Raw genomic sequence first — 57428 nt, forward strand, 5'->3', positions numbered from 1 at the left:
CGGCGTCGCACAGACGATGCCGTCGCAGCCGAACCGGCTCAGCGGCCGACCGTCGACCTCGACGACGACCTCGAGCATCCGCGACCGGACGGCCTTCTCGACGCTGGCCTCGTTGAGCGCCCAGGTGCTGGCGACCTTCTCCTTGCCCTGGAAGACCTGCACGTCGAGGGTGAGGCGCTCGTCGACCGACCAGCGGCGGGCCACGACCCGCTCGATCATGGTGTCGACCTCCTCGCTCTCGGCCTCGGCCAGGAAGCCGACGTGACCGAGGTTGACCCCGAGGAGCGGGGTGGTCGTGCCGTGGGTGAGCTCGCAGGCCCGCAGGATCGTGCCGTCACCGCCGATCACGAGCACCAGCTCGCACTCGTCGGCGCCGGCGGCCTCGCACGGCACCGACTCGACCTCGACGCCGGCAGGCAGCTCGGACTCCTTGGCCTCGTCCTCGAGCATCCGCACCACCAGGCCGTGGCCGAGCAGCGCGCCGACGATCGCCCGGGTCACCGCACGGGCCTCCTCGCGGCCGGTGTGGGCCACCACCAGGATGCGACGAGCGGAGCCGGCGGCGGGGTCGCTCTCGAGGTCGCGCTGGGGGACGGTCACGGATCCACCCTCTCACCCGGTCCCGACAGTCCTGCCGAGCTCGCCACCTCGGCCTCGATCGCGTCGGGCGCCAGCCGCTCCGGCCCGCGGCGCAGCCACAGGAAGTACTCCACGTTGCCCGACGGCCCCGGGAGCGGGCTGGTGGTCACCGCGCGGGCGCCCCAGCCCCGGGCCGCCGCGGCGTCCGCCACGTCGCGGACCACCTCGGCCCGCAGCGCCGGCTCGCGGACGACTCCGCCCTTGCCCAGCCGCGAGCGGCCGACCTCGAACTGCGGCTTGACCATGACCGCGAGGTCGCCGTCGTCGGCCGTGACTCCCAGCAGCGCGTCGAGGACGAGCCGCAGCGAGATGAAGGACAGGTCGCCGACCACGAGGTCGACCGAACCGCCGATCAGCTCCGGGGTGAGGTCACGGACGTTGGTCCGGTCGTGCACCAGCACCCGGGAGTCGCTCTGCAGGGCCCAGACCAGCTGGCCGTAGCCCACGTCGACGGCGACCACCTGCGCGGCGCCGGCGCGCAGCAGCACGTCGGTGAACCCGCCGGTCGAGGCGCCGGCGTCGAGGCAGCGTCGTCCCTCGACCGCCAGCCCCAGCGGGACGAAGGCGGCCAGTGCCCCGGCCAGCTTGTGCCCGCCCCGGCTGGCGTAGTCCGGGCTGTCCGGGTCCTCGCGGACCACGAGGTCGGCGTCGGTGGTCACGCCGGTCGCGGGCTTGGTCGCCGGGGCCCGGTTGACCGTCACCCGACCGGCGGCGATCAGCTCCGAGGCGTGCTCGCGCGAGCGCGCCAGGCCGCGTCGCACCAGCTCGGCGTCGAGGCGCAGCCGCCGTGGGGGCACGCCTCAGCCGCGCGCGCCGTCGCCGGCCAGCGCGCGGCGCAGCGAGTCGTGGGCCGCCTCGAAGACGGCCACGTGCTCCTCGAGCGGACGGTCGTCGAGGCCCTCCACCGACCGCAGCACGGCCTGGACCCGGTCGCCACCGGCCTCGGCGGGGTGCACGTCGGGTGCGACGGGCGCGGGGATGCTCTGCTCGTCCATGCGGGGAGGCTACTCGGGCGGACGGACGCCGTCGGTCGCGACAGGCTGGCCCTCGGCGTCGAGATGGGTCCACGCCGCCTCGGCGACCGCGCGCCACCAGTCGGCCGTCGCCCCGTCGCCCTGGACCTGCAGCGCCCCGTCGACGACACGAGCGGTCCAGCCGCCCACCGCCGCGGCGTCGCCCTCGTGGGTCACCTCGGGCTGCGGCTCGGCCAGCGTGGCCAGGTCCGGTGCGACGTACGTCGGACGACAGCTCGGGTCGGCCGCCACCAGCTCCTCGAGCCCGGTGACGCCGGTGAGCACCAGCAGGGTGTCCCACCCGATGGCGACCCCGCCCTCGATGTCGGTGTCGAGCCGGTCACCGACCACCAGGGGCCGCTCCCCGCCCACCCGGTCGAGGGTCTCCTCGAACAGGGCCCGCTGCGGCTTGCCCGCGACCTCGGGCTCCCGGTCGGCGAAGTCCGCGATCAGCCGGACCAGCGCCCCGTTGCCCGGCGCGACGCCCGACGCCGTGGGGATCGTCATGTCGGTGTTGCTGACGACCCAGGGCAGCCCGTCGTGGACCAGCGTGGCGCCGGCCATGACCTGCTTCCAGGGCAGGTCGGGCCCGTAGCCCTGCACGACGGCCACCGGCTCCTCGCCGACCGTCGAGACCGGCACCAGGTCACGCTCCCGCAGCGCGAGCTCGAGGCCCTCGCCGCCGATCAGGAACACCTTGCTGCCGGGCTCGAGCTGGGCCGCGAGCAGCCGTGCGGCGGCCTGGGCGCTGTTGACGACGTCCTCGTCGCGGGCCTCCACCCCGAGCGAGCGCAGGTGCTCCCCCACCGTGGCCGGCGGGCGCGAGGCGTTGTTGGTGACGAAGGCGAGGTGCATGCCGGCGGACTGCGCCGCGTTGAGCGCCTCCGGCGCACCGGCGACGGCGTCACGACCGCGGTAGACGACCCCGTCGAGGTCGAGCACCGCCACGTCGTAGGCCTCCCGCAACGGGGTCTCGCAGGCACCGAGCAGGCTCACCCCTCCAGCGACCTCTCCACCTCGGTGGCCCGTGCCGCGGCGTCGGTGGCCCGCTCGGCGTCGACGGCGTCGGCGCGGTGGAACCAGGTCAGTGCGTCCTGCGGCCGCTCGGCCGCCACGAGCGCATCGGCGTAGGCGTAGCGCAGTCGCGCCACCCACGTGTCGCGCGCCTTGGACATCAGCGGGGACAGCTCCAGCGTCCGCAGCGCGGCGTCCAGCTCGCCCCGGTCACGACGGGCACCGGCCTCCACGATCGTCAGCTCGGCCAGCAGTGCCGGCGCGAGCTTGTCCTTGGGTGCGTTCTTCACCACGGCCAGCGCCCGGTCGGGCCGACCGAGGGCGCGCTCGCAGTCGGCGATGATGGCGACGTAGTCCTGAGCACCGTTCATCCGCTTCGCGGCCTTCAGCTCGGCGAGCGCCTCGGCGTACTCGCCCGCGGCGTAGGCCGCCTCGCCGACGGCCTCGCGCACCACGGCCAACCGGCTGGCGCGCGCACGGGCGGCGAGCGTGTGCTCGTACGCCGTCCGCGGCTCGGTCTCGATCAGCTCGCCCGCGGCCACCAGGTGGCGGGACACGCGCAGCGCCAGCTTGTCCGGCAGCGACTTCAGCTGCGCGGCGATGCTGCGGTCGAGCTCGCGACCGGTGATCTCCTCGGGGATGGGCGGGCCGTCGTACTTCGCCTGGGTCTCCGACCGGTCCTCGTCGGACCTCCGACGGTCGTCCCGACGGTCGTCCCGGCGGGGCCGACTGAACTCGCGGCTGCTGTCGCCGCTGCGCCGCGGACCGCGGCCGGCGGGAGGACCGCCACGGCTGTCCGCACCCCCGCGGGGCTTGCCGTCGCTGCTGCGGGGCTTGCCGTCGCCACGGGGCTTGGAGTCGCCACGGGGCCCGCTGTCGGGGCGCCCGCGGGAGGGCCGACCCTCACCGCCACCTCGGGAGCTGCTGCTCCCACCTGCGCGGGGGCCTCGGGGGGAACGGTCTTGGGGCACGGGATCTCCTGGTGACGCGGGGCTGACGAGCGTAGTGCACCTACGCGGCTGTTCGGCGGGGACGACAAACAGCTGAGGGCCGCCCCCGGGTGTCGGGGGCGGCCCTCAGTGAAGTGTTGTCCGGCGACGTCCTACTCTCCCACGACCTCCCGGTCGCAGTACCATCGGCGCTGTCAGGCTTGACTTCCGGGTTCGGAATGGGACCGGGTATTTCCCTGACGCTATGGCCGCCGTAACTCTATGGAGTTATCTACACAGTGGACACAAAAACTTCTCGTGTTCCCGTCCGTAACTCGGGAACCACACAGTGGACGCGCAACATCTTTGAGGGACAAGCCCTCGGCCTATTAGTACCGGTCGGCTAGGCATTACTGCTGTACACCTCCGGCCTATCAACCCAGTCGTCTACTGGGGGCCTTACCCGGTTAACCCGGTGGGAAACCTCATCTTGAAACGTGCTTCCCGCTTAGATGCTTTCAGCGGTTATCACTTCCGAACGTAGCCAACCAGCCGTGCTCTTGGCAGAACAACTGGCACACCAGAGGTTCGTCCATCCCGGTCCTCTCGTACTAGGGACAGCCTTTCTCAAGTTTCCTGCGCGCGCGGCGGATAGGGACCGAACTGTCTCACGACGTTCTAAACCCAGCTCGCGTGCCGCTTTAATGGGCGAACAGCCCAACCCTTGGGACCTACTCCAGCCCCAGGATGCGACGAGCCGACATCGAGGTGCCAAACCATCCCGTCGATATGGACTCTTGGGGAAGATCAGCCTGTTATCCCCGGGGTACCTTTTATCCGTTGAGCGACGCCGCTTCCACATGCCAGCGCCGGATCACTAGTTCCGACTTTCGTCCCTGCTCGAGCTGTCACTCTCACAGTCAAGCTCCCTTGTGCACTTACACTCGAAACCTGATTGCCAACCAGGCTGAGGGAACCTTTGAGCGCCTCCGTTACATTTTAGGAGGCAACCGCCCCAGTTAAACTACCCATCAGGCACTGTCCCTGATCCGGATAACGGACCTAGGTTAGATATCTAATACGACCAGAGTGGTATTTCAACGATGACTCCACACCCACTGGCGTGAGCGCTTCACAGTCTCCCACCTATCCTACACAAGTCGAACCAAACACCAATACCAAACTATAGTAAAGGTCCCGGGGTCTTTCCGTCCTGCCGCGCGTAACGAGCATCTTTACTCGTAGTGCAATTTCGCCGAGTCCACGGTTGAGACAGCGCCCAAGTCGTTACTCCATTCGTGCAGGTCGGAACTTACCCGACAAGGAATTTCGCTACCTTAGGATGGTTATAGTTACCACCGCCGTTTACTGGGGCTTAAGTTCTCCGCTTCGACACACGAATGTGTCTAACAGGTCCCCTTAACCTTCCAGCACCGGGCAGGAGTCAGTCCGTATACATCGTCTTACAACTTCGCACGGACCTGTGTTTTTAGTAAACAGTCGCTTGGGCCTGGTCTCTGCGGCCATCACCGCGTCTCACAGCAAGTGTGATAACGGATCCGGCCCCCCTTCTCCCGAAGTTACGGGGGCATTTTGCCGAGTTCCTTAACCATGGTTCACTCGATCGCCTTGGTATTCTCTACCTGATCACCTGAGTCGGTTTGGGGTACGGGCGGCGCACAGCTCGCTAGAGGTTTTTCTCGACAGCATAGGATCATCCACTTCACCCATACGGGCTCCCCATCAGGTCTCAGACTATATGAGAGACGGATTTGCCTATCTCTCGTCCTACACCCTTAGCCAACGACAACCATCGCGTTGGTTGGACTACCTTCCTGCGTCACCCCATCGCTTGACTACTACTGGATCGGGTCATGCGCTCTGCCACCATCGCCCCGAAGGGTCCCGGTGGTTTCGGGCACTTAGCATCACCAGCCTCGTCAGGGGCGCTGTTTTGCCGGTACGGGAATATCAACCCGTTGTCCATCGACTACGCCTGTCGGCCTCGCCTTAGGTCCCGACTTACCCAGGGCAGATTAGCTTGACCCTGGAACCCTTGATCATTCGGCGGAAGAGTTTCTCACTCTTCATTCGCTACTCATGCCTGCATTCTCACTCGTGTGGCATCCACGACTGGTTCACACCGCCGCTTCACTCGCCACACGACGCTCCCCTACCCATCCACACACCTGGACCCACCAAAGTGGGCCTGGATAACGCATGAATGCCATAGCTTCGGCGGATGACTTGAGCCCCGCTACATTGTCGGCGCGGAATCACTTGACCAGTGAGCTATTACGCACTCTTTCAAGGGTGGCTGCTTCTAAGCCAACCTCCTGGTTGTCTGTGCGACTCCACATCCTTTTCCACTTAGTCACCGCTTAGGGGCCTTAGCTGATGGTCTGGGCTGTTTCCCTCTCGACAATGGAGCTTATCCCCCACTGTCTCACTGCCGCGCTCTCACTTCCCGGCATTCGGAGTTTGGTTGATTTCGGTAAGCTTGTGGGCCCCCTAGACCATCCAGTGCTCTACCTCCGGGAAGAAACACGCGACGCTGCACCTAAATGCATTTCGGGGAGAACCAGCTATCACGAAGTTTGATTGGCCTTTCACCCCTATCCACAGGTCATCCCCTCAGTTTTCAACCTAAGTGGGTTCGGTCCTCCACGCGGTCTTACCCGCGCTTCAACCTGCCCATGGATAGATCACTTCGCTTCGGGTCTTGATCGTGCCACTCAAACGCCCTATTAGGACTCGCTTTCGCTACGGCTACCCCACACGGGTTAACCTCGCGACACAACGCAAACTCGCAGGCTCATTCTTCAAAAGGCACGCCGTCACCTGGTCCATAAATGGACTTCAGCTCCGACGGATTGTAGGCACATGGTTTCAGGTACTATTTCACTCCCCGCCAGGGGTACTTTTCACCTTTCCCTCACGGTACTTGTCCGCTATCGGTCACCAAGGAGTATTTAGGCTTAACGGGTGGTCCCGCCAGATTCACACGGAATTTCAGGGGTTCCGTGTTACTTGGGGTAACGCCACAGAGCTGAACGCTTACGTATACGGGGGTATCACCCTCTACGCCGGGACTTTCCAGTCCACTTCCACTTCACGATCAGTTTCTTACTCTGCGCTGGTTCGGCAGAACCAGCCAGGCGGCCCCACAACCCTCAAACCGCAACGCCTGCCGGCTATCACACGACCTGAGTTTGGCCTCATCCGATTTCGCTCGCCACTACTCTCGGAATCACTGTTGTTTTCTCTTCCTACCGGTACTGAGATGTTTCACTTCCCGGTGTTCCCTCACCACACCCTATGTGTTCAGGTGGGCGTAACTGGACATGACTCCAGCTGGGTTTCCCCATTCGGACATCCCCGGATCAACGCTCGGTTGCCAACTTCCCGGGGCTTATCGCAGGCTCCTACGTCCTTCATCGGCTCTTGGTGCCAAGGCATCCACCATGTGCCCTTAGTAGCTTGTCTTGCTACAAAGATGCTCGCGTCCACTGTGTAGTTCTCAAACTGCGGGCGGAACACCTGACAAAACCCCCGCTGACCCCCGCACCAGACCCCCACCAACAGTGGAGACCCAACACACGGGCAGTTCGAGGCATCAGGCGCCGCAAAGGTAACCGAGTCATTCCACTCGATCCCTCAGGACCCAACAGTGTGTCAAGCACTAACCGACGCACACGACCCCAGTTTTTCCACGCCCACCACCAGCGAACCAGTGACGGACAGTACTGACCAGGACCGCGCCTGCGGCCTGCACCAACTAATCGACGTTCCACCAAGCAGCTGACAGACGCGAGACACGAACGGCCCCGAACGACTGCCATGGACACCACCCCTACGGGGCAGCGCCAAGATGCTCCTTAGAAAGGAGGTGATCCAGCCGCACCTTCCGGTACGGCTACCTTGTTACGACTTCGTCCCAATCGCTCGCCCCACCTTCGACAGCTCCCTCCGTAAACGGTTGGGCCACTGGCTTCGGGTGTTGCCAACTTTCGTGACGTGACGGGCGGTGTGTACAAGGCCCGGGAACGTATTCACCGCAGCGTTGCTGATCTGCGATTACTAGCGACTCCGACTTCATGGGGTCGAGTTGCAGACCCCAATCCGAACTGAGACCGGCTTTTTGGGATTCGCTCCACCTTACGGTATCGCAGCCCTTTGTACCGGCCATTGTAGCATGCGTGAAGCCCTAGGCATAAGGGGCATGATGACTTGACGTCATCCCCACCTTCCTCCGAGTTGACCCCGGCAGTCTCTTATGAGTCCCCACCATGACGTGCTGGCAACATAAGACGAGGGTTGCGCTCGTTGCGGGACTTAACCCAACATCTCACGACACGAGCTGACGACAGCCATGCACCACCTGTACACCAGTGTCCAAAGAGACCCCTGTCTCCAGGGGCTTCTGGTGTATGTCAAACCTAGGTAAGGTTCTTCGCGTTGCATCGAATTAATCCGCATGCTCCGCCGCTTGTGCGGGCCCCCGTCAATTCCTTTGAGTTTTAGCCTTGCGGCCGTACTCCCCAGGCGGGGCGCTTAATGCGTTAGCTGCGGCACGGAACTCGTGGAATGAGTCCCACACCTAGCGCCCAACGTTTACGGTGTGGACTACCAGGGTATCTAATCCTGTTCGCTCCCCACACTTTCGCTCCTCAGCGTCAGGTAATGCCCAGAGAACCGCCTTCGCCACCGGTGTTCCTCCTGATATCTGCGCATTTCACCGCTACACCAGGAATTCCGTTCTCCCCTGCATACCTCTAGTCTGCCCGTATCGGAAGCAGGCTCAGGGTTAAGCCCTGAGTTTTCACTCCCGACGCAACAAACCGCCTACGAGCCCTTTACGCCCAATAATTCCGGACAACGCTCGCACCCTACGTATTACCGCGGCTGCTGGCACGTAGTTGGCCGGTGCTTCTTCTGCGCATACCGTCACTTTCGCTTCGTCTGCGCTGAAAGAGGTTTACAACCCGAAGGCCGTCATCCCTCACGCGGCGTTGCTGGATCAGGCTTTCGCCCATTGTCCAATATTCCCCACTGCTGCCTCCCGTAGGAGTCTGGGCCGTGTCTCAGTCCCAGTGTGGCCGGTCACCCTCTCAGGCCGGCTACCCGTCGAAGCCTTGGTGAGCCATTACCTCACCAACAAGCTGATAGGCCGCGAGCTCATCCTGCACCGCCAGAACTTTCCACCCAACGCGATGCCGCGCCAGGTCATATCCGGTATTAGCCACCGTTTCCGGTGGTTATCCCAAAGTGCAGGGCAGATTGCTCACGTGTTACTCACCCGTTCGCCGCTCGTGTACCCCGAAGGGCCTTACCGCTCGACTTGCATGTGTTAAGCACGCCGCCAGCGTTCGTCCTGAGCCAGGATCAAACTCTCCATTGAAAAACAGAAAATCCAAACCCCGGCAAAAAAACGCAACACTGACAAATCAAATTGCCAGAATCATCGTCGTTCTACCAAAGGAACCATCAACCATCCCCCACAACCCCCACAAACGAGAGCCACAGAAAACAGCCGACAGGTAAATTAATTCGTCGACTTTTGACACACTGTTGAGTTCTCAAGAATCAAGCGCGCACCCGATTACTGGCCTTTCGGCCGCATCGCGGGGCGACAGTCAAACTTACCGGACTCACCTGAGCGAGTCAAACCCGCTCCGATCCGTCCTCCCCACTTGGGAGCTCCGCCATGAGTGACCTCGAGGCCGCCGTGGCGCACACTCGAAGACCTCGGCTGAGGTGCTTGGTGGGGGTGGTTGTCCCGGTCCGGCCGCGAGGTCCTGATCCGGACCCGCGTCCCGCTTCCTCCGGGCCAACGAGGTGAAACATTAGGACCCCCGGCGGGCCCGGTCAAATCGAGCCGTCGTGGCCCCGGTCACACGGGCTCGTAACGCTGGTCAGGCCCGCTTCGGGGCTCGTGCGGGGCCGTCGGCAGGGTCACCGAGGGCCTGTGGCTCCGCTGTCGACCACGCCCCGCAGCGCGGCGACGTCGGGGCACCCGGCCAGGCGCATCGCCTCCTCGAGCTCGTCGTGGAGCAGCCCCAGGGCGCGGCGTACACCGTCGGGCCCCTCGGCGGCCAGGGCCATGAACAGCGGGCGCCCGAGCAGCACGGCATCGGCGCCGAGCGCCAGGCCCACGGCCGCGTGGAGCCCGCTGCGCACTCCCCCGTCGACGAGCACCGTCGCCCGGTCTCCGACGGCCTCCCGGACGCGGCCGACGCAGCGGGCCGTGGCCTGGGCCTGGTCGAGCTGGCGTCCCCCGTGGTTGGAGACCCAGACCCCGTCTGCGCCCGCCTGGACGGCGTCGGCCGCGTCGTCCCCCCGCAGCACGCCCTTGACCACGAGCGGCACGCCCGACCGCTCGCGCAGCCAGCCCAGGTCGGCCGGCGCGAGGTCCATGGCCTTGGCACGACCAGCCGGGTCGGGCTCCCGGCCGGACTCGGGCAGGTTGGCGCCCACCCACGCCGGGTCGGCCACGTCCCAGACGCGCTCCTCGTCCGGGGCGGCGTGCCGCGTGCCGACGACCGGGGTGTCGACCGTGAGGACGACGGCGGCCGCGCCGTGGCGCACCGCCTCGTCGAGCAGCCGGGCGGCGACCTCCCGCTCCGGGGTCATGTAGAGCTGGAGCCACCACGTCGCCCCCGTGGCCCCGACGTCGGCGAAGGTGCTCCCGGCGTTGCTGGAGAGCACCATCGGGACGCCGGCCACCGCAGCCGCCTCCGCCATCGCGACCTCGCCGCGGGCGTGGGCCGCACGCTGCAGCGTCATCGGGGCGACGCCCAGGGGCGACCGGGTGGGGCTGCCGAGCAGCGCACCGCCCAGGCGCACCTCGCGGACGTCGCGCAGCACCCGGGGCAGCAGCCTGACCTCGCGCCAGGCCGCGGTCGCCTCGGCCAGGGTCACCTCGTCGCGGGCGCCCTCGCTGACGTAGCGCAGCACCGGGGCGGGCAGGACGGCACGGGCTCGGCTCTCCAGGTCGGCGAGCCACCCCGTCGCGTCCCCGTGCACGGGCTCAGCCCACCTCGACGCCGGCGAGGTTCTTCTTGCCCCGCCGCAGCACCAGCCAGGAACCCCCCAGGAGGTCCTGGGGGCCGGGCACGTGGTCGACGTCGGTGACACGCTCGTTGTTGAGGTAGGCCCCGCCCTCGCTGATGGTGCGGCGCGCCTCGCCCTTGCTCCTGACCAGCCCGGAGGCGACGAGCAGGTCCACCGTCGGCGTCCCCGCGGGCGCCCTGGAGGTCCCGGCCTCGCGCAGCGCGGCCGCCAACGTGCCGGGGTGGAGCTCTCGCAGCTCGCCCCCGCCGAACAGTGCTGCGGCTGCCGCCTTGGCCTGCTCGGTCTCGGCAGCACCGTGCACCAGCGTGGTCACCTCGTCGGCCAGCCGCTTCTGCGCGGCCCTCCGGAAGGGCTGCTCGGCGGTGGCCGCGTCGAGCTCCTCGATCTCCTCCCGGGTCAGGAAGGTGAAGATCCGCAGCAGCTCGCCGACCTTCTCGTCCTCCACGTTGAGCCAGAACTGGTGGAAGGCGTACGGCGAGAGCATCTGCGGGTCCAGCCACAGCGCCCCGCCCTCGGTCTTGCCGTACTTGGTGCCGTCGGCCTTGGTCACCAGCGGCGTGGCGAAGGCGTGCGCGTGGCCGCCCTCGGCCCGGCGGATCAGCTCGACGCCTCCGGTGAGGTTGCCCCACTGGTCGCTGCCGCCGAACTGCAGCGTCACCCCGTGGTCGCGGTGGAGGTTGAGGAAGTCCATCGACTGGAGCAGCACGTAGCTGAACTCGGTGTAGCTGATGCCGGCCTCCAGCCGGCTCCGCACGACGTCGCGGGCCAGCATGCGGTTGACCGGGAAGTGCTTGCCGATGTCGCGCAGGAAGTCGATCGTGGAGAGGCTCGCGGTCCAGTCGTAGTTGTCGACCATCGTGGCGCCGGTCGGTCCGTCGAAGTCCAGGAACGGCTCGATCTGGGAGCGGACGCGACCCACCCACTCCTTGACCGTGTCGCGGCTGTTGAGGGTGCGTTCGCCGGAGTCCCGGGGGTCGCCGATCATGCCGGTCGCACCCCCGACGAGGGCGTACGGCGTGTGGCCGGCCTGCTGGAGCCTGCGGGCCGTCAGCAGCTGCACCAGGTTGCCCATGTGGAGGCTCGGCGCGGTCGGGTCGAAGCCGACGTAGAACCGGACGCTGTCCGCCGTGAGCGCCTCGCGGAGGGCGTCACGGTCGGTCGCGTGCGCGATCAGCCCCCGCCACTCCAGGTCGTCGAGCAGGTGCGGGTCGGTGGTCAACGTGCGTGTCTCCTCGTGCGCGGACGGTGGGCCACCAGCCTCCCACGTGGGGTCAGCGGCCCCAGGCCGGGTCGCGGCCCGACGCGGCGAGCGCCCGGTCGAGCGCCGACGGGTCCTCCCCGGCGTCGGCCTCGGCGCCGAACGCGCCCAGCGAGCGGCCGGACTCGCCGTGCTCGTCGAGGAGCTGCTGCGCCTGCTCGGCGACGGCGTCGTCGAGCTCGAGCTCCTGGCCCGTGGCGCGGGCGAGGTCCCAGCCGTGGAGCAGCACCTCGAGGAAGGCCATGTCGCCCACGTCCTTGCGCGCCATCGCCCCGTCGAGCGCCTCGCCCTCCCACGCCTCCGGCTGCGCCCACGCGTCGGCCACGGCGACCAGCCGGTCGGACAGCTGGTCGCGCCAGGCCTCCCCCAGCTCCTGGCCGCTCGTCCCCCAGGGATCGTCGCGGTCCAGCGGCTCCCCGGCCCCCACGCGCCGCATGGCCTCGGTGGTGCCGAGCAGGTGCGAGGTCAGCCCGCGCACGTCCCAGTCGTGGCAGGGGGTCTTCGCGTCCAGCGACGCCGTCGGTACCCCCTGGACGACCGGCTGGAGGCTGGCGACGAGGCCGTGCAGGTGCTCGCGGGTGGTCATGGGGCTCCTCGGGGTGAGGTCGGCGGACGTGTCCGGTGAGCAGACCGGACCGCGGCCCCCGGGTCAAGACCCCCTCGACCAGGTGGACGCGGCCTGGCGGCGACGTAGCGGCTCACGGTCGGGTCGTGGGCCGCCCAGAACCGCCAGGGTCGGTCGGCGGCGGCCCGCAGGCCCACCCGGGGCCCGGTCGCGACGTCGGCGACCGGGACGCCGGCGAGCCGGAGCTCGCCGCGCACGTCGAGCCCGTCGTGGGACCGGTCGAGCTCGAGGGTGCGGCAGAGCCGGGCCGGTCCGCGGGCCAGGTCGCGGTCACGCACCCCGGGCCGGCGGGCGCGGGCGACCTCGAGCCCGTGGACCACCTCGCCGGCCCGCAGCAGCACCGCGGCGGCCTCGCCCTCCGGGCCGCAGACCACGTTGGCGCAGTGGTGCATCCCGTAGGTGAAGTAGACGTAGAGGTGCCCCGCCGGGCCGAACATGGTGGCCGTGCGCGGCGTGCGGCCGCGGAAGGCGTGGGAGCCGGGGTCGTCGGCGCCGGCGTACGCCTCGACCTCGGTGAGGCGCAGCGTGACGCCTCCCAGGGTCAGGTGCGCACCCAGCAGCCGCGGCGCGGCCTCGAGCACCGGCAGCGCCAGCACCTCGGGGAGGCTCAGCCCAGCCACGCCCGGTGCTCCGCCACGACCGTCCGCAGCTCGGCCAGCTGCTCGGCCACGCGGGCCGGGGCGGTGCCGCCACGGGAGTCGCGGGAGGCCACCGAGCCCTCGACGGTCAGCACCTCGCGCACCCCCGGGGTCAGTCGGGGGTCGAGCTCGGCGAACTGGTCGTCGGTGAGGTCGGGCAGGTCGACGCCGAGCTCCTCGCAGCGGCGTACGCACGCTCCGGAGACCTCGTGGGCCTCGCGGAACGGCACCCCCTCGCGCACCAGCCACTCGGCCACGTCGGTCGCCAGGCTGAAGCCCTGCGGCGCGAGGTCGGCCATCCGCTCGGTGTGGAAGCGCAGCGTCGCGACCTGGCCGGTGAAGGCCGGCAGCAGCACCTCGAGGGTGTCCACGGAGTCGAAGACCGGCTCCTTGTCCTCCTGCAGGTCGCGGTTGTAGGCCAGCGGCAGGGCCTTGAGCGTGGCCAGCAGCCCGGCGAGGTTGCCGACGAGCCGGCCCGCCTTGCCGCGCGCCAGCTCGGCGACGTCGGGGTTCTTCTTCTGCGGCATGATGCTCGACCCGGTGGAGTAGCCGTCGTCGAGCGTCACGAAGCCGAACTCGCGGGTCGCCCAGAGGATCACCTCCTCCGCCTGGCGGCTCACGTCGACCCCGACCATGGCCAGCACGAAGGCCAGCTCGGCGACGAAGTCACGGGCCGCGGTCCCGTCGATGGAGTTGGCGACCGACCCGGTGAACCCCAGGTCACGCGCCACGGCCTCGGGGTCGAGGCCCAGGCTGGAGCCGGCCAGTGCGCCCGAGCCGTACGGCGACTCCGCGGCCACCCGGGCGTCCCAGTCGCGCAGCCGGGCGACGTCGCGGAGCAGCGGCCAGGCGTGGGCCAGCAGGTGGTGGCTCAGCAGCACCGGCTGGGCGTGCTGGAGGTGGGTGCGCCCCGGCATGATCGCGCCGAGGTGGCGCTCGGCCTGGTCGGCGTCGGCCTCCACGAGGTCGAGCAGCAGCCCGGCGATCACCCGGGCGTGGTCGCGCAGGAACACCTTGAACAGCGTGGCGATCTGGTCGTTGCGGCTGCGGCCGGCTCGCAGCCGGCCGCCCAGCTCGGGCCCGACCACCTCGAGCAGCGCGCCCTCGAGCGCGCCGTGGACGTCCTCGTCCTGGGGCCGCGGGCGCAGCTCCCCGGAGGCGAACAGCTCGTGGAGCTCGTCGAGCCCGGCCAGGAGGCCGTCGAGCTCGCTGTCGGTCAGCAGGCCGGCGCCGCGCAGCACCCGGGCGTGCGCCCGCGACCCGTCGAGGTCGTAGGGCGCCAGCCGCCAGTCGAAGTGCGTGCTCCGCGATAGCGCCTCGAGCGCCGGGCTCGGACCGCCGGCGAACCGGCCGCCCCACAGGCTGCCCTCGTTGGTCGCGCCGCTCCCGGCCTGCTGCTCCTGGTCGTCCTGGTGGTCCACGGGCGCCAGTTTGGCAGCCCGGTCAGTCCAGCGCGCGACCGACCGCTCGGGCCCGGATGTCGGGTGCGGCCAGCCGGTCGGCGTTGGCGGCCAGGTCGTCGCCCTCGGCCTGTGACTCGCGCTCGGCGGCGACGCGGGCGCGGTAGGCCGCGACCTCGTCCTCGACCCGGCGCTCGTCCCAGCCCAGCACCGGCGCGACGAGCGCGGCGGCGTCGTCGGCGCAGTCCACGCCGCGGTCGTGGGCCTCGATGGAGATCCTCGTGCGGCGCGAGAGGAGGTCGTCGAGGTGCAGCGCGCCCTCGTGCGACGCGGCGTACACGATCTCGACCTTGAGGTACTCCTCGGCACCCGGCAGCGGCTCGAGCAGGGACGGGTCGTCGTCGGCGAGGGTGAGCACCTCCTGCATCAGGGCGCCGTAGCGGTCGAGCAGGTGGGTGATCCGCCACGGCGGCAGGTCGCGGTTGCGGGCGATCAGCTCGACCTGGTTGGTCAGCGCCTGGTAGCCCTCGGCACCCACCAGCGGGATGTGGTCGGTGACGCTGTCGGGCACGTGGGCCGACAGGTCGGCCCGCGCGGCGTCTACGGCGTCGGCAGCCATGACGCGGTAGGTGGTGTACTTCCCGCCCGCGATCGAGATCAGCCCGGGCTGGGGCCGCGCGACGGCGTGCTCGCGGGACAGGTTGGACGTCGCCTCGCTCTCGCCGGCGAGCAACGGGCGGAGGCCGGCGTACACGCCCTCGATGTCGTCGTGGGTCAGCGGCGTGGTCAGCACGGTGTTGATGTGCTCGAGGATGTAGTCGATGTCGGCGCGGCTGGCGGCCGGGTGGGCCCGGTCGAGGTCCCACTCGGTGTCGGTGGTGCCGATGATCCAGTGGGTGCCCCACGGGATCACGAACAGCACGGACTTCTCGGTGCGCAGGATCATGCCGGTCTCGGAGTTCAGCCGGTCGCGCGGCACCACGATGTGCACGCCCTTGGAGGCACGCACGTTGAACTGGCCGCGGCCGCCGGCGAGCTTCTGGATGTCGTCGGTCCACACGCCGGTGCAGTTGATGACGACCTTGGCCGAGAGCGTGGCGGACTCGCCGCTCTCGACGTCCTCGACGGTCGCGCCGACGACGCGCTCACCCGCGTGGACGAACCCGGTCACCTTGGCCGAGGCCAGCACCGAGGCGCCGTACGTCGCGGCTGTGCGCGCCAGCATCATCGTGTGGCGGGCGTCGTCGGCCTGGGCGTCGTAGTAGCGCAGCGCGCCGGCCAGCGCGTCCTTGCGCAGCCCCGGCGCCATCCGCAGCGCCTTGCGGCGGCTCAGCTGCTGGTGGCGCGGCAGCGAGCTCTTGCCGCCCATCGTGTCGTAGAGCGTCAGGCCGGCGGTGACGTAGGGCCGCTCCCAGAACCGGTGCTTGAGCGGGTAGAGGAACGAGACCGGCTTGACCAGGTGCGGCGCCAGCAGGGTCAGCATCAGCTCGCGCTCGCGCAGCGCCTCGCGGACGAGCGAGAAGTTGAGCTGCTCGAGGTAGCGCAGGCCGCCGTGGAACAGCTTGGAGCTGCGCGAGGACGTGCCGGAGCCGAAGTCGCGCTGCTCGACGAGCACGACCTTGAGGCCGCGCGTGGCGGCGTCGAGCGCCACGCCCGCCCCGGTCACGCCTCCGCCGACGACCAGCACGTCGATGTCGGCGTCGTCCTGGAGAGCGCGCCACGCCTCGGCGCGCTCGTCGGGTCCCAACCTGGCCGGTGCGAGCATCTGCTCTCCTCCGTCGTGTGCTGCGGTGCGGGGGTCGTCCCCCGCCCCCACTCTAGGGACGGGCCACCAGGGCCCCGGGTGTGCAACCATGCTCGGGCGCCGACCGCTGTGTCGTGCGTCACAGAGCGACTCGGGAGCCCAGCTCCGCCGTCCGACGAGAGGACCGTGCGTGTTCACCGACATCTTCCTGCCCGAGGTCATGGGCACCGCCATCCTGATCCTGCTCGGCTGCGGGGTGGTCGCCAACGTGGTGCTCCCCAAGACCGGCGGCTTCGGGGGCGGGACGCTGCTGATCAACTTCGGCTGGGGCCTCGGCGTGTACGCCGGCGTCTACGTCGCCTACAAGTCCGGGGCCCACCTCAACCCGGCCGTCACCCTCGGCCTCGTGGCGGCCGGCAACTCGGGGCTGTCGTTCGTCGAGGTCGTGGTCTACGTCGTGGCCCAGGTGCTGGGAGCGATGCTGGGCGCGACGCTGGCGTGGGCGGCGTACAAGAAGCACTTCGACGACCCCGAGGCCGACGAGGGCTCCAAGCTCGGCGTCTTCAGCACCATGCCCACCATCCACGCGCCGATCTGGAACGTCGTCACCGAGGTGATCGGCACCTTCGTGCTGATCTTCGTGATCCTGGCCTTCGGCAAGACCCCCACCGAGGTGGGCCCGCTCGCCGTGGCCCTGCTCGTCGTCGCGATCGGCGCCAGCCTCGGCGGCCCGACCGGCTACGCCATCAACCCCGCGCGTGACCTGGGCCCCCGCATCATGCACGCGCTGCTGCCGATCCCGCGCAAGGGCTCGAGCGGCTGGCACTACGCCTGGGTCCCCGTCGTCGCGCCGATCATCGGCGGCGTCCTCGGCGGCTTCGCCGGCAACGCCGTCGGCTTCGTCTGAACGACCGACTCCCTCCCGTCCCACCTCCACCCGTCCGACACCGCAACCAGGTAAGGCTCTCCACATGGCGAAGAACACCTACATCCTGTCCATCGACCAGGGCACGACCAGCACCCGCGCGATGGTCTTCGACCACTCCGGCTCCATCGTCTCGGTCGACCAGATCGAGCACGAGCAGATCTTCCCGCGCGCCGGCTGGGTCGAGCACGACCCGGTGGAGATCTGGAACAACACCCGCGAGGTCATCGGCGGGGCGCTCGGCAAGGCCAACCTGAACAGCAAGAACATCGAGGCGGTCGGCATCACCAACCAGCGCGAGACCGCGGTGGTGTGGGAGAAGGCCACGGGCAAGCCGGTCTACAACGCCATCGTGTGGCAGGACACCCGCACCCAGAAGATCGTCGACGAGCTGGCCGGCGAGGAGGGCGTGGAGCGCTACAAGGCGGTCTGCGGGCTGCCGCTGGCGACGTACTTCTCCGGACCCAAGGTCACGTGGATCCTCGACAACGTCGACGGTGCGCGGGAGAAGGCCGAGGCGGGCGAGCTGCTCTTCGGCAACACCGACACCTGGCTGCTGTGGAACCTCACCGGCGGCGCCGAGAACGACGGCGTGCACGTCACCGACGTCACCAACGCCAGCCGCACCATGCTGATGAACCTCGCCGACCTGACCTGGGACTCCTCCATCGCCGAGGACATGGGGATCCCGGTCTCGATGCTCCCGGAGATCCGCTCCTGCTCCGAGGTGTACGGCGAGTGCAAGCCCGGCGTCCTCAACGGCACCCCGATCGCCGGCATCCTCGGCGACCAGCAGGCCGCCACCTTCGGCCAGGCCTGCCTGGAGAAGGGCACCGCCAAGAACACCTACGGCACCGGCAACTTCATGCTCCTTAACACCGGCACCGAGCAGGTCCCCAGCGAGAACGGCCTGCTGACCACCACCTGCTACAAGCTGGGCGACGAGCCGACCGTCTACGCCCTCGAGGGCTCGATCGCGGTCACCGGCTCGCTCGTGCAGTGGGTCCGCGACAACCTCGGGATGATCTCCTCGGCCCCCGAGATCGAGGAGTCGGCCAAGAAGGTCGACGACAACGGCGGCGCCTACTTCGTGCCGGCGTTCTCCGGCCTGTTCGCCCCGCACTGGCGTCCCGACGCCCGCGGTGCGCTGGTCGGCCTGACCCGCTTCGTCAACCGCCACCACATCGCCCGCGCGGTGCTGGAGTCCACCGCGTTCCAGACCCGCGAGGTCCTCGACGCGATGAACGCCGACTCCGGCGTGCCCCTCACGGAGCTGCGCGTCGACGGCGGCATGGTCGTCAACGAGACGCTGATGCAGTTCCAGGCCGACATCCTCGGCGTCGACGTGGTCCGGCCGAAGGTCGCCGAGACCACCGCGCTCGGGGCGGCGTACGCCGCGGGCCTGGCCGTCGGCTACTGGTCCAGCACCGACGAGATCACCGAGAACTGGGGCGAGGACAAGCGCTGGACCCCGAACATGGACGAGGCCGAGCGCGAGCGCCTCTACCGAAACTGGAAGAAGGCCGTCACCAAGACCCTCGACTGGGTCGACGACGACGTCGAGCAGTAGGCCCTCCCGGGGCCCGGTTTCCCAGGTGATGAACCCCTACCGCCTCCTCACACACCATGCGTGGTGTGTGAGGAGGCGGTCTGCCGTGCGAGGTAAGGCCCATCGTCGACCGGGCAGCTAGTCGGTGCCGACCTCCATGGCGACGTCGTCGAGGACGCGGTCGGAGTCGTCGCCCTCGGCGGAGGGGTTGCGGGTGATGCGGTCGTAGCCGCCGGGCTCGATGGCGCCGTAGAGGGTGCCGTTCTCCACCAGGACCTGGCCCTGGTCGAGCGGCTGGGCGGCGTACTGCTCGAGCTTGTCGCGGGAGTCGGCGATGTCGAGGTTGCGCATCGTGAGCTGGCCGATGCGGTCGACCGGGCCGAAGGCGGCGTTCTCGGTGCGCTCCATCGAGAGCTTGTCGGGGTGGTAGGAGAAGTTCTCCCCCGACGTCGCGAGCACGGTGTAGTCCTCGCCGCGACGCAGCCGCAGCGTGACCTCGCCGGTGACGAGCGAGGCGATCCAGCGCTGGATCGACTCGCGGATCATCAGCGCCTGGGGGTCCAGCCAGCGGCCCTCGTAGAGCAGCCGGCCGAGCTTGCGACCCTCGTTGTGGAACTGCGCGATGGTGTCCTCGTTGTGGATCGCGTTGAGCAGCCGCTCGTAGGCGATCCACAGCAGCGCCATGCCGGGCGCCTCGTAGATGCCGCGCGACTTGGCCTCGATGATCCGGTTCTCGATCTGGTCGCTCATGCCGAGGCCGTGGCGACCGCCGACCGCGTTGGCCTCCATCACCAGCGCGACGGCGTCGTCGAAGCGGACCCCGCCGATCGCGACGGGGCGGCCCTGCTCGAAGCGGACGGTGACGTCCTCGGTCTCGATGGCGACGTCGGCGTCCCAGAACTTCACGCCCATGATCGGCTCCACGGTCTCCAGCGAGACGTCGAGGTGCTCGAGGGTCTTGGCCTCGTGGGTGGCGCCCCAGATGTTGGCGTCGGTGGAGTACGCCTTCTCCTTGCTGTCGCGGTAGGGCAGGTCGTGCTCGGTCAGCCACTGGCTCATCTCCGCCCGACCGCCCAGCTCGGAGACGAAGTCGGCGTCGAGCCAGGGCTTGTAGATGCGCAGCTCGGGGTTGGCCATCAGGCCGTAGCGGTAGAACCGCTCGATGTCGTTGCCCTTGAAGGTCGAGCCGTCGCCCCAGATGTCGACGCCGTCCTCGTGCATCGCGCGGACCAGCATGGTGCCGGTGACGGCTCGGCCCAGCGGCGTGGTGTTGAAGTAGGTGCGGCCGCCGGAGCGGATGTGGAAGGCGCCGCAGGCGATCGCGGCCAGGCCCTCCTCGACGAGCTGCGGGCGGCAGTCGACGGCGCGGGCGATCTCGGCGCCGTACGCCAGGGCACGGTCGGGCACGCCGGAGATGTCGGGCTCGTCGTACTGCCCGATGTCGGCGGTGTAGGTGCAGGGCACCGCACCCTTGTCGCGCATCCAGGCGACGGCGACGGAGGTGTCGAGGCCGCCGGAGAAGGCGATGCCGACGCGCTCGCCGGTGGGCAGGGAGGTGAGGACCTTGCTCATGGGTGTCCCTTCGAGGGGTTCGGGGTGTCGTCAGGTGTGGTGCCGGAGGGGCGGTGGGCACCGTTGGCCAGGCCGAGGAAGCGCCGTTCGAGCGCCTCGCCGCCGGCCGGGTCGCGGGCGATCACCAGCACGGTGTCGTCGCCGGCGATGGTGCCGAGCACGTCGGAGAGCTCGGACTTGTCCATGGCCGAGGCCAGGAAGTTGGCGGCGCCGGGCGGGGTGCGCAGCACCACCAGGTTGGCCGAGGACTCGGTGGAGACGAGCAGCTCGGCGCACAGGCGGGACAGCCGCGCCTGGCTGGCGGCGCTGTCGCGGTTGGCGACCGGGGTGCGGTCGCCGCCCTCGCCCGGCACGGCGTACACCAGGGCCCCGGTGGAGCTGCGGACCTTGACGGCGTCGAGCTCGACGAGGTCGCGCGACAGCGTGGCCTGGGTGACCGCGATGCCGTCGGCGTGCAGCCGGTCGGCGAGCTCGGTCTGCGAGCGCACGTGGCCGGTGGAGAGGATGTCGATGATGCGCTGCTGCCGGGCGCCCTTGGTCTCGGGGATGTGGCCGTGCTCGCTCACGAGCACTCCCCCGACCGGGACTCCAGCAGCCACGCCATCACGGCCTTCTGCGCGTGACGACGGTTCTCGGCCTCGTCCCACACCACGCTGCGGGGGCCGTCGAGGACGGCGGCGCTGATCTCCTTGCCGCGGTAGGCCGGGAGGCAGTGCAGCACCACGGCCTCGTCGTCGGCGTGGGAGAGCAGCTCCTCGTCGAGGGACCAGGGGGCGAACGCCGCGGCGCGCGCCTCGGCCTCGGCCTCGCGGCCCATCGAGACCCAGGTGTCGGTGGCCACGGCGTCGGCGCCGGAGACGGCCTCGACCGGGTCCGCGACGAAGGCCACCGAGCCGCCGGTCGCCTGCGCCACGACCTGGGCCTGCAGCAGCACCTCGGGGTCGGGCTCGAAGCCCTCGGGGCCGCTGACCCGCACGTGCATCCCGGCGGTCGCGCCGCCGAGCAGGTAGCTGTGGCCCATGTTGCACGCCGCGTCGCCGACGAAGGCCAGCACCTGCCCGGCGAGCTGGCCGTGGTGCTCGCGCAGCGTGAGCAGGTCGGCCAGCACCTGGCAGGGGTGGAACTGGTCGGTCAAGGCGTTGACGACGGGTACGCCGGAGAAGGCGGCCATGTCCTCCAGGCGGGACTGGTCGTGGGTGCGCCACACGACCATCGCGGCCTGCCGGCCCAGCACCCGGGCCACGTCGGGCACCGACTCCCGCACGCCCACCTGGGCCAGCGAGCCGTCGATGATCATGGGGAAGCCGCCGAGCTCGGCGATCCCGGAGGCGAAGGACGCCTGGGTGCGCAGCGTCGGCTTGTCGAAGAGCACCGCGACGGTCTGCGGGCCGGCCAGCGGGCGCGCGTCGTACGGCGCCGCCTTGAGGTGGACGGCGAGGTCGAGCACGTGGCGCTGCTGCTCGGGGGTGAGGTCGTCGTCGCGGAGGAAGTGCCTCACGGCGAGCCCACCCCGCCCGCCAGGCCCGCGGCGTCGAGCAGCCCGGGCCAGGCCGCGAGGAAGCCCGCGACGTCGTCGTCGGTGACCACCAGCGGCGGCGCGAGCCGCACCCGGTCGGGCCCGGTGGCGTTGATGATCCAGCCCGCCTCCTGGGCCGCGGCGACGACGGCCGACGCCTTCTCCTCGGCCAGGGTCAGCCCGACGAGCACGCCCAGGCCGCGGACGTCGGTGACGCGCGGGTCCTCCGCGAGTCCCGAGCGCAGCCGCTCCCCCACCTCGACGGCGCGGGCCAGCAGCCCGTCGCGCTCGATGGTGTCCAGGACCGCCAGCGCGGTGGCGCACGACAGCGGGTTGCCGCCGAAGGTGGTGCCGTGGTTGCCGGGCTCGAAGAGCGTGGCGGCGCGGCCGAGGCCGAGGGTGGCGCCGATGGGCATGCCGCCGCCGAGCCCCTTGGCCAGCGTCACCAGGTCGGGCACGACGCCCGAGGCCTGGCTGGCCAGCCACGTGCCGGTGCGTCCCATGCCGCTCTGCACCTCGTCGAACCACAGCAGCGCCCCGTGGCGCTCGGTGACCTCGCGTGCCGCCGCGAGGTAGGCCGCGGGCGCCTCGTTGACGCCCGCCTCGCCCTGCAGCGGCTCGATCACGACGGCCGCCGTCTCGTCGGTGACGGCCGCGGCCAGCGCCTCCACGTCACCGAACGGCACCCAGGTGACGTGTCCGGGCAGCGGCTCGAAGGGCTCGCGGTAGGCAGCCTTGGAGGTGAGCGCGAGGCTGCCCATGGTGCGGCCGTGGAAGGCGTCCTGCATCGCCACCACGTGGCTGCGCCCGGTCAGCCGGGTCAGCTTCAGCGCGGCCTCGTTGGCCTCGGCGCCGGAGTTGGAGAAGAACACCCGGGCCTCGACGTCGGCCGGCGTCATCAGCGCGACCAGCCGCTCGGCCAGCGCGACCTGCTGCGGGCTGGTGAAGAAGTTGGAGACGTGGCCGAGGGTCCGCACCTGGGTGCTGAGCGCCTCGACCAGCGCAGGGTGGGCGTGGCCGAGGGTGTTGACGGCGATGCCGCCGAGGAAGTCGACGTACTCCCGGCCCTGGTCGTCCCACACGTGGGCGCCCTCGCCCCGGACCAGCGCCAGCTTGGGCGGGCCGAAGGCGTTCATCAGCGACGCGCCGTAGCGCTCCAGCAGCTCGCTCACGACTGCTCCCCCGTCTGCTCGGTGTCCTCGGCGCCCTCGGTCTCCTCGTAGGAGTAGGCCTTGCGCAGCTTGGTCTCGACGCCGGGCAGCACCTGGGTGCCGACGCCCTCGTCGGTGAACAGCTCGAGCAGCACCGCGTGCGGCACCCGGCCGTCGACCACGGTGGCCCGGGGCACGCCGCCGGTGACGGCGACGTGGCAGGCCTTCATCTTGGGCACCATGCCGCTGTCGAGGCTCGGCATCAGCTCGGCCAGCGCGTCGGGACCGATCTCCTGGATCACGTCGTCGCTGTCGGGCCAGTCACGGTAGAGGCCCTCCACGTCGGTGAGCACCAGCATCTTCTGGGCGCCCAGCGCCACCGCGAGCGCGGCGGCCGCGGTGTCGGCGTTGACGTTGTGGACCACGCCGTCCTCGTCGGGCGCGACGCTGCTGATCACCGGGACGCGGCCGGCCTCGATCAGGTCGAGCACCGCCTCGGGGCGGACCCGGGCGACCTCGCCGACCAGGCCGAGGTCGACCTCCTCCCCGTCGACGACCGTGTTGGTCGCCTCGGCGGTGAACAGGCCGGCGTCCTCCCCGGAGAGCCCGACGGCGATGTGGCCGTGGTGGTTGATCAGGCCGACCAGCTCGCGCTGCACCTGGCCCACCAGCACCATCCGGACGACGTCCATCGCCTCGGGGGTCGTGACGCGCAGGCCGCCGCGGAACTCCGACTCGATGCCGAGCTTGTCGAGCATGCGGGAGATCTGGGGGCCGCCGCCGTGGACGACGACCGGCTTGAACCCGGCGTACCGCAGGAAGGCGATGTCCTCGGCGAAGGCCACCTTGAGGGCGTCGTCGGTCATCGCGTTGCCGCCGTACTTCACCACCACGACCTGGCCGTGGTACTTCATCAACCACGGGAGGGCGCCGGCGAGCACCTGGGCGGGACGGGCGGAGGGGGGCTTGGTCATGAGGAGTACGCGCTGTTCTCGTGGACGTAGGCATGGGTCAGGTCGTTGGTCCAGACGGTGGCGCGCGCGTCGCCGGCCTTGAGGTCGACGGTCACGCTCACCTCCCGTCCGGACAGGTCGACGCCCGCGGGGTCCTCCGCGGGGGTGGACGTCCGGCACACCCAGACGCCGTTCATCGCGACGTCGAGGTCGGCCGGGTCGAAGGCGGCCTGCGTGGTGCCGATGCTGGCCAGCACGCGACCCCAGTTGGGGTCGCGGCCGAACACGGCGGCCTTGAACAGGTTGCTGCGGGCGATGCTGCGCCCCACCTCGACCGCGTCGGCCTCGGACGCGGCGTGCAGCACGGTGATCGCGATCTCGTGGTCGGCGCCCTCGGCGTCCTTGAGCAGCTGCATCGCCAGGTCGGTGCACGCCTGGGTGAGCGCCTCGGTGAAGTCGGGCAGCGACGGGGTGACGCCGCTGGCCCCGCTGGCCATCACGGTGACCGTGTCGTTGGTCGACATGCACCCGTCGGAGTCGAGCCGGTCGAAGCTGGCTCCGGTGGCGGCCCGCAGCGCGGCGTCGAGGTCGGCCGCGGGCACGACGGCGTCGGTGGTGAGCACGACCAGCATCGTGGCCAGCTGCGGGGCGAGCATGCCCGCGCCCTTGGCCATGCCGCCGATGGTCCAGCCACCGCCGTCCACGACGACCTGCTTGCTGACCGAGTCGGTGGTCATGATCGCGGTCGCGGCATCCACCCCGCCGTCGGCGGAGAGGGCCTGCGCCACGACGTCGACCCCGTCGAGCAGCACGTCGCGGTCGTTGGTCAGGCCGATCAGCCCGGTCGAGCAGACCACCACGTCGACCGCGCCGACGCCCACCCGCTCGGCGACGCGCTCGGCCACCGCGTGGGTGGTCTGGAAGCCGTCGGCGCCGGTGTAGCAGTTGGCGCCACCGGAGTTCAGCACGACGGCCTTCACGGTGCCGTCCTTGACGACCTCCTGGCTCCACAGCACCGGGTTGGCCTTGCACCGGTTGGCGGTGAAGACCGACGCCGAGTCGAAGCGGGGCCCGGCGTTGACGACCAGGGCGAGGTCCTTGGGGGGACCGTCCTCGCGGGGGGACTTGATGCCGGCCGCGATGCCGGCGGCGGTGAAGCCGGCGGGGTGGGTGACGCTCACTTCTTCTCCTGGGGCTGCTTCGAGGAGGACTGCTTCGACGGGGTGACGGGCACGGCGGTGACCACGGTGTGGCCTCGTCGCTCCCACTCCTCCACCGCCCGGTCGGCGTCGTCCTTGGGCACCAGCACCCAGTCGGTGTCGTACGTCGAGACGGTGAACACGCTGATCCTGGCCTCGGCCAGGGGGGTGAGCAGCGCGACCAGGACGCCGGTCAGGGCGAAGTCGAGCTCGCCCTGCACCGCGAACGCGGTGAAGGGGCCCTGCGACCGGGCCTTGCGGGGCACGCTGCGGGTGGCGCAGACGACGCTGGTCTCGGTGGCGGTGGCCGTCACCGAGAACAGCGAGGACGACTCGGCCCACGCCGGGATCTCGGCACCGGCGCCGAGCCGGACGACGGCCAGCTTCTCGGGGAAGCGCTCGAGGGTGAAGGTCTCGACGGGCCCGACCGAGGAGGACGGGTCGACCGAGGGGTCGGTGGGCTCGCTGGGGGTGCTCACGGCGCCAGCCCGACGGTGGTGAGGCCGGTGGCCTCGGAGAGCCCGAGGGCGAGGTTCATGCACTGCACGGCGGCACCGCCGGTGCCCTTGGCCAGGTTGTCGACGGCGCCGACGACCACGGCCCGACCGGCGTCCTCGTCGAGCGCCACCTGCAGGTGCACGCTGTTGGAGCCGAGCACCGCCTTGGTGGTGGGCCACTGGCCCTCGGGCAGCAGGTGGACGAACGGCTCGTCGGCGTAGGCGGATACGTAGACCGCGCGCAGGTCGTCGGCACCGACCCCCTCGCGCACCGAGGCGCTCGCGGTGGCGAGGATGCCGCGCGGCATCGGCACCAGCACGGGCGTGAAGGAGAGCCGGACGGTCTCCTCGGTCAGGGCGCCGAGGTTCTGCAGGATCTCGGGGGTGTGGCGGTGCGTCCCGCCCACGCCGTACGCCGAGGCCGAACCCATCACCTCGCTGCCGAGCAGGTGCGGCTTGGCCGCCTTGCCCGCCCCGCTGGTGCCGCTGGCCGCCACCACGACGAGGTCGTCGGCCGCCACGACGCCGGCCGCCACCGCCGGGGCCAGCGCCAGCGTGGACACGGTCGGGTAGCACCCGGGGACGGCGATCCGGCGGGCGCCGGCGAGCAGCTCACGCTGGCCCGGGAGCTCGGGCAGGCCGTAGGGCCAGGAGCCGGCGTGCTCGGAGCCGTAGAACTTCTCCCACAGCGCCGCGTCGGTGAGCCGGAAGTCGGCGCCGCAGTCGACGACCACGGTGTCCTCGCCCAGCTGGGCGGCGACGGGGCCGGACTGGCCGTGCGGGAGCGCCAGGAAGACGACGTCGTGGCCGGCCAGCGTCTCCGGGGTCGTCTCCTCGAGCACCCGGTCGGCCAGCGGCACGAGGTGGGGCTGCAGCGCGCCCAGCGGCTGGCCCGCGTTGGAGCCCCCGGTGAGGGCGCCGATCTCGACGTCGGGGTGCGCCAGCAGCAGCCGGAGGACCTCTCCCCCGGCGTACCCGCTCGCTCCGGCCACGGCCACAAGCACCTTCGTCATATGCATGACCATACACTCCGGTGCATGCATCCGCGACCCGGGTCCCTAGACTGCGCCGGGTGACCGACCTGCTCATCAGCGACGTGCGCCCCTGGGGCGCGGACCCCGTCGACCTGCTCGTCGCGGACGGCGTGCTGGCCGAGGTGGTGCCGACCGGCACCGCGCCGCGCGGTGCCCCGGCCGCCCGCCGGATCGCCGGCCACGGGCTGCTCGCCCTGCCCGGGCTGGTCAACGCGCACGCCCACGTCGACAAGTCGTGGTGGGGACGACCCTGGGAGTCCTACGAGGGCGCGCCCGGTGTGCAGGGCCGGATCGCCCACGAGCGCGCCCGGCGCGACGACCTGGGCATCCCCTCGGTGGCCACCACCCGGGCCGTGCTCGACCAGCTGGTGCGCCACGGCACGACGGCCGTGCGCAGCCACGTCGACGTCGACCTCGGCCTGGGGCTGCGCGGGATCGAGGTGGTCCGCGAGGCCGCCGCGGCGTACGACGGGCTGCGGGTCGAGCTCGTCGCCTTCCCCCAGGACGGGGTGCTGCGCCGACCCGGCGTGATGGAGCTGCTCGACCGCGCCGCGGCCGCGGGGGTCGAGCACGTCGGCGGCCTCGACCCCGCCTCGATCGACCGCGACCCGGTGGGCCAGCTCGACGGGATCTTCGACGTCGCGGCCCGGCACGGCTGCGGCATCGACCTGCACCTGCACGACGGTGGCGAGCTGGGTGCCTTCCAGGTGGAGCTCGTGGTGGAGCGCACCGAGCGGTTCGGACTCCAGGGCCGCGTCACCCTTGCCCACGGCTTCGCGGTCGCGCAGGTCGACCAGGTGCGCCGCCGCGACCTGCTGCAGGCGATGGGCGCGCTGGGGATCACGATGACGACGGTGGCGCCGCTCGGGTCGCCGCAGCTGCCCGTCGCCGAGCTCGACGCGGCGGGCGTGGGGCTCGGCCTGGGCACCGACGGCATCCGCGACCTGTGGAGCCCCTACGGCACCGGCGACGTGCTCGGGATCGCCTGGCAACTGGCCCGGGCCTCGGGCCTGGCGCGCGACGCGGACCTGCGCCGGGTGGTGGAACTCGCGACGAGCGACGGGGGCCGCTTCGTCGGCGGCCCGACCCACGACCTCGTCGCGGGGTCACGGGCCGACGTGGTGCTCCTGGAGGCGGAGAACCCGATGGACGCGCTGGTGCGCACCCCGCCGCGCCGGCTCGTGGTGGCCGGCGGGCGGGTGCTGCACGACGACCTCAGCTGATCTCGAACTCGCCCAGGCGGTCCCAGTGGTCGCCCTCCATGAGGACGTTGCGGACCAGGGGCGTCTCCTGGACGTACTGCGGCAGGTCGACCTGCGCCTGCTTGAAGTGGTCGCTGCCGACGTGGGCCTCGGCGGCGTCGTCGCGGAAGGCCTCGATGAGGACGTACTGGTTCGGGTCCTCGACGCTGCGCGACCACTCGAAGAAGATGTTGCCCTCCTCGGCGCGGGTGGCCGCGGTGAAGTCCTTGGCCAGCTCGGGCCACGCGTCGGCGTGCTCGGGCTTCACCTTCCACTTGACGCAGATGAAGATCATGGGCGCAGTCTCCTTCGAGATCGGGTCACGGCGTACGACGGGTGAGCCTGCCAGGTGCCACCGACGGCCCACCACCACCCTTGTCGTCGGCTGAGAACGGTTGGCCGACCTCCTACCCTGTGGTCATGGTCACGGGTACGCCGCTCCACGACTCCCCCGGCGCCGTCCCCGTGCCGCCCGCTGACGCCGCACCCCGCGCCGGCTCGGTGCACCGCACCCTGGAGATCCTCGAGGTCGTCGCCACCCAGGGCGGCGCGTCGGCCAAGGACATCTCGGATGCCACCGGCCTGCCGCTGCCCACGGTCTACCGGCTCGCCCGCGAGCTGCTCGACAGCGACTACCTCGTCCACATCCGCGAGGAGAAGCGCTTCGAGCTCGGCTACAAGCTGCACCAGCTCGGCGTCTCGCTGCACCAGCAGATCGGGGTCCCCCGGGCGGTCCGGCTCGAGGTGCAGGCCCTCCACGAGCAGCTCGGCCTCGCGGCGTACTTCGCGGTCCACCGGGGGTCCCAGATCGCGGTCGTCGCCACCGCCGACTCCCCCACCTGCCCCCGCCTGCGGCCGATCGACTTCGGCTTCCACGAGGCCGCGCACGCCACGGCGCTCGGCAAGATCCTGCTGGCCAGCATGGAGCCGGAGCAGCGCATCCTCCACCTCGACCCCGAGCCGATGCCCCGCTTCGGTCCCGGCACCATCACCGGTCACGACGACCTCGACCGGCAGCTCGACGTCGTCGCCGACCGCGGGTTGGCGTGGGAGCACGGCGAGTTCCAGGCCGGCGCCACCTGCGTCGCCGCCGCCGTGCGCGCCGGCAACGGGCTGCTGGTCGGCTCCGTCGCCGTCTCGGGCACCGACGAGCGGATGGCCCAGGACCCCGGCGCGGTCGAGGCGGCCCTGCGCGCGACCGCGTCCCGCGTCAGCCGGTTCTACCGCTCGGGGCGCACCCAGCAGCGCTAGCCCTCCGGCTTCTCAGGGGGCGATAAGGACTGTGGTCGCTGTCGTACCGCCCGCCTAACGTGGGCCCCGTCACACCCCCACCACACCTGAGGTCCGGCACGACTGCCGGGCCGGAGCCGGGAGCCCCCATGGTCGACACCACCCCCGACACCGTCAGCCCGGCGGCCCGCACCAACCTGGTGCGGCTGCTCCGGGCGGCCTACCCCCACCCGCGCTTCCCCGACGGTCCCTACGAGCGGACCGCCGACACGATCATCGAGCAGGTCGACGAGTCGCTGTGGCACCGCCTGGCCCTGGTGCAGGGCCTGGAGTCCCTCGACGCCGCGGCGCAGCACAGCCGGGGCACCGGCTTCGCCGACCTCGACGACGAACAGGCGCTCGCCCTGCTGCGCGGCATCGAGGACGCCCAGTTCTTCGCCTTCGTCCGCGGCGTCACCGTCGTGACGCTCTACAACGACCACGAGGTCTGGGACCTGCTCGGCTACGAGGGCGAGTCCTACTCCAAGGGCGGCTACCTCCACCGCGGCTTCGACGACCTCGACTGGCTGCCCAACCCCCGCATCGAGGAGTACGACGGACCCGAGCGGATCGTCGAGGTGGCCCCCGACGACCAGCTCACCACCACCGGAGGGACGCACTGATGGCCGAGAACGCCCCGCACCTGGGCAACCCGATCCCGCACGACGAGGAGGTCGTGGTCATCGTCGGCTCGGGCGCCGGCGGCGGCACCGTGGCCTACGAGCTGACCCGGAAGGGCATCCCCTGCGTGGTGCTCGAGGCCGGCCCCTGGCTGCTGCCCGAGGACTACGAGAACGACGAGTGGGCCGCCTTCAACCAGATGGCGTGGCTGGACAACCGCACCGCGTCCGGCCCCTACCGCGTCGCCACCGACTTCCCGAACCTCCCGGCCTGGATCGTCAAGGCCGTCGGCGGCACCACGACCCACTGGTCCGGAGCGACGCCGCGCTTCCGCGAGTACGAGTTCAAGACCCGCAGCCACTACGGCCGGGTCGAGGGCGCCAACCTGCTCGACTGGCCGATCACGCTGGCCGACCTCGCGCCGTTCTACGACCGCGCCGAGAAGGCCATCGGCTCCACCCACCGCCACGGGCGGCCGGCGCTGCCCGCCAACAACAACTACAAGGTGCTGGCCAACGGCGCCGAGAAGGTCGGCTACAAGTTCTACGCGACCGGCCCCTACGGCACCAACGCCGAGCCGTACGACGGCCGCCCGGCCTCGATCCAGGACGGGTTCAACTTCCAGGGCGACAAGTCCACCGCCAAGTGGAGCACCGCCGTCCGCGAGATCCCCCGGGCGATCGCGACCGGCACGTGCGAGGTGCGCCCCTCCAGCCAGGCCGTCCAGGTCACCCACGACGCCTCCGGGCGCGCCGACGCGGTGCTCTACCTCGACTCCGAGGGCAACCTGCACCGGCAGGCGGCCAAGGTCGTCTGCGTCGCGGGCAACTCGATCGAGTCGCCGCGGCTGCTGCTGATGAGCGCCAGCGCGCTGCACCCCGACGGGCTGGCCAACTCCTCGGGCCAGGTGGGTCGCAACTACATGCGCCACACCACGGGCTCGGTCTACGCCCGCTTCGACCAGCCGGTGCGTATGTACCGCGGCGAGACCATGGCCGGCATCATCGCCGACGAGGCGCGCCTGGACACCTCGCGCGGCTTCGCGGGCGGCTACTACATGGAGACCCTCTCGCTCGGCCCGGCCTTCCTGGCCGCCTTCGCCGAGCCCGGCTCCTGGGGCCCGGAGTTCACCGAGATCCTCGACGCCTACCAGAACACCGCCGGCATGTGGGTGGTGGGCGAGGACATGCCGCAGGAGACCAACCGGGTCACCCTGAGCCCGGCCCACCAGGACCAGTGGGGCCTGCCCGCCCCCGACGTCCACTTCGAGGACCACCCCAACGACGTGGCGATGCGCGAGCACGGCTACGGTCGCGCGGACATGCTCTACGAAGCCGTCGGTGCCAACGGCACCCACCACACGCCGCCCTACCCGGCGACCCACAACCTGGGCACCTGCCGGATGAGCGCGCGGCCGGAGGACGGCGTCGTCGACGCGTTCGGGCAGGCCCACGACGTGCCGGGCCTCTACGTCAGCGACGGCTCGGTGATGACCACCGGCGCCGCGGCCAACCCGACGCTGACCATCGTGGCGCTGGCGATCCGCCAGGCCGAGCACATCGCCTCGCAGCTGGGCAAGGGAGCGTCCTGAGCACCCTCGCCCACCGGCTCCGCGGGTCGGTCGGGGACGGGTGCACCGTCTCCGACCGACCCCTGGACCTGCTCGCCCGGGCCCACGACGCGTCCCACTACCTGCTCCACCCCGAGACCGTGGTGACCGCGCGGGACACCGCAGCGGTGGCCGAGGTGATGCGGGCCTGCACCCGTCTCCGCGTGCCGATGACCTTCCGCAGCGGCGGCACCTCGCTCTCGGGCCAGGCGCTGAGCGACTCGGTGCTCGTCGACACCCGCACCGGCTTCACCGGCGTCGAGGTGCTCGACGGCGGCCACCGGGTGCGCGTCCAGCCCGGGGCCACCATCCGCGCCGTCAACACCCGGCTGGCCCCGTTCGGCCGCAAGCTCGGCCCCGACCCGGCCAGCGAGGTCGCCTGCACCGTCGGCGGTGTGCTGGCCAACAACTCCTCGGGCATGCAGTGCGGCACCGAGCTCAACAGCTACCACACCGTCGAGTCGATGGTGCTGGTGCTGCCCAGCGGCACCGTCGTCGACTCCGCCGCCCCCGGCGCCTCCCGCCGGCTCGCCGAGCAGGAGCCGGAGCTCCACGCCGGGTTGCTCCGGCTGCAGCGGCGCGTGCGCGAGGACCCCACGTCGGTCGCGACGCTGGAGCGGCTCTTCGCGCTCAAGAACACCATGGGCTACGGCCTGAACAGCCTGCTCGACCACGACGACCCGCTCGACGTGCTGGTCCACCTGATGGTGGGCAGCGAGGGCACGCTGGGCTTCATCGCCTCCGCGGTGTTCCGCACCGTCGAGGTCCTCCCCCACGCCGCCACCGGCCTGCTGGTCTTCGACGACCTCGCGACCGCCTCCTCCTCGGTGCCCGACGTGCTGGCGACCGGCGTGGCCACCGCCGAGCTGCTCGACGCCGAGTCGCTGCGGGTGGCCCAGGCCGACCCGGGCTGCCCGGCGCAGATCCGGCGGCTCGACGTACGCCGCCACGCGGCGCTCCTCGTCGAGCTGCAGGCCGACTCCCCGGACGCGCTGGCCGGGCTGCGCGGCGACGCCGAGCCCGGGCTGGAGAGGCTGCCGCTGACCTCGCTGGCCGAGCTCACCTCCGACGCGGGCGAGCGGGCCTCGCTGTGGCGCACCCGCAAGGGCCTCTACAGCGCCGTCGCCGCGGCCCGGCCCCAGGGCTCCAACGCGCTGCTCGAGGACGTCGCCGTGCCCGTCGACCGGCTCGGCGAGATCTGCCGCGGCCTGACCGGGCTGTTCGACACCCACGCCTACGAGGCGCCGGTGATCTTCGGCCACGCCCGCGACGGCAACCTGCACTTCCTGCTCAACGAGCGCTTCGACGACGCCGCGATGCTGCGCCGCTACGAGGACTTCACCACCGACATGATCGACCTGGTCCTGGACCTCGGTGGCACCCTCAAGGCCGAGCACGGCACCGGCCGGATCATGGCGCCCTTCGTGGAGCGGCAGTACGGCGCGGAGCTGACCGGCGTGATGCGCGAGCTCAAGCAGCTCGCCGACCCCCACGGCACGCTCAACCCCGGCTCGGTGCTCACCGACGACCCCGGGCTGTGGCTGCGCGACCTCAAGACCGCGCCCGTCGTGGAGGAGGAGGTCGACCGCTGTGTGGAGTGCGGCTTCTGCGAGCCGGTCTGCCCCTCGCGGTCACTGACGCTGACCCCGCGGCAGCGCATCGTGCTGCGCCGTGAGCGCGAGTCCGCGCTGGCCCGCGGGGACCACGCGCTGGTCGCGTCGCTGGACGAGGACTACGACTACGACGGCCTGGAGACCTGCGCCGCCGACGGCATGTGCGCCACCGCCTGCCCGGTCCTGATCAACACCGGCGACCTGGTCAAGCGGCTCCGGGCCGAGGGCTCCTCGCGCACGGCCGAGCGCGCGTGGACGACCGCCGCGGGCCACTGGGGCACCGCCACGCGCGCCGCCTCGGCCGCGCTGTCGGTGGCCGACCGGCTTCCCGGCCCGGTGCCGGTGGCGCTGTCGCGCGCCGGGCGCCGGGTGGCCGGCACGGACGCGGTGCCGCTCTACGACCCTGCGCTCGGGCCCGGCGGCGAGGTGCGCCGCCCCCTGGCCGACCCCGCGGCCGAGGCGGTGCTGTTCAGCGCCTGCGTCGGCACCATGTTCGGCGGTGGTGTCGACGCCGCGCTGCGCACGCTGGCCGAGCGGGCCGGCGTACGCCTGCGGACACCGGACGACCTGGCCTCGCTGTGCTGCGGCACGCCTTGGAAGTCCAAGGGGCACCACGACGGCTACCAGCGGATGGCCTCGACGGTGCGCGAGTCGTTGCACCGCGCCACCGACGGCGGTCGGCTCCCGGTCGTGGTCGACGCGAGCTCGTGCACCGAGGGGCTGACCGAGGTGCTCGAGGGCATGACCGTCCTCGACGCCACCAGCTTCGTGCGCGAGCACCTGCTGCCCCGGCTGAGCATCACCTCCCCGCTGCCGGCGGTCGTGGTCCACCCCACCTGCTCGAGCACCGCGCTGGGGGTCACCGACGACCTCGTCGCGCTGGCCCGGGCCTGCGCGGGCGAGGCCGGCGACGTCCGGGTGCCGGGCGCCTGGGGCTGCTGCGCCTTCGCGGGCGACCGCGGGCTGCTGCACCCCGAGCTGACCGCCTCGGCGACGGCACCGGAGTCGGCGGAGGTCGCGACCATGGACCTGCCGGCCGGAGCGGCGTACGTCTCGGGCAACCGCACGTGCGAGATCGGCATGTCACGGGCGACCGGGGCGACCTACCGCCACGTGGTCGAGGTGCTGGAGGAGGCCACCCGGCCCCGCTAGGCCCTCCGGCGTGCCCGGGGTGCCCGGGGTGCCCGGGCGGTCACGACCGGGTGCGCAGCAGGGCGCAGGAGTGGTCGCGTCACCGTCCGGAGCGGGTCAGGCGCGCTGCTCGGCCCCGTGCCGCTGCGCCGCCAGGGCGACCGCCGCCTCGCGTGCGGCGGCGGTGTCCTGCTCGGTCAGGGTGCGGTCGGGTGACCGGAACCGCAGCGCGAAGGCCAGCGACTTGCGTCCCTCGGGCACGGGCGGGCCGGTCCACACGTCGAAGAGGCGCAGGCCCTCCAGCAGCGGACCCGCCCCCTCGCGCAGGGTGGCGGCCAGCTCGGCGGCGGGCAGGTCGGCGTCGACCACGAGCGCGACGTCCTCCTTGGCCACCGGGAAGGTGGAGAACTCCGGGGCCTGCGCCGGGACCGCGCGGGACAGCAGCGCGTCGAGGTCGAGCTCGGCGACGGCCGTGCGGGCCGGCACGCCGAGGTCGCGGCAGACCCGGGGGTGCAGCTCGCCCGCGTGACCCACCACGACGTCACCGCCGGCCGGGCCCGACGAGAGCACCAGCTCGGCACAGCGGCCGGGGTGCCAGGGCGCGAGCACCGCGCGGCGCACGGTGAGCTCGAGCCCGAGCGCCCGCGCCACGACGCGCGCGGTCTCGACGGCGTCGGCCCAGGTGGCGGTGCGGCCCTCGCCCCACCAGCCGGAGCGGTCGCGCTCGCCGGCCACGGCCAGCGCGAGGTGCAGCGGCTGCTCGGGAACGGCGGCGTTGAGCGCCTCCCACTCGGCCGCGTCGGGCCGGCGGTCGACGCCCAGGATCGGCGCGCCGTCCCCGCGGGGCCGGGTCACCGGGGCGACCTCGAACAGCGCCAGGTCGCCCGCGCCGCGACCGACGTTGCGGGCCACGGTGGCCAGCAGCCCCGGGAGCAGCGTGGTGGTCATCAGGGGTTCCTCGGCGCTGAGCGGGTTGGCCAGCCGCAGCGTCGTACGACGGGGGTCGTCGGCCGCCAGCCCGAGCCGGTCGAGGTCGGCCTCGCCGACGAACGGGAAGGTCAGCACCTCGACGTAGCCGTCGCCGGCCAGCGTGCGTCCGACCCGACGGCGCATCGTCTGCGCGGGGGTCAGCCCGCGACCCGACGGCGCGGGCGGCAGCACGCTCGGGACGTGCTCGTAGCCCACGACGCGCGCCACCTCCTCGACCAGGTCGAAGGGGTCGGCGAGGTCCGGGCGCCAGCTCGGCAGCTCCGCGGTCAGCGTGTCGGGACCCGCCTCGACCCGACAGCCCACGGCCTCGAGGTCGGCGACCACGGTGTGGGAGGCGATGTCCATGCCGGTGACGCGGGCGGGCAGGTCCAGCGCGATCGTGACCGTACGACGCTCCGGTGGCTCGCCCACCACGGTGACGCCCGGATCGACGGTGCCGCCGCCCAGCTCGGCCAGCAGCGTGACCACCCGGTCGGCGGCCGCCTCGCAGATCTCGGGGTCGACGCCGCGCTCGTTGCGGCGGCCGGCCTCGGAGGTGAGCTTGTGCCGGCGGCCCGTGCGGAACATCGACGGACCGTCCCAGTGGGCCGACTCGACGAGCACGCGGGTGGTGGTCGCGGACATCTCGGTGGTCTGGCCACCCATGACGCCGCCGAGCCCGATGATGCCGCTGTCGTCGGTGACGACGAGGTCCTCGGTCGAGAGCGCCCGGTCGGTGCCGTCGAGCGTCGTCAGCCGCTCGCCCGCGCGGGCACGACGCACCCCGACGGTGCCGGTGAGCTTGTCGGCGTCGTAGCCGTGGATCGGACGCCCCAGCTCGAACATCACGTAGTTGGTGACGTCGACGGCCAGCGAGATCGAGCGCTGACCCACCAGGGCCAGCCGGCGCGCCATCCAGTCCGGCGTGGGGGCGGTGGGGTCGAAGCCGGAGACGGTGCGGGCCACGAAGACCGGGCAGCCCTCCGGGTCCTCGATCGCGACCGCGGGACCGGCCCCGTCGGCCGGGGGCAGCTCGCGCTCGGCGGGGTCGTGGAAGGCGACACCGAGGCCGAGCGCGGCCTCGCGGGCCACGCCGCGCAGCGACAGCGCGTAGGCGCGGTCGGGGTTGACCTCGAGCTCGAGCACCTCGTCGCGCAGGTCGAGCAGCTCCACCACGTCGTCGCCGGGCTCCCCCGCGTCGGCGGGAAGCACCAGGATGCCGTCGTGATCCTCACCCAGGCCGAGCTCACGGGTGGAGCAGATCATCCCGGCCGAGACGTGTCCGTAGGTCGTGCGGGCGGCGATCTCGAACCCGCCGGGCAGCACGCCGCCCGGCAGCACCACGACGACGAGGTCGCCGACGCCGAAGTTGTGGGCGCCGCAGACGATGCCCTGCGGCTCGCCGGTGCCGTTGGCGTCGCCGACGTCGACGGAGCACCAGTTGATCGTCTTGCCGTTCTTCTGCGGCTCGGGCTCCATCGTGAGCACCCGGCCGACCACGAGCGGGCCGGTGAGGTCGTGGCCGGGACGCTCGATCGCCTCGAGCTTGAGCCCGAGGGCGGTCAGCCGGGCCGCCAGGTCGTCGGCGGTGACGTCGTCCGGCAGGGCGGCGTGCTCGCGGATCCAGGACAGCGGGGCCTTCACAGATCACTCCTGAACGCGGTGGAGAAGCGGACGTCGCCCTCGAACATGTCGCGCATGTCCGAGACGCCGTGGCGGAACATCAGCATCCGGTCGATGCCGAAGCCGAACGCGAAGCCGGTGTAGCGGTCGGGGTCGACGCCGCACGCGACCAGCACGCGCGGGTTGACCACGCCGCAGCCGCCGAGCTCGATCCAGCCCTCGCCCTTGCAGGTGCGGCAGTCCTCGACGGCCGGGGCGAGCCCCCGGCAGACGAAGCAGACCATGTCCATCTCGGCGGACGGCTCGGTGAAGGGGAAGTACGACGGCCGGAACCGCGTCCGGATGCCCTCGCCGAAGAGCACGCCGAGCATGTGGTCCAGCGAGCCCCGGAGGTGGGCCATGGTGATCCCGGAGTCGATGACCAGGCCCTCGACCTGGTGGAACATCGGGCTGTGCGTCGCGTCGTACTCGTCGGTGCGGAACACCCGACCGGGCGAGACGACGTAGATCGGGGGCGTGCGCGTCAGCATCGCGCGCGCCTGCACCGGGCTGGTCTGGGTGCGCAGCACGAGGTGGTGCTCGGCCGGCTCGGTCCAGAAGGTGTCCTGCATGGTGCGGGCCGGGTGGTCGGGGCCGAGGTTGAGGGCGTCGAAGTTCAGCCACTCGGCCTCCACCAGCGGCCCCTCGGCCACCTCCCAGCCCATCGCGACGAAGACGTCGGCGATCCGCTCGGACAGCATCGTGATCGGGTGGCGGGCGCCGGTCGGGCGGCGGTCCCAGGGCAGCGTGACGTCGACGGTCTCCTCGTCGAGCATCCGCGCCTCGGCCTCGACCTCGAGCTCGGCCTGGCGCGCGGCGAGCGCCTGCGTGACGGCGCCGCGGGCCTGGCCCACGCGGCGGCCCGCGTCCTTGCGGGCCTGCGGCGGCAGCGCGCCGATCTCGCGGTTGGCCAGCGCCAGCGGCGAGCGGTCACCGGCGTGCTCGGTGCGCACCCGCTTGAGGTCGGCCAGGTCGGTGGCGCCCGCGACCGCCTCGAGGGCGGCGACGCGCATCGCCTCGACGTGCTCCTCGTCGAGCGGGGTCACCTGGACCGGGTCGTACTCGGAGTTGGGGCCGGACATGGGTGCCTTTCGTCGAGCGTGCGCACCGGGTCGGGCGCGCAGGTGCGCGGGCCAGTCTAGGTGTGGCTCAGCGGCGGTCGGTGGAGGGCCAGCGGACGTCGACGCGGGCGCCGCCGGCGTCGCTGTCCCCGATCTCGACCTCGCCGCCGTGGACGCGGACGAGCCCGCCGACGATGTACATCCCCAGGCCGGTGCCGCCGCGGACGCCGTGCTTCCAGAACTTGGTGAACACCCGCGAGCGGATGGCCTCGGCGATGCCCTCGCCGTCGTCCTCCACGCGCAGCAGCACGCCGGCGAACGGCGTGCTGACCGGCTCGACGCTCACGCGGACGGTGCCCTCGCCGTGCCGCACGCCGTTGTCGACCAGGTTGGTCACCACCTGGGTGAGCTTGTCGGGGTCGGCGAAGACGACGGGCAGCTCCTCGGCGTACGACGCGACGACCTGGCGGTGGGTTCCCTGCGCCGCCGAGCGCACGCACCGCTCGACCGCGGCGCGGACGTCGACCTCGCGGGGGTAGAGCGGGAGCCGACCGGTGTCGATGCGGGCCACGTCGAGCAGCTCGGTGATCAGCCGCGAGAGCCGCTCGGCATCGGCGTGCACCGTGGTCAGCATCAGCCGCTTCTGGTCGTCGTTGAGCCGGTCCCACTTGTCGAGCAGCGTGGTGACGAAGCCCTTGACGCCGGTGAGCGGCGAGCGCAGCTCGTGGGCGACGGTGGCCACGAGGTCGGACCGGTCGCGGTCGAGCCGCGCCCGGCCGCGGCCCGAGCGGACCACCAGCGCCACGTGCTGCACGGGACCGAACCGGACCGGGCGGGTCATCCGTCCGGTGACCAGCACCTCGGTGCCGTCGCGGGTCAGCCAGCTCTGCTCGGTCAGGCCCACCCGGCTGCCGAGGCCGTCGTAGGGCTCGGTGCTGGTCCACCAGTCGACGCTCTCCTGGTCCTGCAGCGCCATCACCTCGCGCAGGTGGCTGCCGGTCACCGCGGTGGGGCCGAGCAGCCGGCGGGCAGCGGCGTTGACGACCGTCACCGTGCCGGCGGCGTCCGCGACCACCACGCCGTCGGGGAGCAGGTCGAGCAGCGCGTCGTGCGGGCCGTCGTGCTGGTCTGGGGGCACGCCGCCGACCCTAGGGGATGGAGGTGCTCCCGACCGGGCACGCGCCGACCGCGCGGCTGTCGAGGTCGAGGCGGGCCAGGTCGGCCCGCGCACGACCGAGGTTCCAGGCCGACCAGACGCTCACGTCGGCGGCGTCGTCCTCCCAGCGGGCGCCGGCGTCCGCGTCGCACCGCAGCAGCTCGGGGCGCCGGTCGAGCAGCACGGGCACGGCGTCGTCGCTGAGGCCGAGCAGGTAGCGGTCGTCGACCTTGCCGGTCGCGTCGTACCGGTCGAGGTTGGTGCGCGCCACCACGGCGTCGGGGTTGGCCACGGCGAGCCCGAGCAGGAGCGCGGCCCCGGTCAGCACCGCGGCCCGCGGCAGCCAGGCCCCGCGCAGCCGCAGCCCGGCCACCAGCACCCCGAGGACCACCAGGCCCAGCCACACCTCGAACACGACGACCACCAGCCGCAGCCGGGTCAGGCCGTAGGCGTCGGTGTAGAGCGACATCCGCTGCAGCGCGCTGGCCACCACGACCAGGGTGAGCACGCACAGCGCGCCGGTCGAGGCCCGCAGCCAGGTCCGGTCGGCACGGTCGAGCAGCGGCGCCTTGCGGGCGGCCAGCGCGACCACGACGAGGGTCAGCGCGGTCGCGACGGTGAGCTGGGCGAAGCCCTGGTGGACGTACTCGGCGTAGGTCAGGCCGGTGGTGCGCTGCACGAAGTCGTGGCCCCCGAGGACGGCCGCCGCCTGGGCGGCCAGGAAGGCGAGGAAGACGGCGTCGACGAGCAGCACCGGGGCCAGCCACTCCCAGCGTCGGGCCACCGGCCGCCGGTGGGCGGGTCCGACCGGCTCGACGCGCGGCGGGTTGAGGCCGAGGTACGCCGCGGCGAGCACGATGCCGGCGACGGCCACGCCGGTGAAGATCCGCAGCACCAGGTTGCCGCCCAGGTCGGGCACCAGCGCGTCGAACCACGACGAGAAGACCGCGTCGGCGCTGGCGAACAGCAGGCCGAAGACGAGCACCCCGGCGAGGGAGAGCACCGCGGTGCGGGCCAGCGCGAGCCCCTGCCCGGCGCCCGACAGCGTCCGGACGCACCGGCCCAGCCACGGCAGCCCGCGCAGCCCGGCGAGCGGCCACGCGACCACGCCCAGCAGCAGCCCCCGCACGCTGCGGGCGTCGACGCACGCGGCCGTCACGAGCACCACCGCGACCAGCAGCCCCAGCGTGCCGACCCACAGCGCGTCGCGCACCACGAGCACGAGGGCGAAGCCCACACACAGCAGCGCGCAGCCCCACCGGAAGGCGTCCCGGCCGGGCGGCGCGACCCGCAGCACGAGCAGGCCGGAGGCGAGCAGCACCAGGGTGGCGCCGATGCCGACCGCGGCCAACGGCATCGAGACGGCGGCGAGCAGGCCCACGCCGAGCCCGGCGAGCAGGACGCCGGACCGGCCGGGGACACCGCGGTCGCGCCACAGCTCGCCGAAGACCTCGTCGGCGACGGAGCCACCCGAGCCGCCGCCCGGGCCGCCGCCCGGGACAGCGGGGGCCGGGGCGCCGACGACCGGGGCTCCGGCGACGGGCCCCGGGGGGCGGGGGGCGGGCGGGTGCGGCACGGGCGCCGAGGGCGTGGGGGCGGGCATGACGGAGGTCCTCTCGACGGGGCGGCGGGGCGCAGGGAGATCGGTGGGCAGGTCGACCCGGAAGCGGGCACCGACGGGGTCGGGGGGTCCCGACGGGCCCGACCCGACCGACCCGCCCGGCTCGGGGTCGACCACGGCGATCCGGCCGCCGTGCAGGTCGGTCACCCAGCGCGCGATCGCGAGCCCGAGGCCGGTGCCGCCGGTGGCGTCGCCCGCGACGGTGCCGAAGCGCTCGAAGACGCGGTCGCGGTCCTGGGCGGCGATGCCGGGGCCCCGGTCGGAGACCTCGAGGCGTACGCCGCCCGGCCGCGCCGTCGCGTGCACCCGCACCGCTCCCCCGGCCGGCGAGTGCCGGGCGGCGTTGTCGAGCAGGTTGGTCAGCAGCTGGTGCAGCCGACGCGGGTCGACGTGGGCGGTGAGGTCGGGGGGCTCGACGACGACGTCGAACCGGACGCCGCGGGACGCGGCCAGCGACGCGGTGCCGGCGCCTGCGACCGCCTCGTCGAGCAGGGGTCGCCAGGCCAGCGTCTCGCGGCGCAGGGGCGCGACGCCCGCGTCGACCCGCGACAGGTCGAGCAGGTCGGTGACGAGGTCGGAGAGCCGCTCGGCCTGGCGCAGCGCGCCGCGGACGGTCCGCGGGTCGGGATCGACCACCCCGTCGGCGAGGTTCTCCAGGACCGCGACGAGCGCGGTGAGCGGCGTGCGCAGCTCGTGGGAGACGCTGGCCACCAGGTCGCGACGCTGCCGGTCGAGGGTGGCGAGGTCGCCGGCCATCGCGTCGAAGGCACGGGCCAGGCGGCCGACCTCGTCGGTCGCGGTGGAGCCGACCCGCGCGGTGTAGTCGCCCGCGGCCATCCGGCCGGCCGCCTCGGTCATGGCCCGCAGCGGCGAGGTCATCCCGGCCGCCAGCAGCTGGCTGACCCCGAGGGCGAGCGCCACGGTCACCGGGATCGACAGCCACGCCGGCACGGAGCCGGCACCCAGGGTGGCGAGCACGGCCGCCACCAGGACGCTGCCGACCACCACCAGGCCCAGCTTGAGCTTGATCGAGCCCCCGCGGCTCATCGGGGCTCCAGGGCGTAGCCCACGCCGTGGACGGTCCGCACGCGCTCGGCGCCGACCTTGGCCCGCAGCGAGCGGACGTGGCTGTCCACCGTGCGGGTGGCGCCGGCGCCCCCCTCCCAGCCCCAGACGCCGGCCAGCAGGCGTTCGCGGGTCAGCACGTGGCCGGGCGCGGCGGCCAGCGCCTGCAGCAGGTCGAACTCGGTCGGGGTCAGGTGGACCTCGTGGCCCTCGACCTGCACGCGGCGCGACGCCGGGTCCAGCCGCAGCCCGCCGACGACCAGGGTGTCGCTCGGCGTGGACGCGATCTCGGCGGCGCGCTCGACCCGGCGCAGCAGCGCGGCCACCCGGGCCACCAGCTCGCGCATCCGGAACGGCTTGGTCAGGTAGTCGTCGGCGCCGACCCCGAGCCCGACCAGCACGTCGGCCTCGTCGTCGCGGGCGGTCAGCATCAGGACCGGGACCGGGGTGGTGGCCTGGATCCGCCGGCACACCTCCAGCCCGTCGAAGCCGGGGAGCATCACGTCGAGCACGACCAGGTCGGGCCGGTGCTCCGCGTGCGCGGCGACGGCACCCGGCCCGTCGTACGCCGCGACGACCTGGTGTCCCTCGGCCCGCAGCCGCTGGCACACCGACTCGTTGATGAGCGGCTCGTCCTCGACGACGAGAACGGTGGCGGGGCGGCTGCTCATGGGGCGAGCGTAGGAGCGTGGGGCCGCGGATCGGGTGTGGCCGGTGTGCAGGTCCTGTGCAGGTGCGGGGGCGGGTCCGGTCGCTCAGGCGCGACGGGCGCTGGCGTAGAGGCACACGGCGGCGGCGGTGGCGAGGTTGAGGCTCTCGGCGCGACCCAGGATCGGGATCGCGACCCGGTGGTCGGCCAGCGCGGCCAGGTCGTCGGGCAGCCCCCACGCCTCGTTGCCGAGCAGCCAGGCGACGGGGTGGTCGAGCAGGCCGGCGTCCTCGGCGTCGAAGAGGTCGGTCTCGCCGCCGCCGTCGGCGGCCAGCACCAGCCGCCCGGAGGCCTGCAGGCGTGCCACGGCGGCCGCGGGGTCGGGCTCGAGCGCCAGCGGCAGGTGCCACAGCGAGCCGACGGTGGCCCGCACGGTCTTGTCGTTGTAGGGGTCGACGCTCGACCCGGCGAGCACCACGCCGGTGGCCCCGGCGGCGTCGGCGGTGCGGACCACCGTGCCGGCGTTGCCCGGGTCGCGCACGTCGGCGCAGAGCACCACGGTGCCGCTGGTGGCGACGACCTCGTCGAGCCCGACGTCGAGCACGCGGCACACCGCGACCACGCCCTGGGGGCTGACGGCGCCGCTCAGCGAGGCGACCGCGTCCTCGTCGGCCTGCAGCCACCGCACGCCGGCCGCCTCGGCGACCGAGCGCAGCGGCGCCAGCGCCTCCGACACGGCCGGGGTGGCGAACACCTCGGCCACGCCGCCGGGGCCACGGGGGTCACGCTGCAGCGCCTCGGTCAGCGCCTTCTCGCCCTCGGCGAGGAAGAGCCCGTGCTCGGCCCGGGACGCACGACGGGCGAGCTTCCGGGCCGCCTTGACGCGTCCACTGCTGCGTGCCAGTGCACGGTCGGGCTGGAAGCTCGCCACGTCGGGGTGCTGCGGTGGGGCGGGGACGCTCAGGCCGAGGCCGGGGCGTTGACGTCCTCGGGGAGGGCGGCCTTGGCGGTCGCGACGAGGGCGGCGAAGGCCGGCGCGTCGTTGACGGCCAGGTCGGCCAGGATCTTGCGGTCCACCTCGACCTCAGCGGCCTTGAGGCCCTGGATGAAGCGGTTGTAGGTCATGCCCTGGGCGCGCGCCGCAGCGTTGATCCGCTGGATCCACAGCTTGCGGAAGTCGCCCTTCTTCTTGCGGCGGTCGTTGTAGCTGTAGACCAGGGAGTGGGTGACCTGCTCCTTGGCCTTGCGGTAGAGGCGCGAGCGCTGCCCGCGGTAGCCCGAGGCCCGCTCGAGAGTGACCCGACGCTTCTTCTGGGCGTTGACCGCCCGCTTGACGCGTGCCATGTGTGTTGCTCCTTCGGTGGATCGTGGTGCGTCGTCGTACGACGCGTGGGTGCGGCGGTGGGACCGTCACCCGGGGATGGTCGGACGAGTCAGAGACCGAGCAGCTTCTTGGCCGTCTTGACGTCGGCCTTGGCCACCTCGGTGGTGCCCGACAGACGACGGGTCTTCTTGGAGGCCTTCTTCTCCAGGTTGTGGCGCAGGCCCGCCTTCTCGCGGCGGATCTTGCCCGTCCCGGTGACGCGGAAGCGCTTGGAGGCACCGGAGTGCGTCTTGTTCTTCGGCATGTCTCTTCCTTCTCTCGTGCTGGGGGTGGAGCGTGGGGGTGGAGCGGCGGTGCTCAGGCCTCGATCTCGGGGTCGAGGTTCTCCGAACGACCACGCGCCTTCTTGGGTCCCGGCGCGGCGCGACCTGCGCTCCGCTCGGCGTGCTCCTCGGCCCGCTCGGCCTCGAGCGCGGCGGCGCGCTCGACCTTCTCGGCCTTGACCTCGGCCTTGGCCTCGGACTTCTTCTTGTGGGGCCCGATGACCATGGTCATGTTGCGGCCGTCCTGCTTGGGCGAGGACTCCACGAACCCGAGGTCGGTGACGTCCTCGGCCAGCTTCTGCAGCAGCCGGAACCCGAGCTCGGGGCGGTGCTGCTCGCGACCGCGGAACATGATCGTGATCTTGACCTTGTCGCCCTGGCGGAGGAACCGCACGACGTGACCCTTCTTGGTCTCGTAGTCGTGCGAGTCGATCTTCGGCCGGAGCTTCATCTCCTTGATCACGGTGTTGGTCTGGTTGCGGCGGGCTTCACGGGCCTTCTGGGCGTTCTCGTACTTGAACTTGCCGTAGTCCATGAGCTTGCAGACCGGGGGTCGGCCCATCGGCGCGATCTCGACCAGGTCGAGGTCGGCCTCCTGGGCCAGCCGCAGGGCGTCGCCGGTGGAGACGATGCCCACGGTCTCGCCGTTGGGTCCCACGAGCCGGACCTCGGGTACGCGGATCCGGTCGTTGATGCGCAGCTCGGTGCTGATAGGTCCTCCTGGGGACGGTCTGGTGGTGTGACCCGAGGAGAACGCGCTGGCCGGGCGAAAACTGCCCGGGACGACGAGAGGCTCCCGCGTGACACGCGGAAGCCTCGGACGGGAACGGCCAGGACCCGTGCCGTCGACCGACGGATGGGCCCTGCTCGTGACCGGGACCCGACGACCTGGTGGAGCTGGGGTGGTGCACGGTCGGTGCGGGTGGGAGGAGGCCTCCGCTTGTCGGACCACGCCTCACAGCAGGCAGACGTGATCGGTCGGAAACGAGGATACCGTCCCGGCGCCCCAGATGCACATCAGGCCGTGCCGGCCCAGCCCCAGCCACCGTCGGCGAGCCGCAGCAGCCGCTCACCAGCGGCCAGCCGGGCCAGGTCGTCGCCCTCCACGGCGAACAGCACGGGGCCCGCCACGTCGACCAGCAGGGCGGCGGCGCCGTCCTGGACGGCGGACGCGGCGGCGTCGGCCAGGCTCACCGGCACCGGTCGGGCCGCGGGGTCCCACCGCGCCATCGGGGCGCTGCCGGTGAAGGCCAGCAGCGCGGTGCGGCCGTCGCGCCCGGTCATCAGCACCGCGGCCATGTCGCTGCTCTTGTCGTGGGCCAGTCCCCGGTCGTCGTGCTCGACCTCGCCGAGCACGGCCACGACGGGCACCAGCACCCGGGAGTCCTGGAGGGCGGCGGTGGCGGCCAGCGCGCGGGTGCGGTCGCCGGGCGCCGCGTCGTACGACGTGAGGGCGGCCGCCACCTCGACGTCGACCGCACCGTCGTCGCCCGCGAAGCCGGGATCGGGGATCTCTCGCACGCCTGGATCCTCCCAGCCCTCCCGGCCCGGCTCGTAGGCTGGGCCCCATGGACCCCGCCGGCACCCTCGACTCCACGACCTGGGCCGCCCTCGCGCTGACGCTGACGGTCCTCGGCGCGGTGCTGTCGTGGGTGGCCTGGCGCCGTCGCGGCGCGGCCGCGGGGCTGCGCGGGCTGGCCTGGACGCTGCTGCCGGTCGCCGCCTGGCTGACCGGGACGCTGCGGCTGGCCGTGGCGATCGTCGAGGACGTCACCCGGTGGGCCACCCGGCTCGTGCTCTCCCCCACCGTCTGGACCGGCATCGTCGTGGCCGGCGTCGCGGTGCTGCTCTTCGTGGTCTCGGGCGCGATGCGCTCGCGCGGCGTCGGGACCCGCGACCGCGGCGTCGGGACCCGCGACCGACGGGCCGTCGGAGCGACCGAGCCGGCGCCGACCACCGTGTACCCGCCGGCGGCGACGCCCGCGAGGGCCTCGAAGGCCTCGAAGGCCCCGAAGGCCCCGAGGCGTGGGACGGCCAGGCACGAGAGCGACCTCGACGACATGGACGACATCGAGGCGATCCTGAAGAAGCACGGCATCTGAGCGTGGCCCCGGCCGACGCGACCCGTGCGGCACGGGCCCGGCTGGGCCGACGGCTCGACCGGGCCCTCGACGGTCTCGACGACCCGCGCTCGCCGCTCGTGGTGGTCGACCTCGACGCCCTCGAGGCCAACGCCGACGACCTGGTGCACCGCGCCGACGGCACGCCGCTGCGGGTGGCCTCCAAGAGCGTCCGCGTGCCCGCGCTGCTCACTCGCGTGCTGGCCCGGCCGGGCTTCGCCGGGGTGATGGCCTACACGTTGCGCGAGGCGCTGTGGCTGGTGGGCGAGGGCGTCACCGACGACGTGCTGCTCGCCTACCCCACCGTCGACCGTGGCGCGCTGGCACGGCTGGTCGCCGACGAGCGCGCCCGGGCGTCGATCACGCTCGTGGTCGACGACCGCGCCCACCTCGACCTGCTGCGGGCCGCGGGTGCCGCCGCCGACCGGCCGGTGCGGGTGGCGCTCGACGTCGACGCGGCCTACCACCCGCCCCGGCTGGACCGGGTGCACCCGGTGCACCTGGGGCCGCGCCGCTCGCCGCTGCGCGAGGTCGCCGACGTGGTCGCGCTGGCCCACGAGGCGGTCGGGCGTGGGCTCACCGTCGTCGGGGCGATGACCTACGAGGGCCAGGTGGCGGGGCTTCCCGACGACGTGCCCGGTCAGCGGCTCCGCTCGGCCGTCGTACGCCGGGTCAAGCGGGTCTCGCTCGACCAGCTCGCCTCCCGCCGTGCCGCCCTCGCCGACGCGCTGCGGGAGGCCGTCGGCGGACCGCTCGAGCTGTGGAACGCCGGCGGCTCCGGCGACGTGGCGGAGGCGGCCGCCGACCCGGTCGTCACCGAGGTGGCCGCGGGCTCCGGGCTGCTGGTGCCGGGCCTGTTCGACCACTACCGGTCCTTCGAGCCCCGCCCGGCGGCGTTCTTCGCCGTCCCCGTCGTACGCCGCCCCGCCCCCGGGACCGTCACCGTGGCCGGCGGCGGCTTCGTCGCCAGCGGGGCCACCGGACGCGACCGCGCCCCCCTGCCCTGGGCACCCCCCGGGCTGGCGCTGAGCGCCGCCGAGGGCGCCGGCGAGGTGCAGACCCCGCTGACCGGTCCCGCGGCCGACGCGCTGCGGATCGGCGACCGGGTGTGGTTCCGGCACGCCAAGTCCGGGGAGCTGATGGAGCACACCGACGTCGTCCACCTGGTGCGCGGCGAGGTGGTCGAGGAGTCGGCGCCGTCCTACCGCGGGCTCGGGCTGGCCTGGTGACGGGTCCGGCGGGCGGTGCCGTGACGGGCGCCGCCGTCCCCCGGGTGCTGGTGGCGCTCGCCGAGCGCGACCCGACCCTGGGCCCCGGTCGGCTGCTGTGCGTCGACGGGCCCGCCGGGTCGGGCAAGACCACGCTGGCGACGGCGGTGGCGGCCGCGACGCCGGGAGCCGCGGTCGTGCACCTCGACGACCTGCTGGAGGGCTGGGACGGGCTGGCCCGCGTCGCCGACCACCTCGAGGCGCTGCTGCGCCCGATGGCCGACGGCGGGGCGGGCCGGCACCGGCGCTGGGACTGGCACGCCGACCGCTGGGGCGGGACGGTCGAGGTGCCCCCGTCGCCGCTGCTGGTCGTCGAGGGCGTCGGCAGCGGAGCCCCGCGCTGCGCGGACCTGACGACCCTGCTGGTGTGGGTCGAGGCGCCGCACGACCTGCGGCTGCGCCGTGGCCTGGACCGCGACGGCGACGCCTTCGCCCCGCACTGGGAGCGCTGGGCCCGCCAGGAGGCAACGCTGTTCGCGCGCGACCGCACCCGGGAGCGGGCCGACCTCCGGGTCGACGGGCGGGACGGCAGCGTGCCGGCCGACTCCCTAGGCTGGCCCGATGGCTGAGCGACGACCCCGCGGCGTGCGCGCCCTCCCCCACGCCCTGTCCCGCGGCCGCGAGCGGGTCACGGGCGTGCTCAAGCGCCGCTTCCCCACGGTCGCGGTCACCGGCATGACCGGCGTCGGCAAGACCGAGCTGGTCGACACCCTGACCGGCCACTCGGGGCCGCGCACGCCCGAGGCGCTGGCCGAGTCGGGGTCGGCGGTGATGGAGCACCGGGTGCGCCGCGGTCGTCGGCTCACCGGGTTCCGGTTCCGCGTCGTCCCGGGCGAGAACGCCGCGACCCGGCTCGGCGCCCTCGACGAGGTCTTCCACGACGAGCCGGTCGACGGGGTGCTGCACGTGGTGGCGCACGGTCACGCCACGGGGCGGCGTACGGCCGGGACCACCGGCGCGGCCACCGTGCACCGCGACGAGCAGCTCGCCCGCGAGCTGGAGGACTGGACCGTCACCGCGCACCGGATCGCGTCCATGGCCGTACGCCGCGACCGGCCGACCTGGCTGGTGGTCGTGGTGACCAAGGTCGACCTGTTCCACGACGACGTCGAGGAGGTCGTGCGGTCCTACTCGCCGGGCAGCGGCACCCCGTTCGGTGACCGGCTCGACGAGCTGCGGGCCCTGGCCGGCGCGGCCCGGCTCTCGATCGACGTGCTGCCGGTGTGCAGCCACCTCGAGAAGGGGTCACCGGTCTCGGCCAAGCAGCGCGACACCTACCTGCGCACCCTCGAGGCGCGGATGGCGCAGCTCTCCGGCCACGTCTGAGCCGCGGCGCCTCAGGGGCGTCGGTAGGTCGTCCAGCGCCGGCGTACCTCGAACCCGACGGCCTCGTAGACGCCCAGCGCCCCGGTGGGGTTCTGGCTGTCGACGTCGAGCCCGACCGTCGCCACGCCGTCCTCGCGGTGGCGGCGCAGCGCCGTGAGCAGCATCGCCGCGGCCAGCCCGCGGCGACGGTGGTCGGGCAGCGTGCCGACCTTGGCGACGTAGGTCTCCCGCCGCCCGGTGAGCTCGGCCACCGCGTCCCACTCGTTGGTCTGGAGGTACGCCGCGACCGCGCCGGACGCGTCGCGCACCAGAACGCTGAGGCCGGGGCGGTGCGACCGGCTGCCGCTGACCCACTGCGCCCACATCGGGGCGCTCCACGGTGACGAGCCGGGGTGGCCGACGAAGGCGACGTTGTGCGCCGCCCGCAGCTCCTCGGGGTCGACGCCCTCCCAGCTGGAGACGGTGTAGCCCTCGGGCAGCACCGGCTCGGCCGGTTCGGCGTCCAGCTCGGCGCGCATCAGGAACTCGTAGCGGTCGGGGACGAACCCCGAGGCGCCGACCAGCTCGGCGAACCCGGGCTGGTCCGAGGGCGCGGTCGCGCTCAGCACGGGCTCGAACGAGCCCCGCTCGGCGACGTGGTCCTCGGCCCGTCGGACCAACTGCGCGAAGAGACGACCGCCGATGCCCTGCCGCCGGTGGTCGGGGTGGACGCCGCCGTCGACCGAGACCAGCAGCTGGTAGCCCGTGGGCGCGCGGGGCAGCAGCCGCGACATCGCGACCAGCTCCCCGGCCCGCTCGACCAGCAGCCAGTCCTCGGGCCCGGTCATCGGGTTCGCGAGCTCCTCCAGGACGTCCTCGACCGAGTAGTGCTCCTCGGTCCGGTCCGCGGCCTCGAGCGCGACCAGCAGGCGCTGCACCGCGGGGGCGTCGTCGACGGTCATCGGCCGGGTCGTCAGGTCGTCCACCCGGCGACCCTACTCAGGCGGCGGGGGTGTGCTCGTCGACGCAGGCGCGGATCTCCCGCACCGCCCGGCGGGCGCGGTCGCCGTCGCTCCCCTGGACGCCGATCATCGAGACCGTCTCGCCGTCGGAGAGGTCGAGGGTGCCCCACGGGGCGCCCCGCCCGAGCTGGACGGCGAGGATCTGCGACCACTCGTAGCGCCGGGTGCGGTAGCCGTTGACCACGGTCAGCCCGACGTCGGTCGCGACGACCCGCGAGCGGATCAGCGCGTGGTAGCAGGCGAAGAGCATCAGCCCGAGGATCACCAGCGTGATCCGCTGGAGCACCGAGAAGGTGGCCCGGACCTCCTCGCCCAACGCGAACCAGGTCACCGCCAGCACGACGAGCAGCAGCCCGCCGAAGACGTAGACCGCCACCCGGGCGCCGAGCGGGCGCCAGGTGTGCGGGAGGGCGGGGGCCCTAGAGCCGGCAGGCATGGATGTCGGTCAGCAGGATCGCCCGGGCCCCGATGGCCCAGAGCTCGTCCATCAGCAGCTGCGCCCCGTCGCGCGGCACCATGGCCCGCACGGCGACCCAGTCCTCGCGGTGGAGCGGCGAGATCGTCGGCCCCTCCAGCCCGGGGGTGAGCGCGACCGCGTCCTGCAGGTGCTCGCGGTCGATGTCGTAGTCCATCATCACGTAGCCGCGGGCCACCAGGACGCCGTCGAGGCGACGCGTGAACACCTCGAAGCCGGCCGGCAGCGACGGCTTGCCGGCCTGGGTGATCATCACCGCCTCGGACTCCAGGATCACCTCGCCGAAGACCTCGAGCCCGGCGGCACGCAGCGTGCTCCCGGTCTCCACGACGTCGGCGATGACGTCGGCGACGCCGAGCTGGATGCTGGTCTCGACGGCCCCGTCGAGGCGGATCACCTCGGCCTCGAGCCCGTGGGCCTCGAGGTGGCGGCGTACCACCCCGACGTAGGACGTGGCGATGCGCTTCCCGCCGAGGTCCTGCACCGAGGTCAGCGTGCCCGGACGGGCGGCGAACCGGAAGCGGGAGCGGCCGAACCCGAGCTCGCGCACCTCGTCGGCGTCGGCCCCCGAGTCGAGCAGGAGGTCGCGGCCGGTGATGCCGACGTCGAGGGTGCCCTCGCCGACGTAGAGCGCGATGTCGCGCGGCCGGAGGTAGAAGAACTCGACGTTGTTCTCGGCGTCCAGGACGGTCAGCTGCTTGGTGTCGCTGCGCTGGCGGTAGCCCGCCTCGCGCAGCATCTCGGTCGCCGACTGCGACAGCGAGCCCTTGTTGGGGATGGCGATCCGCAGCGGCGGCGTGCCGTTCGTGGGGGCGCTCACAGGTGGGCGTAGACGTCGTCGAGGGTGAGCCCGCTCGCGAGCATCAGCACCTGGGCGTGGTAGAGCAGCTGGCTCAGCTCCTCGGCGGTCCGCTCGGGGCCCTCGTGCTCGGCCGCCATCCACGACTCCGCCGCCTCCTCCACCAGCTTCTTGCCGATGGTGTGGACCCCGGCGTCGAGGGCGGCGACGGTGCCGGACCCCTCGGGTCGCTGGGCTGCCTTGTCACTGAGCTCGGTCCAGAGCTCCTCGAACGTCTTCATCACGCTCCAGCCTACGAGGTCGCGGCGCGGCCCCCCTCCCCGCCTCGTCGACCGGCGACCCGGGGCGGCGGCTCAGCGCTGCCGACGAGCGAGCCGGTCGTCCATCTCCTGGGCGAAGACCGGGTCCTGCGCCCGGGCCGTGGCGACGCCGCGGTCCACGTCCTTCACGATCTCGGCGCGGACCTGGACCGCGCTCCAGTGGGTGTCCTGACCGGTCATGACGCGGTGCCAGTCCGTCTGCCGCGCGTCGAGGCGACGCCGCAGCTCGGCCCGGGCCTTGCCGTTCTCCCCGTCGCGGTCGGCGCGGGCCGCCTCCTCCTCGGCCTCCTTGTTCTCGCGCCGCACCTGGTCGCGCAGCTGGGCGAGCTGCTCCCGCTCCGCGGCGGCACGCGTGCGCAGCTGCTCGACCTGCTCGCGCGAGTCGGCCACGAGCGCGCGCAGCCGCTCCAGCTCCTGACGGCTCGTCTCCCTGCTGCTCATCCGGCACCTGCTTCCGCGACCTCGTCGACCTGCTGGGCGTTGCTGTACTCGGTGGCGCCGGCGGCGAAGCTGAAGGAGAGGTGGAGCGCCTTGAGCATCGAGGACAGCAGCGCCGCGGCCCGCAGCAGGTTCGGGATCAGCTTCTGCAGGTCCTGCACGTAGTCGATGGCCTTCATCAGCAGGGTGGCCACGCGGCGGATGGTGGCCCCGCCGGTCACGACCTCCTTGAGCAGCTTGGTGACCCCGAAGGAGAGGACGATCTCGTCGACCAGGCTGAGCGTCTCCGCGATCAGCTCGCAGGTGACCCGGGTCGCCTCGAGCATGCTCTGCAGCTGCTGCGCCATCAGGACGCACGCCTCGCCCTGGACCCCGTGCGCCTCCGCGACGGCGGCCAGGTTGGCGCAGCAGGCCTCCGCGGCGTCACCCGTCCAGCCCCCGGGGATCTGCTGCACCATCTGCTCGTAGTTGGCCGCGATGTCCTCCAGTGCCCGCCCGGTGGTGGCCCACGAGGCCGCCATCGAGTCGACCGTGCCGAAGCCGCCGGCGATGGGGTCGAAGATCGACCCGATCAGGTCGAAGCCGACCTTGCGCGCCACCCAGTCGATGGCCCCGATGACGATGCCGCACTTGTCGCGGAGCGACTCGATCAGCTCACCCTCGGCGCCGCTCATCTCGGCGGCGTACAGGTCGGGCGAACGGTGGGTCAGGGTGATGGTCACGACGCGTTCTCCTCGAGGAAGTCGCCGATGTCGTCGCGGGTGTCCTGGGCCTCGCCGAGGTCGTTGCCGGACTCGACGACGTTGAGGCCCTGGTCCACGACGTCGAGGGGGGAGAGCGGGCTCCCGTTGTCGGGGATGCCGGGCAGACCTGTGGAGGGGTCGCGCGGGAGCGGGATGCCGTCGCCGTCCAGCAGCCCGGTGCCGAAGACGCCCGAGACCCCCGAGCTGGTCGCACCGTACGGCGCCGGCATGGTCGGTGTGTCCCCGCCGCCGAGGTCCTGGGTGGCCGGCCCGACCTGGGCCCCGAGGGTGTGGAGCGAGCCGTGCACCCGCGAGTCCACCGTGGAGTAGTCGCCGCGCGTCGCGGCCATCGCCTGCGCCCGGGCGGTGGCGGCCTCCACGGAGTCGTCGAGGCTCTGCCTCATCGTCGCCAGCGCCTCGCCGTAGGACCCGGCGAAGAGCGACAGGAAGCCGCTGAAGGCATCCAGGTGGCTGCAGTTGCCGTCGACGAACGAGCCGATGCTCCCCAGCTCCTGCGCCTGCAGGTCGATCGCGTTCTGGACGTTCGCCAGTCCGGCGTCGTCCACGTCGAAGTGGTCCCCCACCAAGTCCCCCCGTGTCGTGAGCCGCTGCGGCTCAGCCGTTGACCGCGCCGTTGACCCAGAACGGTCCCGCGAAGCCGACGAGCGTGCAGACCAGCGCCAGGCTGATCAGGCCCCAGCCCCCCGTGCGCTGCTCCCCGCCACGCAGCACGTGGTTCACGCGCTGGAGCCGCTTGCGGAAGCCGAGCGTGAACAGCACCGCCCCGACCACGGTCAGCGGCACGCCCCAGCCCATCTCGCCCCAGGCGTCACCCAGGCTGAGCAGGTAGATCTGGAACGGCACGAAGCCGTAGAACAGGACGAAGAACGGGGCCACCCGGATGAGCAGCTGCCACCGCTCGGCCCGGGCGGCCGCGACCGCACCGGCCCGTCGCCTCTCGGCTGCGTCGTCGCCGTCCGCTCCGCGGGTCGGTCCGACCTCCGCCTGCGTTCCCTCGGTCATGCGACCAGGGTAGGAGAACCGCACCCCTCGGGTGCCCGTTTCCGCCTTGGCGGCGGGTTCCCGTCAGCCGGCCAGGGAGCGCAGCGTGCGGGCGGTGTGCAGCGCAGCAGCGGTGGCCTCGTAGCCCTTGTCCTCGGCGCTGCCCTCCAGGCCCGCGCGGTCGAGGGCCTGCTGCTCGGTGTCGCAGGTCAGCAGGCCGAAGCCGACGGGGACACCGGTGTCCAGCGCCACGCGGTTGAGCCCGTCGGTCGCGGCGGTGCAGACGAAGTCGAAGTGGGGGGTGCCGCCACGGATCACCACGCCGAGGGCGACCACCGCGTCGTAGCCTCCCGCCGCCAGCGCCTGGGCGACCACCGGGAGCTCGAAGGAGCCGGGCACGTGCACGAGGCGGTAGTCGGTGACGGCGTAGGCCACCAGGGCACGCTCCGCCCCGGCGACGAGCCCGCCCATGACCTGGTCGTGCCAGCTGCTCGCCACCACTGCGACGCGGAGGTCGCTGCAGTCGACGGGCTGGTCGGTGGGGCTGCCGTGTCCGCTCACAGGTGCGCTCCTTCGTCGGTGGGGGTGGGGCCGAGGTCGAGGCCGTCGAGCTGGTGGCCCATCCGGTCGCGCTTGGTCATCAGGTAGGCCAGGTTGTGGTCGTTGGGGTGGGGCGTGAGCGCCACCCGCTCGGCGACGTGCACGCCGTACGACTCCAGGCCCGAGGTCTTGTCCGGGTTGTTGGTCAGCAGCCGCACCTCGCTGACCCCGAGGTCGCGCAGGATCTGGGTCGCCGCGCCGTAGTGGCGGGCGTCGGCCGGCAGCCCGAGGTCGAGGTTGGCGTCGACGGTGTCCCGGCCGCCATCCTGCAGCTGGTAGGCCTGCAGCTTGGCCAGCAGGCCGATCCCCCGTCCCTCGTGGCCGCGGAGGTAGACGACCACGCCCCGGCCCTCGGCGACGATCTTGTCCATCGCCTCGGCCAGCTGCGGACCGCAGTCGCAGCGCTCGGAGCCGAAGACGTCGCCGGTCAGGCACTCGCTGTGCACGCGGGTCAGCACCGGCCCGTCCCCCAGGGACGCGGGGTCGCCGTGCACCAGCGCGACGTGCTCGCTCCCGTCGACGGTGATCCGGTAGCCGTAGGCGGTGAAGTCGCCGTGGCTGGTGGGCAGCCGGGTGACCGCCTCGCGGACCACGTGCGTCTCCGTGCGACGCCGGTGGTGGACCATCTGCTCGATCGAGATCATCTTCAGGCCGTGCTCGTCGCAGAACTCGCGGATCTCGGGGGCGCGCTTCATGGTGCCGTCGTCGTTGACGATCTCGACCAGCACGCCGGCCGGCGTCAGGCCGGCCATCCGCGCGAGGTCGACCGCGGCCTCGGTGTGACCGCGGCGGTTCAGCACCCCGCCCTCGCGGTAGCGCAGCGGGAACACGTGGCCCGGGCGGGTCAGCTCCCACGGCTCGGTCGCGGAGTCGGCCAGCACCCGCGCGGTGTGCGCCCGGTCGGCGGCCGAGATGCCGGTCGAGACGCCGTCGCGGGCGTCCACGCTGATCGTGTACGCCGTGCGCAGCTTGTCCTTGTTGTGCGGCGTCATCAGCGGGATCTCGAGCCGGTCGAGCATCTCGGCCGGCATCGGCACGCAGATCACCCCGCTGGAGTGACGGATGGTGAAGGCCATCAGCTCGGGCGTCGCCTTGGACGCGGCGAAGATGATGTCGCCCTCGTTCTCGCGGTCCTCGTCGTCGACGACCACGACCGCCTTGCCCGCGGCGATGTCGGCGATCGCCTCCTCGATGCTGTCGAGCCTGATCTTGTTGCCCACAGGCGTGTCGCTCACTGCTTCACCATCTTCTCGACGTACTTCGCGATCACGTCCACCTCGAGGTTGACGGTCTCGCCGGGCTGCCGCGCACCGAGGGTGGTGCGGGCGAGGGTCTCGGGGATCAGGCTCACGGTGAAGGACTCCGCGCGGACCTCGACCACGGTCAACGAGATGCCGTCGACGGTGATGGAGCCCTTGGGCACGAGGTAGCGCTCGAGGTCGGCGGGGAGCGAGACCTCCACGACCTCCCAGTGCTCGCTCGGAGTGCGGGACACGATCGTCCCGGTGCCGTCCACGTGGCCCTGCACGATGTGGCCGCCGAGCCGCGTGGCCGGGGTGACCGCGCGCTCCAGGTTGACGCGGGCACCCGGCTCGAGGGCCCCGAGCGAGGTCTTGTCCAGGGTCTCGCGCATCACGTCGGCGGTGAACGCGCCGTCCTGGTTGCTCACCACCGTCAGGCAGCAGCCGTTGACCGAGATGGAGTCCCCCAGCCCCGCGTCGTCGGTGACGACGGGTCCGTGGACGGTCAGGCGCACGGCGTCGCCCTGGTCCTCCAGGGCGACGACGGAGCCGAGCTCCTCGACGATGCCGGTGAACATCTAGTCCCTCTTCTCGGTAGGTCCGCCGCGGTGGGCGGGAGTCAGGGTGAGCCGTACGTCGGTCTGCTCGCCCGAGCCGAGGACGGTCACGTCCTCGACCCGCAGGTGCAACGCATCGCCGATCGTGGTGATGCCCAGGTCGCCCACCGCGCTGCGGCCGGCCCCCAGGAAGGTCGGCGCGACGTAGGCCACCACCTCGTCGACCAGCCCCGCGGCGAGGAACGCCGCCGCCAGGGTCGGACCGCCCTCGAGGAAGACGTGACGCCGGTCGCGGGCGTGGAGCTCCGCCAGCGCCTCCCGGGGGTCACGGGTGCGCAGCAGCACCGTCTCGGCCGCGCCGTCGAGCACCGTCGCACCCGCAGCGACGTCGCGCAGGCCCATGACGGCGCGCAGCGGCTGGTGGGCCAGCGCCTCGTCGTACTCGTCGCGGACGGTCAGCCGCGGGTCGTCCACCTCGATGGTTCCCGTCCCGACGAGCACCACGTCGCAGCGCGACCGCAGCCGGTGGGTGTCCACGCGCGACGCCCTCGAGGTGATCCATCGCGAGGTGCCGTCGGCCGCGGCGCTCCGGCCGTCGAGCGTGGTGGCGAGCTTCCAGGTGACGAACGGCCGGCGGTGCTCCAGCGCGAAGGTCCACGCCCGGTTGACCGCCCGCGCCTCGCGTTCCAGCAGCCCGAGGTCGACCTCGATCCCCGCGTCGCGCAGCCGGCGCTCCCCGCCCGCCGCGACCGGGTTCGGGTCGGGCTGGGCGAACACGACCCGGCACACCCCGGCCGCGATCAGCGCCTCGGTGCACGGGCCGGTACGGCCGGTGTGGTTGCACGGCTCCAGGGTCACGACCGCGGTCGTCCCGGCCGCGGCGGCGCCGGCCTCGGTCAGCGCCGCGGCCTCGGCGTGCGGGGTGCCCGCACCACGGTGGTGGCCCTCGGCCACGACCTGACCCTCGTCGTCGAGGAGCACGCACCCGACGCGTGGGTTGGGCCCGAGCGGCACGCCCGGCGACTGCGCGAGGTCGAGCGCACGGCGCATCGCGCGCTGCTCGGCGCCGGCCTGCTGCTCGGATCTCACGACGGGGGTCCTCCGGGGTCGTGCCCGCGGCCGTGGGGAATCCCGGCACCGCACCCCGACGGGGCGGCGCCGCGTGCTGCTTCTCATCCGGACTGTGACCGTCGGTCCAGGAGTTCCACCTGGTCAACCGGCCGCTGGAGACGACCGGGTCGCGGACTTTCACCGCCGGTGCGGATTTCCACCGCCCCCAGAGCACGCGAGCTGGTATCGCTCGACCGCAAGCCTGCCACAGGCCGTGCCGCGGTTCGTCGTGAGCCTCACCACCCCGCTCACCGGCCGACCCTCCAAGGGGTCCGTTCCGTTGTCGGAACGACCGTTCCGACAAGGATGCTTGCTGGAACGATCGTCCCACCAACGCAATCGACGGCCGGCGAGCTCCCGTCCTGGGTCGCTGCGCCGGCGTCC

The 57428-nt window shown here is 72.3% G+C and carries 52 protein-coding genes, 3 rRNA genes, 1 pseudogene and 1 riboswitch (1 of these 57 only partly in view); of the genes and pseudogenes, 11 read left to right on the top strand and 45 right to left on the bottom strand.

Going from position 1 to position 57428, the window contains the following annotated elements:
* The 14 genes and pseudogenes from EDD33_RS10110 to EDD33_RS10175 all read right to left on the bottom strand — a co-directional run.
* Positions 1-600: the 5' portion of an NAD kinase gene (locus EDD33_RS10110; RefSeq protein WP_211332504.1), read on the bottom strand. 387 nt of this gene lie to the left of the window's left edge; the window shows 600 of its 987 coding nt (coding positions 1-600); the start codon lies at positions 598-600; its stop codon lies off the left edge, out of view.
* Positions 597-1436 carry a TlyA family RNA methyltransferase gene (locus EDD33_RS10115; protein WP_123390586.1) on the bottom strand — a complete coding sequence of 280 codons (840 nt, stop codon included), beginning with the start codon at positions 1434-1436 and terminating at the stop codon, positions 597-599. The genes EDD33_RS10110 and EDD33_RS10115 overlap by 4 nt, the downstream gene beginning before the upstream one ends.
* A gap of 3 nt (positions 1437-1439) precedes the next feature.
* Positions 1440-1634, bottom strand: coding sequence for a hypothetical protein (locus EDD33_RS10120; RefSeq protein ID WP_123390587.1), 195 nt, complete (start codon positions 1632-1634; stop codon positions 1440-1442).
* A gap of 9 nt (positions 1635-1643) precedes the next feature.
* Positions 1644-2648 (bottom strand): HAD-IIA family hydrolase, encoded by a 1005-nt coding sequence (locus EDD33_RS10125; protein ID WP_123390589.1) that lies wholly within the window; start codon positions 2646-2648, stop codon positions 1644-1646.
* A complete protein-coding gene (locus EDD33_RS10130; protein WP_246003453.1) occupies positions 2645-3637 on the bottom strand; it encodes a tetratricopeptide repeat protein in 993 nt (330 codons plus the stop codon). Before EDD33_RS10130 ends, EDD33_RS10125 begins: the two co-directional genes overlap by 4 nt.
* Positions 3638-3755: 118 nt before the next feature.
* Positions 3756-3872: ribosomal RNA gene (rrf, locus tag EDD33_RS10135) — 5S ribosomal RNA — on the bottom strand.
* Positions 3873-3964: 92 nt separating this feature from the next.
* Positions 3965-7081 (bottom strand): 23S ribosomal RNA (locus EDD33_RS10140).
* Positions 7082-7477: 396 nt separating this feature from the next.
* Positions 7478-8996, bottom strand: a 16S ribosomal RNA gene (locus EDD33_RS10145).
* Together the 16S, 23S and 5S rRNA genes form the textbook arrangement of a ribosomal RNA operon.
* A 554-nt stretch (positions 8997-9550) precedes the next feature.
* Positions 9551-10621, bottom strand: a complete 1071-nt coding sequence (locus EDD33_RS10150; protein ID WP_123390591.1) for an alpha-hydroxy acid oxidase — start codon at positions 10619-10621, stop codon at positions 9551-9553.
* A gap of 4 nt (positions 10622-10625) precedes the next feature.
* Entirely contained in the window at positions 10626-11888 is a 1263-nt protein-coding gene (gene tyrS / locus EDD33_RS10155) for a tyrosine--tRNA ligase (protein ID WP_123390592.1), read from the bottom strand.
* A 52-nt stretch (positions 11889-11940) separates the two neighbouring features.
* On the bottom strand, positions 11941-12513 hold the full coding sequence (locus tag EDD33_RS10160) for a TIGR03086 family metal-binding protein (protein ID WP_123390594.1): 573 nt from the start codon (positions 12511-12513) through the stop codon (positions 11941-11943).
* Between the two features lie 92 nt (positions 12514-12605).
* Positions 12606-13163, bottom strand: a pseudogene (locus tag EDD33_RS10165) (DNA-3-methyladenine glycosylase); the annotation flags it as partial.
* Positions 13160-14611: an argininosuccinate lyase gene (gene argH, locus EDD33_RS10170; RefSeq protein ID WP_170169779.1), complete on the bottom strand. Its 1452-nt coding sequence runs from the start codon at positions 14609-14611 to the stop codon at positions 13160-13162. The gene argH and the pseudogene EDD33_RS10165, both read right to left, overlap by 4 nt.
* 22 nt (positions 14612-14633) lie before the next feature.
* Complete coding sequence (locus EDD33_RS10175) at positions 14634-16355, bottom strand: glycerol-3-phosphate dehydrogenase/oxidase (protein ID WP_123390596.1); 1722 nt, start codon at positions 16353-16355, stop codon at positions 14634-14636.
* Positions 16356-16524: 169 nt separating this feature from the next.
* Here EDD33_RS10175 and EDD33_RS10180 point away from each other — a divergent pair, with 169 nt between their 5' ends.
* Both EDD33_RS10180 and glpK read left to right on the top strand, forming a co-directional pair.
* Entirely contained in the window at positions 16525-17241 is a 717-nt protein-coding gene (locus tag EDD33_RS10180; protein WP_281274149.1) for an MIP/aquaporin family protein, read from the top strand.
* Positions 17242-17305: 64 nt separating this feature from the next.
* Positions 17306-18829, top strand: coding sequence for a glycerol kinase GlpK (glpK, locus tag EDD33_RS10185; protein WP_123390599.1), 1524 nt, complete (start codon positions 17306-17308; stop codon positions 18827-18829).
* Positions 18830-18946: 117 nt separating this feature from the next.
* On the opposite strand, the gene argG is transcribed toward glpK, so the two are convergent.
* The 8 genes from argG to argC are packed head-to-tail and all read right to left on the bottom strand — an operon-like array spanning position 18947 to position 26715.
* Positions 18947-20380 (bottom strand): argininosuccinate synthase, encoded by a 1434-nt coding sequence (gene argG, locus EDD33_RS10190; protein ID WP_123390601.1) that lies wholly within the window; start codon positions 20378-20380, stop codon positions 18947-18949.
* The gene (locus EDD33_RS10195) at positions 20377-20946 is read right to left on the bottom strand and encodes an arginine repressor (protein WP_246003454.1); all 570 of its coding nucleotides are present in this window, start codon (positions 20944-20946) and stop codon (positions 20377-20379) included. The genes argG and EDD33_RS10195 overlap by 4 nt, the downstream gene beginning before the upstream one ends.
* The gene (gene argF / locus EDD33_RS10200) at positions 20943-21878 is read right to left on the bottom strand and encodes an ornithine carbamoyltransferase (RefSeq protein ID WP_123390604.1); all 936 of its coding nucleotides are present in this window, start codon (positions 21876-21878) and stop codon (positions 20943-20945) included. The genes EDD33_RS10195 and argF overlap by 4 nt, the downstream gene beginning before the upstream one ends.
* Positions 21875-23068 carry an acetylornithine transaminase gene (locus tag EDD33_RS10205; RefSeq protein WP_123390606.1) on the bottom strand — a complete coding sequence of 398 codons (1194 nt, stop codon included), beginning with the start codon at positions 23066-23068 and terminating at the stop codon, positions 21875-21877. The genes argF and EDD33_RS10205 overlap by 4 nt, the downstream gene beginning before the upstream one ends.
* A complete protein-coding gene (gene argB / locus EDD33_RS10210) occupies positions 23065-24021 on the bottom strand; it encodes an acetylglutamate kinase (protein WP_123390608.1) in 957 nt (318 codons plus the stop codon). Before argB ends, EDD33_RS10205 begins: the two co-directional genes overlap by 4 nt.
* The gene (argJ, locus tag EDD33_RS10215) at positions 24018-25181 is read right to left on the bottom strand and encodes a bifunctional glutamate N-acetyltransferase/amino-acid acetyltransferase ArgJ (protein WP_123390609.1); all 1164 of its coding nucleotides are present in this window, start codon (positions 25179-25181) and stop codon (positions 24018-24020) included. The genes argB and argJ overlap by 4 nt, the downstream gene beginning before the upstream one ends.
* Positions 25178-25678: an ACT domain-containing protein gene (locus EDD33_RS10220; protein ID WP_170169780.1), complete on the bottom strand. Its 501-nt coding sequence runs from the start codon at positions 25676-25678 to the stop codon at positions 25178-25180. The genes argJ and EDD33_RS10220 overlap by 4 nt, the downstream gene beginning before the upstream one ends.
* Complete coding sequence (gene argC, locus EDD33_RS10225) at positions 25675-26715, bottom strand: N-acetyl-gamma-glutamyl-phosphate reductase (RefSeq protein WP_123393247.1); 1041 nt, start codon at positions 26713-26715, stop codon at positions 25675-25677. The genes EDD33_RS10220 and argC overlap by 4 nt, the downstream gene beginning before the upstream one ends.
* Positions 26716-26768: 53 nt before the next feature.
* Between argC and EDD33_RS10230 the strand changes: the two genes are divergently transcribed.
* Positions 26769-27953, top strand: a complete 1185-nt coding sequence (locus tag EDD33_RS10230) for an amidohydrolase family protein (protein ID WP_123390613.1) — start codon at positions 26769-26771, stop codon at positions 27951-27953.
* Here the strand turns inward: EDD33_RS10230 and EDD33_RS10235 are convergent.
* Positions 27946-28266 (bottom strand): putative quinol monooxygenase, encoded by a 321-nt coding sequence (locus EDD33_RS10235; protein WP_123390615.1) that lies wholly within the window; start codon positions 28264-28266, stop codon positions 27946-27948. The two genes, EDD33_RS10230 and EDD33_RS10235, sit on opposite strands and share 8 nt — an antisense overlap.
* A 125-nt stretch (positions 28267-28391) precedes the next feature.
* Between EDD33_RS10235 and EDD33_RS10240 the strand changes: the two genes are divergently transcribed.
* From EDD33_RS10240 to EDD33_RS10255, 4 genes are all read left to right on the top strand, one after another.
* On the top strand, positions 28392-29222 hold the full coding sequence (locus EDD33_RS10240; RefSeq protein ID WP_123393249.1) for an IclR family transcriptional regulator: 831 nt from the start codon (positions 28392-28394) through the stop codon (positions 29220-29222).
* Positions 29223-29350: 128 nt separating this feature from the next.
* Positions 29351-29863, top strand: coding sequence for a gluconate 2-dehydrogenase subunit 3 family protein (locus EDD33_RS10245; protein ID WP_123390616.1), 513 nt, complete (start codon positions 29351-29353; stop codon positions 29861-29863).
* A complete protein-coding gene (locus tag EDD33_RS10250; RefSeq protein WP_123390618.1) occupies positions 29863-31452 on the top strand; it encodes a GMC family oxidoreductase in 1590 nt (529 codons plus the stop codon). The genes EDD33_RS10245 and EDD33_RS10250 overlap by 1 nt, the downstream gene beginning before the upstream one ends.
* Positions 31453-31571: 119 nt before the next feature.
* Positions 31572-34235: an FAD-binding and (Fe-S)-binding domain-containing protein gene (locus EDD33_RS10255; RefSeq protein WP_246003455.1), complete on the top strand. Its 2664-nt coding sequence runs from the start codon at positions 31572-31574 to the stop codon at positions 34233-34235.
* Between the two features lie 96 nt (positions 34236-34331).
* Here the strand turns inward: EDD33_RS10255 and pheT are convergent, their stop codons facing one another.
* The 10 genes from pheT to EDD33_RS10305 all read right to left on the bottom strand — a co-directional run bounded on the left by pheT (position 34332) and on the right by EDD33_RS10305 (position 45565).
* The gene (gene pheT / locus EDD33_RS10260) at positions 34332-36827 is read right to left on the bottom strand and encodes a phenylalanine--tRNA ligase subunit beta (protein WP_123390620.1); all 2496 of its coding nucleotides are present in this window, start codon (positions 36825-36827) and stop codon (positions 34332-34334) included.
* Positions 36824-37927 carry a phenylalanine--tRNA ligase subunit alpha gene (gene pheS, locus EDD33_RS10265; RefSeq protein WP_123390621.1) on the bottom strand — a complete coding sequence of 368 codons (1104 nt, stop codon included), beginning with the start codon at positions 37925-37927 and terminating at the stop codon, positions 36824-36826. Before pheS ends, pheT begins: the two co-directional genes overlap by 4 nt.
* 67 nt (positions 37928-37994) lie before the next feature.
* Positions 37995-39044, bottom strand: coding sequence for an ATP-binding protein (locus EDD33_RS10270; RefSeq protein ID WP_123390623.1), 1050 nt, complete (start codon positions 39042-39044; stop codon positions 37995-37997).
* Positions 39045-39054: 10 nt separating this feature from the next.
* The gene (locus EDD33_RS10275; protein WP_123390625.1) at positions 39055-41730 is read right to left on the bottom strand and encodes a DUF4153 domain-containing protein; all 2676 of its coding nucleotides are present in this window, start codon (positions 41728-41730) and stop codon (positions 39055-39057) included.
* Positions 41727-42419, bottom strand: coding sequence for a response regulator transcription factor (locus EDD33_RS10280; RefSeq protein WP_123390626.1), 693 nt, complete (start codon positions 42417-42419; stop codon positions 41727-41729). The genes EDD33_RS10275 and EDD33_RS10280 overlap by 4 nt, the downstream gene beginning before the upstream one ends.
* An 84-nt stretch (positions 42420-42503) precedes the next feature.
* Positions 42504-43328, bottom strand: a complete 825-nt coding sequence (locus tag EDD33_RS10285) for a TrmH family RNA methyltransferase (RefSeq protein ID WP_123390628.1) — start codon at positions 43326-43328, stop codon at positions 42504-42506.
* A gap of 29 nt (positions 43329-43357) precedes the next feature.
* Positions 43358-43741, bottom strand: a complete 384-nt coding sequence (gene rplT / locus EDD33_RS10290) for a 50S ribosomal protein L20 (RefSeq protein WP_123390630.1) — start codon at positions 43739-43741, stop codon at positions 43358-43360.
* Between the two features lie 89 nt (positions 43742-43830).
* Positions 43831-44025, bottom strand: a complete 195-nt coding sequence (gene rpmI / locus EDD33_RS10295; RefSeq protein ID WP_056543250.1) for a 50S ribosomal protein L35 — start codon at positions 44023-44025, stop codon at positions 43831-43833.
* 53 nt (positions 44026-44078) lie between these two features.
* Positions 44079-44756, bottom strand: coding sequence for a translation initiation factor IF-3 (infC, locus tag EDD33_RS10300; protein WP_170169907.1), 678 nt, complete (start codon positions 44754-44756; stop codon positions 44079-44081).
* A gap of 305 nt (positions 44757-45061) precedes the next feature.
* On the bottom strand, positions 45062-45565 hold the full coding sequence (locus EDD33_RS10305) for an SseB family protein (protein ID WP_123390632.1): 504 nt from the start codon (positions 45563-45565) through the stop codon (positions 45062-45064).
* A gap of 47 nt (positions 45566-45612) precedes the next feature.
* On the opposite strand from EDD33_RS10305, the gene EDD33_RS19770 reads away from it, so the two are divergent.
* The 4 genes from EDD33_RS19770 to EDD33_RS10320 are packed head-to-tail and all read left to right on the top strand — an operon-like array spanning position 45613 to position 48758.
* Positions 45613-46146 (top strand): hypothetical protein, encoded by a 534-nt coding sequence (locus tag EDD33_RS19770; RefSeq protein ID WP_148077049.1) that lies wholly within the window; start codon positions 45613-45615, stop codon positions 46144-46146.
* 2 nt (positions 46147-46148) lie between these two features.
* On the top strand, positions 46149-47393 hold the full coding sequence (locus tag EDD33_RS10310) for an alanine racemase (protein ID WP_211332506.1): 1245 nt from the start codon (positions 46149-46151) through the stop codon (positions 47391-47393).
* Positions 47390-48001 carry a nucleoside/nucleotide kinase family protein gene (locus tag EDD33_RS10315; RefSeq protein WP_246003457.1) on the top strand — a complete coding sequence of 204 codons (612 nt, stop codon included), beginning with the start codon at positions 47390-47392 and terminating at the stop codon, positions 47999-48001. Before EDD33_RS10310 ends, EDD33_RS10315 begins: the two co-directional genes overlap by 4 nt.
* The gene (locus EDD33_RS10320) at positions 47994-48758 is read left to right on the top strand and encodes a GTPase domain-containing protein (RefSeq protein WP_123390634.1); all 765 of its coding nucleotides are present in this window, start codon (positions 47994-47996) and stop codon (positions 48756-48758) included. The genes EDD33_RS10315 and EDD33_RS10320 overlap by 8 nt, the downstream gene beginning before the upstream one ends.
* A gap of 11 nt (positions 48759-48769) precedes the next feature.
* Here the strand turns inward: EDD33_RS10320 and EDD33_RS10325 are convergent, their stop codons facing one another.
* The 12 genes from EDD33_RS10325 to ribD form a co-directional block, all read right to left on the bottom strand.
* Positions 48770-49723 carry a GNAT family N-acetyltransferase gene (locus tag EDD33_RS10325; RefSeq protein WP_123390635.1) on the bottom strand — a complete coding sequence of 318 codons (954 nt, stop codon included), beginning with the start codon at positions 49721-49723 and terminating at the stop codon, positions 48770-48772.
* A gap of 13 nt (positions 49724-49736) precedes the next feature.
* Positions 49737-50195: a PH domain-containing protein gene (locus EDD33_RS10330; RefSeq protein ID WP_123390637.1), complete on the bottom strand. Its 459-nt coding sequence runs from the start codon at positions 50193-50195 to the stop codon at positions 49737-49739.
* Positions 50179-51054 carry an ATP phosphoribosyltransferase gene (gene hisG / locus EDD33_RS10335; protein WP_281274152.1) on the bottom strand — a complete coding sequence of 292 codons (876 nt, stop codon included), beginning with the start codon at positions 51052-51054 and terminating at the stop codon, positions 50179-50181. Before hisG ends, EDD33_RS10330 begins: the two co-directional genes overlap by 17 nt.
* A complete protein-coding gene (locus EDD33_RS10340; protein ID WP_123390638.1) occupies positions 51051-51314 on the bottom strand; it encodes a phosphoribosyl-ATP diphosphatase in 264 nt (87 codons plus the stop codon). Before EDD33_RS10340 ends, hisG begins: the two co-directional genes overlap by 4 nt.
* Before the next feature lie 72 nt (positions 51315-51386).
* Entirely contained in the window at positions 51387-51794 is a 408-nt protein-coding gene (locus tag EDD33_RS10345) for a hypothetical protein (protein ID WP_123390640.1), read from the bottom strand.
* The gene (locus EDD33_RS10350; protein ID WP_123390642.1) at positions 51791-52513 is read right to left on the bottom strand and encodes a WXG100 family type VII secretion target; all 723 of its coding nucleotides are present in this window, start codon (positions 52511-52513) and stop codon (positions 51791-51793) included. Before EDD33_RS10350 ends, EDD33_RS10345 begins: the two co-directional genes overlap by 4 nt.
* On the bottom strand, positions 52510-53100 hold the full coding sequence (locus tag EDD33_RS10355; protein WP_148077050.1) for a hypothetical protein: 591 nt from the start codon (positions 53098-53100) through the stop codon (positions 52510-52512). The genes EDD33_RS10350 and EDD33_RS10355 overlap by 4 nt, the downstream gene beginning before the upstream one ends.
* A gap of 49 nt (positions 53101-53149) precedes the next feature.
* Entirely contained in the window at positions 53150-53557 is a 408-nt protein-coding gene (locus EDD33_RS10360; protein ID WP_123390645.1) for a hypothetical protein, read from the bottom strand.
* A 63-nt stretch (positions 53558-53620) separates the two neighbouring features.
* On the bottom strand, positions 53621-54097 hold the full coding sequence (gene ribH / locus EDD33_RS10365) for a 6,7-dimethyl-8-ribityllumazine synthase (protein ID WP_123390647.1): 477 nt from the start codon (positions 54095-54097) through the stop codon (positions 53621-53623).
* The gene (locus tag EDD33_RS10370) at positions 54094-55356 is read right to left on the bottom strand and encodes a bifunctional 3,4-dihydroxy-2-butanone-4-phosphate synthase/GTP cyclohydrolase II (protein ID WP_123390649.1); all 1263 of its coding nucleotides are present in this window, start codon (positions 55354-55356) and stop codon (positions 54094-54096) included. The genes ribH and EDD33_RS10370 overlap by 4 nt, the downstream gene beginning before the upstream one ends.
* A gap of 11 nt (positions 55357-55367) precedes the next feature.
* Entirely contained in the window at positions 55368-55955 is a 588-nt protein-coding gene (locus EDD33_RS10375) for a riboflavin synthase (protein WP_123390650.1), read from the bottom strand.
* Positions 55956-56984 carry a bifunctional diaminohydroxyphosphoribosylaminopyrimidine deaminase/5-amino-6-(5-phosphoribosylamino)uracil reductase RibD gene (gene ribD / locus EDD33_RS10380; protein ID WP_123393261.1) on the bottom strand — a complete coding sequence of 343 codons (1029 nt, stop codon included), beginning with the start codon at positions 56982-56984 and terminating at the stop codon, positions 55956-55958.
* A 108-nt stretch (positions 56985-57092) separates the two neighbouring features.
* Positions 57093-57223: riboswitch (FMN riboswitch) on the bottom strand.
* Between the last annotated feature and the right edge of the window lie 205 nt (positions 57224-57428).

It is taken from the genome of Nocardioides aurantiacus (assembly GCF_003752505.1).
In the GTDB taxonomy this organism is placed as follows: domain Bacteria; phylum Actinomycetota; class Actinomycetes; order Propionibacteriales; family Nocardioidaceae; genus Marmoricola; species Marmoricola aurantiacus.

Bases quoted from the DNA above. Each gene is read 5' to 3' on its own strand.
- argB (WP_123390608.1), bottom strand. From the start codon at position 24,021: ATGACCAAGCCCCCCTCCGCCCGTCCCGCCCAGGTGCTCGCCGGCGCC.
- rpmI (WP_056543250.1), bottom strand. From the start codon at position 44,025: ATGCCGAAGAACAAGACGCACTCCGGTGCCTCCAAGCGCTTCCGCGTC.
- EDD33_RS10235 (WP_123390615.1), bottom strand. From the start codon at position 28,266: ATGATCTTCATCTGCGTCAAGTGGAAGGTGAAGCCCGAGCACGCCGAC.
- EDD33_RS10280 (WP_123390626.1), bottom strand. From the start codon at position 42,419: ATGAGCAGCCGCCCCGCCACCGTTCTCGTCGTCGAGGACGAGCCGCTC.
- EDD33_RS10160 (WP_123390594.1), bottom strand. From the start codon at position 12,513: ATGACCACCCGCGAGCACCTGCACGGCCTCGTCGCCAGCCTCCAGCCG.
- glpK (WP_123390599.1), top strand. From the start codon at position 17,306: ATGGCGAAGAACACCTACATCCTGTCCATCGACCAGGGCACGACCAGC.
- EDD33_RS10250 (WP_123390618.1), top strand. From the start codon at position 29,863: ATGGCCGAGAACGCCCCGCACCTGGGCAACCCGATCCCGCACGACGAG.
- EDD33_RS10330 (WP_123390637.1), bottom strand. From the start codon at position 50,195: ATGCCTGCCGGCTCTAGGGCCCCCGCCCTCCCGCACACCTGGCGCCCG.
- EDD33_RS10175 (WP_123390596.1), bottom strand. From the start codon at position 16,355: ATGCTCGCACCGGCCAGGTTGGGACCCGACGAGCGCGCCGAGGCGTGG.
- EDD33_RS10345 (WP_123390640.1), bottom strand. From the start codon at position 51,794: ATGAGCAGCAGGGAGACGAGCCGTCAGGAGCTGGAGCGGCTGCGCGCG.
- argC (WP_123393247.1), bottom strand. From the start codon at position 26,715: ATGCATATGACGAAGGTGCTTGTGGCCGTGGCCGGAGCGAGCGGGTAC.
- EDD33_RS10275 (WP_123390625.1), bottom strand. From the start codon at position 41,730: ATGAGCCGCGGGGGCTCGATCAAGCTCAAGCTGGGCCTGGTGGTGGTC.
- EDD33_RS10375 (WP_123390650.1), bottom strand. From the start codon at position 55,955: ATGTTCACCGGCATCGTCGAGGAGCTCGGCTCCGTCGTCGCCCTGGAG.
- rplT (WP_123390630.1), bottom strand. From the start codon at position 43,741: ATGGCACGCGTCAAGCGGGCGGTCAACGCCCAGAAGAAGCGTCGGGTC.
- EDD33_RS10320 (WP_123390634.1), top strand. From the start codon at position 47,994: ATGGCTGAGCGACGACCCCGCGGCGTGCGCGCCCTCCCCCACGCCCTG.
- EDD33_RS19770 (WP_148077049.1), top strand. From the start codon at position 45,613: ATGGACCCCGCCGGCACCCTCGACTCCACGACCTGGGCCGCCCTCGCG.
- EDD33_RS10340 (WP_123390638.1), bottom strand. From the start codon at position 51,314: ATGAAGACGTTCGAGGAGCTCTGGACCGAGCTCAGTGACAAGGCAGCC.
- argG (WP_123390601.1), bottom strand. From the start codon at position 20,380: ATGAGCAAGGTCCTCACCTCCCTGCCCACCGGCGAGCGCGTCGGCATC.
- EDD33_RS10240 (WP_123393249.1), top strand. From the start codon at position 28,392: ATGGTCACGGGTACGCCGCTCCACGACTCCCCCGGCGCCGTCCCCGTG.
- ribD (WP_123393261.1), bottom strand. From the start codon at position 56,984: ATGCGCCGTGCGCTCGACCTCGCGCAGTCGCCGGGCGTGCCGCTCGGG.
- EDD33_RS10120 (WP_123390587.1), bottom strand. From the start codon at position 1,634: ATGGACGAGCAGAGCATCCCCGCGCCCGTCGCACCCGACGTGCACCCC.
- EDD33_RS10360 (WP_123390645.1), bottom strand. From the start codon at position 53,557: ATGACCGAGGGAACGCAGGCGGAGGTCGGACCGACCCGCGGAGCGGAC.
- pheS (WP_123390621.1), bottom strand. From the start codon at position 37,927: ATGTCCGGCCCCAACTCCGAGTACGACCCGGTCCAGGTGACCCCGCTC.
- EDD33_RS10245 (WP_123390616.1), top strand. From the start codon at position 29,351: ATGGTCGACACCACCCCCGACACCGTCAGCCCGGCGGCCCGCACCAAC.